52 protein-coding genes are annotated in these 47505 nt (G+C 61.7%); 32 read left to right on the top strand and 20 right to left on the bottom strand.

From position 1 onward, the window contains the following. Positions 1–360, top strand: a 360-nt coding sequence (locus tag FHS94_RS18150; RefSeq protein ID WP_184060552.1) for a type II toxin-antitoxin system YhaV family toxin, incomplete at its 5' end; no start/stop codon positions are given. A gap of 84 nt (positions 361–444) precedes the next feature. On the opposite strand, the gene FHS94_RS18145 is transcribed toward FHS94_RS18150, so the two are convergent. Next, positions 445–1458, bottom strand: a complete 1014-nt coding sequence (locus tag FHS94_RS18145; protein WP_184060550.1) for an SDR family oxidoreductase — start codon at positions 1456–1458, stop codon at positions 445–447. 310 nt (positions 1459–1768) lie between these two features. Between FHS94_RS18145 and FHS94_RS18140 the strand changes: the two genes are divergently transcribed. Together FHS94_RS18140 and FHS94_RS18135 are read left to right on the top strand one after the other, a co-directional pair. Continuing rightward, on the top strand, positions 1769–2416 hold the full coding sequence (locus tag FHS94_RS18140; RefSeq protein WP_246348915.1) for a methyltransferase domain-containing protein: 648 nt from the start codon (positions 1769–1771) through the stop codon (positions 2414–2416). A 271-nt stretch (positions 2417–2687) separates the two neighbouring features. Continuing rightward, on the top strand, positions 2688–3470 hold the full coding sequence (locus FHS94_RS18135) for an SDR family NAD(P)-dependent oxidoreductase (RefSeq protein ID WP_184060548.1): 783 nt from the start codon (positions 2688–2690) through the stop codon (positions 3468–3470). A 126-nt stretch (positions 3471–3596) separates the two neighbouring features. On the opposite strand, the gene FHS94_RS18130 is transcribed toward FHS94_RS18135, so the two are convergent. Beyond that, complete coding sequence (locus FHS94_RS18130) at positions 3597–4532, bottom strand: FAD-dependent oxidoreductase (RefSeq protein WP_184060546.1); 936 nt, start codon at positions 4530–4532, stop codon at positions 3597–3599. A 334-nt stretch (positions 4533–4866) separates the two neighbouring features. Between FHS94_RS18130 and FHS94_RS18125 the strand changes: the two genes are divergently transcribed. Further along, the gene (locus tag FHS94_RS18125; protein WP_184060544.1) at positions 4867–5034 is read left to right on the top strand and encodes a hypothetical protein; all 168 of its coding nucleotides are present in this window, start codon (positions 4867–4869) and stop codon (positions 5032–5034) included. Positions 5035–5074: 40 nt separating this feature from the next. On the opposite strand, the gene FHS94_RS19240 is transcribed toward FHS94_RS18125, so the two are convergent. Next, complete coding sequence (locus FHS94_RS19240) at positions 5075–5470, bottom strand: hypothetical protein (protein WP_221234877.1); 396 nt, start codon at positions 5468–5470, stop codon at positions 5075–5077. A 300-nt stretch (positions 5471–5770) separates the two neighbouring features. Continuing rightward, positions 5771–6094, bottom strand: a complete 324-nt coding sequence (locus FHS94_RS18120; RefSeq protein WP_281396936.1) for an HU family DNA-binding protein — start codon at positions 6092–6094, stop codon at positions 5771–5773. A gap of 584 nt (positions 6095–6678) precedes the next feature. Between FHS94_RS18120 and FHS94_RS18115 the strand changes: the two genes are divergently transcribed. From FHS94_RS18115 to FHS94_RS18095, 5 genes are all read left to right on the top strand, one after another. Further along, on the top strand, positions 6679–7593 hold the full coding sequence (locus FHS94_RS18115; RefSeq protein WP_221234876.1) for a manganese catalase family protein: 915 nt from the start codon (positions 6679–6681) through the stop codon (positions 7591–7593). Positions 7594–7718: 125 nt separating this feature from the next. Further along, positions 7719–8645, top strand: a complete 927-nt coding sequence (locus tag FHS94_RS18110) for an L-lactate dehydrogenase (protein ID WP_184060538.1) — start codon at positions 7719–7721, stop codon at positions 8643–8645. A gap of 431 nt (positions 8646–9076) precedes the next feature. Next, positions 9077–9367 (top strand): hypothetical protein, encoded by a 291-nt coding sequence (locus FHS94_RS18105; protein ID WP_184060536.1) that lies wholly within the window; start codon positions 9077–9079, stop codon positions 9365–9367. A gap of 83 nt (positions 9368–9450) precedes the next feature. After that, entirely contained in the window at positions 9451–9594 is a 144-nt protein-coding gene (locus FHS94_RS18100) for a hypothetical protein (protein ID WP_184060534.1), read from the top strand. 133 nt (positions 9595–9727) lie between these two features. Further along, the gene (locus FHS94_RS18095; protein WP_184060532.1) at positions 9728–10204 is read left to right on the top strand and encodes a DUF892 family protein; all 477 of its coding nucleotides are present in this window, start codon (positions 9728–9730) and stop codon (positions 10202–10204) included. Between the two features lie 62 nt (positions 10205–10266). Here the strand turns inward: FHS94_RS18095 and FHS94_RS18090 are convergent, their stop codons facing one another. From FHS94_RS18090 to FHS94_RS18060, 7 genes are all read right to left on the bottom strand, one after another. Beyond that, entirely contained in the window at positions 10267–11238 is a 972-nt protein-coding gene (locus FHS94_RS18090; protein WP_184060530.1) for an SDR family oxidoreductase, read from the bottom strand. A 189-nt stretch (positions 11239–11427) separates the two neighbouring features. Beyond that, on the bottom strand, positions 11428–11625 hold the full coding sequence (locus FHS94_RS18085) for a hypothetical protein (RefSeq protein WP_221234880.1): 198 nt from the start codon (positions 11623–11625) through the stop codon (positions 11428–11430). 696 nt (positions 11626–12321) lie between these two features. Then, positions 12322–13794 carry an AMP-binding protein gene (locus FHS94_RS18080; RefSeq protein WP_184060528.1) on the bottom strand — a complete coding sequence of 491 codons (1473 nt, stop codon included), beginning with the start codon at positions 13792–13794 and terminating at the stop codon, positions 12322–12324. Next, positions 13787–14347, bottom strand: coding sequence for an acyltransferase (locus tag FHS94_RS19735; protein WP_184060526.1), 561 nt, complete (start codon positions 14345–14347; stop codon positions 13787–13789). The genes FHS94_RS18080 and FHS94_RS19735 overlap by 8 nt, the downstream gene beginning before the upstream one ends. Next, on the bottom strand, positions 14344–14604 hold the full coding sequence (locus FHS94_RS18070) for a phosphopantetheine-binding protein (RefSeq protein WP_184060524.1): 261 nt from the start codon (positions 14602–14604) through the stop codon (positions 14344–14346). The genes FHS94_RS19735 and FHS94_RS18070 overlap by 4 nt, the downstream gene beginning before the upstream one ends. 203 nt (positions 14605–14807) lie before the next feature. Next, the gene (locus FHS94_RS18065) at positions 14808–15809 is read right to left on the bottom strand and encodes a flippase-like domain-containing protein (RefSeq protein ID WP_184060522.1); all 1002 of its coding nucleotides are present in this window, start codon (positions 15807–15809) and stop codon (positions 14808–14810) included. A gap of 761 nt (positions 15810–16570) precedes the next feature. Then, positions 16571–17716, bottom strand: a complete 1146-nt coding sequence (locus FHS94_RS18060) for an oligosaccharide flippase family protein (protein ID WP_221234875.1) — start codon at positions 17714–17716, stop codon at positions 16571–16573. A gap of 322 nt (positions 17717–18038) precedes the next feature. On the opposite strand from FHS94_RS18060, the gene FHS94_RS18055 reads away from it, so the two are divergent. The 9 genes from FHS94_RS18055 to FHS94_RS18015 all read left to right on the top strand — a co-directional run bounded on the left by FHS94_RS18055 (position 18039) and on the right by FHS94_RS18015 (position 28543). Continuing rightward, positions 18039–19727 (top strand): hypothetical protein, encoded by a 1689-nt coding sequence (locus FHS94_RS18055; protein ID WP_221234874.1) that lies wholly within the window; start codon positions 18039–18041, stop codon positions 19725–19727. A 626-nt stretch (positions 19728–20353) separates the two neighbouring features. Further along, complete coding sequence (locus FHS94_RS18050) at positions 20354–21178, top strand: hypothetical protein (RefSeq protein ID WP_184060516.1); 825 nt, start codon at positions 20354–20356, stop codon at positions 21176–21178. After that, entirely contained in the window at positions 21175–22401 is a 1227-nt protein-coding gene (locus tag FHS94_RS18045) for a glycosyltransferase (protein ID WP_184060514.1), read from the top strand. Before FHS94_RS18050 ends, FHS94_RS18045 begins: the two co-directional genes overlap by 4 nt. Positions 22402–22403: 2 nt before the next feature. Then, a complete protein-coding gene (locus FHS94_RS18040; RefSeq protein ID WP_184060512.1) occupies positions 22404–23381 on the top strand; it encodes a glycosyltransferase family 2 protein in 978 nt (325 codons plus the stop codon). Next, the gene (locus FHS94_RS18035; RefSeq protein WP_184060510.1) at positions 23378–24349 is read left to right on the top strand and encodes a glycosyltransferase family 2 protein; all 972 of its coding nucleotides are present in this window, start codon (positions 23378–23380) and stop codon (positions 24347–24349) included. Before FHS94_RS18040 ends, FHS94_RS18035 begins: the two co-directional genes overlap by 4 nt. Positions 24350–24365: 16 nt before the next feature. After that, positions 24366–25541, top strand: coding sequence for an NAD(P)/FAD-dependent oxidoreductase (locus FHS94_RS18030; RefSeq protein ID WP_184060508.1), 1176 nt, complete (start codon positions 24366–24368; stop codon positions 25539–25541). Beyond that, positions 25534–26532, top strand: a complete 999-nt coding sequence (locus FHS94_RS18025) for an NAD-dependent epimerase/dehydratase family protein (RefSeq protein ID WP_184060506.1) — start codon at positions 25534–25536, stop codon at positions 26530–26532. Before FHS94_RS18030 ends, FHS94_RS18025 begins: the two co-directional genes overlap by 8 nt. Next, positions 26529–27245 carry a class I SAM-dependent methyltransferase gene (locus FHS94_RS18020; RefSeq protein WP_184060503.1) on the top strand — a complete coding sequence of 239 codons (717 nt, stop codon included), beginning with the start codon at positions 26529–26531 and terminating at the stop codon, positions 27243–27245. The genes FHS94_RS18025 and FHS94_RS18020 overlap by 4 nt, the downstream gene beginning before the upstream one ends. A gap of 320 nt (positions 27246–27565) precedes the next feature. After that, complete coding sequence (locus tag FHS94_RS18015; RefSeq protein WP_184060501.1) at positions 27566–28543, top strand: NAD-dependent epimerase/dehydratase family protein; 978 nt, start codon at positions 27566–27568, stop codon at positions 28541–28543. 1023 nt (positions 28544–29566) lie between these two features. Here FHS94_RS18015 and FHS94_RS18010 read toward each other — a convergent pair. Beyond that, positions 29567–30277 (bottom strand): outer membrane protein, encoded by a 711-nt coding sequence (locus FHS94_RS18010; protein WP_184060499.1) that lies wholly within the window; start codon positions 30275–30277, stop codon positions 29567–29569. 155 nt (positions 30278–30432) lie between these two features. After that, positions 30433–30726 (bottom strand): hypothetical protein, encoded by a 294-nt coding sequence (locus FHS94_RS18005; protein ID WP_184060497.1) that lies wholly within the window; start codon positions 30724–30726, stop codon positions 30433–30435. Between the two features lie 227 nt (positions 30727–30953). On the opposite strand from FHS94_RS18005, the gene FHS94_RS18000 reads away from it, so the two are divergent. Then, entirely contained in the window at positions 30954–31340 is a 387-nt protein-coding gene (locus FHS94_RS18000) for an acyl-CoA thioesterase (RefSeq protein WP_184060495.1), read from the top strand. A gap of 106 nt (positions 31341–31446) precedes the next feature. Here FHS94_RS18000 and FHS94_RS17995 read toward each other — a convergent pair whose 3' ends face one another. Continuing rightward, complete coding sequence (locus FHS94_RS17995) at positions 31447–31650, bottom strand: hypothetical protein (RefSeq protein WP_184060494.1); 204 nt, start codon at positions 31648–31650, stop codon at positions 31447–31449. 24 nt (positions 31651–31674) lie between these two features. Between FHS94_RS17995 and FHS94_RS17990 the strand changes: the two genes are divergently transcribed. After that, complete coding sequence (locus tag FHS94_RS17990) at positions 31675–32190, top strand: HAD family hydrolase (protein ID WP_246348902.1); 516 nt, start codon at positions 31675–31677, stop codon at positions 32188–32190. Next, the gene (locus tag FHS94_RS17985; RefSeq protein WP_246348890.1) at positions 32108–33388 is read left to right on the top strand and encodes a Gfo/Idh/MocA family protein; all 1281 of its coding nucleotides are present in this window, start codon (positions 32108–32110) and stop codon (positions 33386–33388) included. The genes FHS94_RS17990 and FHS94_RS17985 overlap by 83 nt, the downstream gene beginning before the upstream one ends. Positions 33389–33400: 12 nt before the next feature. Here FHS94_RS17985 and FHS94_RS17980 read toward each other — a convergent pair. The 3 genes from FHS94_RS17980 to FHS94_RS17970 form a co-directional block, all read right to left on the bottom strand. Then, a protein-coding gene (locus FHS94_RS17980; RefSeq protein WP_184060492.1) for an IS630 family transposase occupies positions 33401–34347 on the bottom strand; the annotation gives its coding sequence in 2 pieces (ribosomal slippage) (positions 33401–34011 and positions 34011–34347; 948 coding nt in all). A gap of 271 nt (positions 34348–34618) precedes the next feature. Beyond that, positions 34619–36196: a Na+/H+ antiporter gene (locus tag FHS94_RS17975; protein WP_184060490.1), complete on the bottom strand. Its 1578-nt coding sequence runs from the start codon at positions 36194–36196 to the stop codon at positions 34619–34621. Between the two features lie 215 nt (positions 36197–36411). Further along, positions 36412–37878 carry a helix-turn-helix transcriptional regulator gene (locus tag FHS94_RS17970; protein ID WP_184060488.1) on the bottom strand — a complete coding sequence of 489 codons (1467 nt, stop codon included), beginning with the start codon at positions 37876–37878 and terminating at the stop codon, positions 36412–36414. A 161-nt stretch (positions 37879–38039) separates the two neighbouring features. Between FHS94_RS17970 and FHS94_RS17965 the strand changes: the two genes are divergently transcribed. The 10 genes from FHS94_RS17965 to FHS94_RS17920 all read left to right on the top strand — a co-directional run bounded on the left by FHS94_RS17965 (position 38040) and on the right by FHS94_RS17920 (position 45073). Then, positions 38040–38429, top strand: a complete 390-nt coding sequence (locus tag FHS94_RS17965; RefSeq protein WP_184060486.1) for a DUF2382 domain-containing protein — start codon at positions 38040–38042, stop codon at positions 38427–38429. Further along, positions 38429–39100 (top strand): OmpA family protein, encoded by a 672-nt coding sequence (locus tag FHS94_RS17960; protein WP_184060484.1) that lies wholly within the window; start codon positions 38429–38431, stop codon positions 39098–39100. The genes FHS94_RS17965 and FHS94_RS17960 overlap by 1 nt, the downstream gene beginning before the upstream one ends. A 27-nt stretch (positions 39101–39127) precedes the next feature. Next, positions 39128–40057 (top strand): YsnF/AvaK domain-containing protein, encoded by a 930-nt coding sequence (locus FHS94_RS17955; protein ID WP_184060482.1) that lies wholly within the window; start codon positions 39128–39130, stop codon positions 40055–40057. Positions 40058–40637: 580 nt separating this feature from the next. Then, positions 40638–41012, top strand: coding sequence for a hypothetical protein (locus FHS94_RS17950; protein WP_184060480.1), 375 nt, complete (start codon positions 40638–40640; stop codon positions 41010–41012). Further along, a complete protein-coding gene (locus FHS94_RS17945; RefSeq protein ID WP_184060478.1) occupies positions 40999–41394 on the top strand; it encodes a phage holin family protein in 396 nt (131 codons plus the stop codon). Before FHS94_RS17950 ends, FHS94_RS17945 begins: the two co-directional genes overlap by 14 nt. Then, complete coding sequence (locus FHS94_RS17940; RefSeq protein WP_184060476.1) at positions 41394–42308, top strand: DUF3618 domain-containing protein; 915 nt, start codon at positions 41394–41396, stop codon at positions 42306–42308. The genes FHS94_RS17945 and FHS94_RS17940 overlap by 1 nt, the downstream gene beginning before the upstream one ends. An 82-nt stretch (positions 42309–42390) precedes the next feature. Further along, positions 42391–42720: a hypothetical protein gene (locus FHS94_RS17935; RefSeq protein WP_184060474.1), complete on the top strand. Its 330-nt coding sequence runs from the start codon at positions 42391–42393 to the stop codon at positions 42718–42720. 19 nt (positions 42721–42739) lie between these two features. Then, on the top strand, positions 42740–43864 hold the full coding sequence (locus FHS94_RS17930) for an AI-2E family transporter (protein WP_184060472.1): 1125 nt from the start codon (positions 42740–42742) through the stop codon (positions 43862–43864). A gap of 581 nt (positions 43865–44445) precedes the next feature. Then, positions 44446–44814 (top strand): cupin domain-containing protein, encoded by a 369-nt coding sequence (locus FHS94_RS17925; protein ID WP_184060470.1) that lies wholly within the window; start codon positions 44446–44448, stop codon positions 44812–44814. Positions 44815–44890: 76 nt separating this feature from the next. Next, positions 44891–45073: a hypothetical protein gene (locus tag FHS94_RS17920; protein ID WP_184060468.1), complete on the top strand. Its 183-nt coding sequence runs from the start codon at positions 44891–44893 to the stop codon at positions 45071–45073. 129 nt (positions 45074–45202) lie between these two features. Here FHS94_RS17920 and FHS94_RS17915 read toward each other — a convergent pair whose 3' ends face one another. The 3 genes from FHS94_RS17915 to FHS94_RS17905 all read right to left on the bottom strand — a co-directional run bounded on the left by FHS94_RS17915 (position 45203) and on the right by FHS94_RS17905 (position 46990). Beyond that, a complete protein-coding gene (locus tag FHS94_RS17915) occupies positions 45203–45841 on the bottom strand; it encodes a phosphatase PAP2 family protein (RefSeq protein ID WP_184060466.1) in 639 nt (212 codons plus the stop codon). A gap of 151 nt (positions 45842–45992) precedes the next feature. Then, complete coding sequence (locus FHS94_RS17910; protein ID WP_184060464.1) at positions 45993–46655, bottom strand: hypothetical protein; 663 nt, start codon at positions 46653–46655, stop codon at positions 45993–45995. A gap of 26 nt (positions 46656–46681) precedes the next feature. Then, positions 46682–46990, bottom strand: coding sequence for a hypothetical protein (locus FHS94_RS17905; RefSeq protein WP_184060462.1), 309 nt, complete (start codon positions 46988–46990; stop codon positions 46682–46684). Between the two features lie 198 nt (positions 46991–47188). Here FHS94_RS17905 and FHS94_RS17900 point away from each other — a divergent pair. Beyond that, positions 47189–47505 (top strand): DDE-type integrase/transposase/recombinase (locus FHS94_RS17900; protein ID WP_184060460.1); only part of this gene is annotated, 317 nt, incomplete at its 3' end.

The raw sequence follows: 47505 nt of genomic DNA, 5'->3' as shown, positions 1-47505 counted from the left end.
CTGCTCGCCCATCATGGCCGCTGCTCCGATCCGTTTCGGCGGGAACCCGTCAGAAGCGTGATCGCCTCACCCGGTCTTTTTCAACAGCCCCGACCGGTTCGTGGACTTGTCGGTTATCCGCGAGCAGCGTTCGGCAACGGGCGCTTCCGCCTGTTCTTCCGATATGACAGCCGCGCCATGGTCATCATCTTCGCTTGGGTAAATGACGAGACCACCCTGCGAACCTACGGCTCCAAGTCCGACGCTTACGCAGTGTTCAAGGGTATGCTCGACAAAGGCAATCCCCCTGATGACTGGGCAGCGCTGCTTCAGTCTACATGCGCCGACGAAGCGCAGCAAAGTAGTCTCGGAAAGCTCTAGAGTTTGATCAAGACTCAGCATCTCCATGATCTGACTTAGAACAAGTTACTTGAGCGCCAAACTGACCTGGGCGGATCCGAAGCCTTACCTACGTTGCGCGGTGGCCCGTGCGACTAGCGCCAGGGCGGAAATGCCGATGGCACCAAGCGTGACCACGGATGTGGGCAGCTTTTGTAATTGCAGCGCCATGCTGGATCGGCGGGCACGGACGTGTTGGCTGCCGCGCATTGCATCAGTGCGCGGCTCGTAAAGGTTGTCCCGCCGCGTAGGGTCACCTGCATCCCCGGGCTTCTGCTGCACAGTCTTACCCACCATCTCCATGGCCAGATCGGCCAAGCGCGGAGCGGCTTGGGAAAAGGCTGACGACAATAGCCCGCCGCCACCCGCGTAAAGTGTGCGCTTTGGATGCATGCAGGCGAATAGCACGGCGTCAGCAACGACCTCGGGCACATAGAGTGGCGGCGGAAGGCGCGGGGGCGTGTCCATGAAGTTGCGCGCGTGCTCGGGAAAAGGCGTGTCGATCGCGCCTGGCTTAACCAGCGTGACCGAGATGCCGGCGCGCTCACGCTCGAGCTCCATGCGTAGCGTGTCGGTGAGGGCCTGCACTGCGTGCTTGGTCGCGCAATAAGGACCCTGCTGAACGATTGCGCGATCGCCAAGAATGGAGCCAACGTTGATGATTGCCCCTCCGCGACCGCGTAGATGCCTGGCGGCCACCAACGAGCCGTGCAGCGTGCCGAAATAGTTCACGTTGAACACGCGCCGGTGGTCCTCGAGCCGCACCTGCTCGAGCGTGCCGTACGTGCCCGTCCCCGCGTTGTTGACCCAGCTGTCGAACCCGCCGAACGCCTTGATCGCCACGGCTGCGATCCGCTCGACAGCAACCATATCACTTACATCGGCAACGCAGGTCGCAACCCGAGAACCGTCGGCGCTTAGCCGCGCCTGCAATGCATCCAGAGCTTCCGCGTTTCGGGCAACGGCGACCACAGCCGCACCGGCTTTTGCCGCCTGCTCTGCGATGGCAAGCCCGTTGCCACTGGTGGCGCCCGTGACGACGATCACCTGCTCGGAGAGCGGCTTTAGCTTCATTGGCATGGATGTTCCTCGGCCGGCTCGGCGCGCGGCGACATTCATGGTCAACCGTCGAACAAGACAATGGCTCCGCAGCTGAGTTCGCCAAGTCGAGCCGGGCGACTGCCACCACCTCTCGCGAAGCATTAACGGTCCTCGTCGCATCGACCTCGCAGGACGGCGCCTATCAGTGCTTACGCGTCAAAGCCTCTAACGTGAGTGCAGCGGACCCGCGGAGGAACGGCAATGCCAAACCCTTCTTGCGCATGTCAGCTTTGTACTGTTGCGGTTGTGCTAAGTGAAACTAGGCAAGAGGGCTACCACGCGAGCCAACTTGCCGCGAGCTGATCGGGAGGCAACACTGAACGAAGACACAGCCCTGCCCCAGGCCGCCTTCGACAAAGAGGATCGCGGCGACGACCTGGCCTTCTACGCACCGGCGCGGCTGGTCACGCACATTGACGGATCAGCAATAGCTGCGCTGACGAACTTCTATCGCGACATGATTCCAGATCACGCTCGAGTGCTCGATCTGATGTCCAGCTGGGTCAGCCATCTCCCCGAAGAGCGTACCTACGCAAAGGTTTTCGGGCACGGCATGAACGCTGACGAGCTCGCCGCCAATCCGAGGCTCGATCGCTGGTTCGTTCAGGATCTCAACACCGATCCAGCGCTCCCGCTCGACACGGAAGCGTTCGACGCGGTCCTCTGCTGTGTTGGGGTACAATATCTCCAACGACCCTACGACGTGTTCGCCGAAGTGCGACGCGTGCTAGCGCCGGGCGCAACGTTCATAGCAAGCTATTCGAACCGTTGCTTCCCGACCAAGGCTGTCGCTGTGTGGCGGTCGCTGGACATGAGCGGACAGGCCTCGCTGATCGGCCACTATCTGGCCAGCGCGGGCTTTAACCGGGTGGAGGCCAGAGTGCTCGCCGATGGCGCGCACGGCGATCCCCTCATCGCTGTCGTGGGTCGCACCTGACGCTTAGGCCACCTCTGCCTTGGCCTTCGCTCAATCTTCTGCTGTCAAACCGGACCTGTTCAAGCCAACGGTAGCGTTGATCCTAATGCGGCTGGCTCCGAACTTGGGCACGCAGCCCCCGATATCAAATCGCGATCATTGCGAGCAATGAAGGATTGCGGCAGTGGCACCGCGTTTTTGGTCCGGGTTGTTCAAAATGGTCCACGGCGAACAGCACTGCTAATGGCCTGAACTGACCGGCGCAGCTTCCGGTTGGGCGGAAGGGCCGATCATGACCACTGCACTAGTTACCGGCGCTTCAGCCGGCCTCGGAGAAGGTTTTGCTCGGGCCTTAGCGAAAGAGGGGCACGATCTGATCCTCACGGCACGCCGCGTCGACCGACTAGAGGCGCTCGCCGCCGACCTGCGCCGCACACATGACGTGACCGTCCATATCTTCGCAACCGATCTGGCCGAGCCTGGGGCACCCGCCGCACTAATCGCGCGCGCAACCGAGGCGGGACTTACGATCGATACGCTCATCAACAACGCTGGCTTCGGCCTGCAAGGCGCGGTCGCCGATCTCGATGCCGAGGGGCAGGGGCGCATCATCGATGTCAACTGTCGCGCGCTGGTAATCCTCGCGCACGCCGTTCTGCCGGATATGATTGCACGCCGGAAAGGCGGCATACTCAATGTTGCCTCCACCGCTGCCTTCCAGCCAGGGCCGATGTTCGCGGTCTACTCGGCCAGCAAGGCGTTCGTTCTGAGCTTTTCCGAGGCGTTGCATGAAGAGGTGAAGGTGCACGGCGTCTGCGTCGCGGCGCTTTGCCCGGGTCCGACGCGCACGGAGTTTGCCCAAGTTGCTGGGATGCGCCAATCAGTGATTTTTGAGCGCTTTGCAGGTAGCGCCGACGCTGTAATCCACGACGGGCTTGCAGCCCTGAAGGCGAACCAAGCCGTAAAGATATCCGGCATGAGGAATTTCCTGCTGGCCGAGTCCACCCGCTTCGCCCCGCGGGGCGTTATCCGGCGCTTCGCGCACCAGCTGCAGAAGGGACGAACCCAGGCCTGATCTGTACAGCTGCCGCGCTCGCTTTGACCTGCCTTGAAGCTGCGCCGTTTCCTGCAGGCGAGAACAAGCTCGGCACCCCTTGCTCGACGGAGCCTGGACCGGTCCCCGTCAGCCCAGCTGATCGGCCTATGTTGTAGTGATTGCGTGCGCCAATCGCATGCCGGACAGCCACGCCGCCTCAACGCGTCCGCCCAACAGCCAATCACCGCATATGCCGAGCCGGCGTGAACGGTCCCACAAGGCGTCCTTCCCTAGACGTCCCGATTTCGCGTAGCGCCAACGGTGAACGCTGCATGCAATCGGTGCAGGCAAATTCTGCCCCATCGATGTCGCGAAGTCTCGAAGGACATCACGCTCGACCGCCTCGGGCTCATCCTCGATGTGGTCTGCCGACCAGGATCCGCTCGCCTGCAACACCCATGCCTCGCCAGCGGCGCGGCCGGGCTTAGCAGAATTGCGAACGGCGGAAGCGATGATCCCCAAATTGGTCATGCGATCGGGTACAATGGGCAGGCGTGACTGATAGATCGCCATGACTGTCCAGCACGGCTCGGAACGCGTCGCGTTTGCCTGCTCAGCCCAATCTGGCCGATGCTCCCCGACAAGTGACGCCACCTGCTCAGCCGGCACTGCAATGATCGCCACTTCGCATGGTACGGCATTGATGCCCTCGCCATGCATAGTCCAACCGTCGGCGGTTCTTGCGAGCCTGTCGGCCCGGTGTCCCCAGCGCACGTCGAGCCGAGATACCAAGTCGCGGACGGGGGCATCCATCGCAGGAGTACCGACCCAGGCATCGTCGCCTGCCTCAGCCCAAGGCGCTACGTGGCCACTCCCTGCCCATAATTTGACCTGCGCCGCGAATGCCTGATCACGCGCGGTCAAATACTGTGCGCCGTGATCAAACCCGATTTCACCTAGGCTCGTGGCCAGCCGACGGGTTGACATGCGTCCACCCGGGCCGCGACCCTTATCGAACAAAACGACATCCTGACCCGCTTCGGCCAGTGCGGTCGCACAGGACACGCCCGCCATGCCGGCACCTACAACTCCGATGCGCACTGATTTTCCTTCTGGCGGGAGATGCCATGTTCTCCGCCCCATAGTTACAAACCAGTGGCGAGCGGCGACAATTAAGCTGGGGCCGGCCGAACACCAGCTACATTGGGTTCTGCGTTCGACGCATCGGTTATCGACGCCGCAGAATTTGCGGTCGTACGGGCACGATGTCCGCGAAGCACGCGCTGTACTGGTGAGCGCGACACCCGGAAGAGGCTGGCGAGCTGCGACGGAGATCCTTGTCCTGACCCAGCCTTCGCGGTGATCTCCGCACGCTGGGGGCCGGTAAGGCTAGGCTTACTCACCATCGGTAGGTGGAGATGCTGCCGGCAACGCCATGAGCAGCGCTTTCGACAAGCTGTTCATGTTTGCGGCATTGGGGTTCGTCGGCCTGCTCTCGATCCTGTTCCTGCTGATCCGCAAGCACGGGTTTCGCGTCGCCCTGATCGTTGTTCTCGGCCTGAACAGCTTCCTGCTTCTTACGATCCTCTCACTACAGTTCTGACGCTGCGCAAAGGCGGTGAGCCTTTGCTTTCGGAGACCGGTTAAGGATGTGACGTTGTAGTGCCCTTGGCGGCAAGCCGATCGAACAAAGGCCCAGCGATGAGGCGAATATCCGTCGTCGGGATCGGGCGTATGCCCGCCTTGGTGAGCAGCCACGTGGTACTGCTCCCCTCCGCTATCAGAACACCGGGGATGACCTCGTGCTCCAGATGGTAGGTCCAGACCTCCCCTCGTTGAACGTTCGCGATGCGATCTTCTGCTGCCCATCTGCCCGCGATCGACCCGCCCCAGATCACAAACAGGAGCGCAAATGCGATCCCGCCAGCTTGACCCATCATGACAGCCGTTTGATCGGCGAGAGAACCGCTACTGCCTCGTCGGCGCTCGACCCACCAGACCAACGCCCACATGCATAGCCCCGACACGAGCAGAAACACGCTGGCCGCGACCCACGCGAAGAAAGTGGTTCCGATCGCGCCTGCCCCATCGACGGCGATGGCGATGCTGGAGCTGTCGAGGCTCGCTGGATCGATGCTGAAACGCTTCAGATAAGCCTGACGATATGTCCAGCCTGCGTAATTCAGGACCGCAATAACGACGCGATGATCAGCGCGGAGTCCACAACGCGGAACGGGAAGCGTGAGCCGGCACGGGCGGGCTGATCTGTGCTTTCAACCTGGCTCATCGCGTGTTCCCGCCGTCGGTGCGCCGGCGACCGACATCGCCGGCGCACTGGGTTAGAGCTTGTTCTTCAGGCCCTTAGCAGCCGTGAAAGACACACCTTTCGACGCCGCAATCGTGATTGCCTCGCCGGTGCCGGGATTACGACCCTGGCGCTCGGGGCGGTCCATGACGGCGAACTTGCCGACCCCTGAGATGGAAACTTTTTCACCCTTCGAGGCTGCATCCACAATCTGGTCGAATACTGCTGCGATCGCCTTCTTGGCCTCTGCTTCACTCATGCCGGTCGCAGCCGCGACACCCTTCGCAAACTCACTCGCGTTCATGCAATTCTGCTTCCTCTTGCCAGGATAGGTTACCCGAGCCGGACGACCGGGCAAACCTGAGCTTTAGAGCGCTATTCGTTCTCAATTTGTTCTGTCCTACAGGCAGGGCTTTTGTTTAAGCGAGCCTAAGAGGAGTCGCTTATGATCATCATGGACGCGCCTTTGGTTCTCGCCCTAGCCGCCCTGCTCACCAGTGCCTCGGCTGTGATCTGGTCTATTCGCCGTAAGCCGTGATAGGCAGGGCCGCCGCATTCCCTGGGCCGACCATTGATGCTAGACAACGAGCACGCGTAGATGCCCCGCGAGCAACCCGCACAGGTCGGTAGTCGTCCGGCAACGTCGCCTAGGGTACCAGATCGATGTCAAGCCGCGGCTTTACGTGACCACAGAGCCAGTCCGGCCGTAACTACGGCGGAGACAGATGCGGACGCCAAAACGGCGTTGCTGAACGTCTCGACCATGTAGTTCAACTCCTGCCTTGAAGCATTGCTAACGGTCGAGACCAAGGATGGGTGCATCACCTTCAAGGGCGAGGTGGTGCACGGACGCCATGAAACGTTCGGTTCGTACACTCCGGCTGGTACCCATTGTTGACGCGAGCCGTTGAACTGTCTCCTATTCGGAGAAGTCCCATGTTCATGCGCGTCGACAAGCTGCAGGCCGACCTGCCCATGCCAAAGACCCAGGACCCGAACGCTGGTGCGGCTCTGCGAGAGCTACTCGGCGGCAAATACGGTGAGATGTCGACGCTGGGCAACTACATGTTTCAGAGCTTCAACTTCCGCTCCAAATCCAAGCTGCGCCCGTTCTACAGCCTGGTTGCGTCGATCACCGCTGAAGAGCTCGGCCATGTCGAGCTCGTCTCGGCCGGCGTCAACATGCTAAACAATGGCCCGGACGGCGACGACACCGGCGATGGCGGCGACATCTCCATGACTCCCTTCGAGAGCATGGCAGAGATCCGCGACGCCGCAAGCTTCCTGTCCAATGGTGGCGGCGTGATGCCGGCGAACTCGAATGGGCAGTCCTGGAACATGGACTTTATCACCACGACCGGCAACGTGGTAACCGACCTGCTGCATAACTTCCACCTGGAATGCGGCGCACGACTGCACAAGCTGCGGGTCTACGAGACCGTGTCAGATCCGACGGGCCGCGAGGTCTGCGGTTATCTCCTCGTCCGCGGCTCGGTCCACGCGCACGCCTATGCGCTGGCGCTGGAGAAGATCACGGGCGTCGACATCAAGAAGATGCTGCCTACGCCCAACATTGATCTGAGCCGCATCCCCGAATGCCAGAAGTACCTGGACGAGGGCTCGCACCGGCGCCTCTACACCTGGAGCCCAGACGACTATAAGGAGATCTCCGGGATCTGGAGCAACGACGAGGTCGCATTGCCGGGCGACCCGCCAGGTGAGCTCGAGGTCGTCGACGGCATCCCCGACGGTGGCAAGATCGCGCAGCTTGCCGGCGTGCCCTGCGCCTTCACCCCCGATTATGCGCCTGAAGAGATGTTCGAGATCGCGAACAAGCTCTACCAGAAGTCCCGCTGACGATTGCACCCCCGCTGGGCATGAGCCCAGCGGGGGTGCTTCTGCGATGGAAGGCAGCGGCCGACGTACGGAGCGCAGCATTTTAGTCGCTAGCGCTTCCCGCTCGGGATCCAGGAAGGCCGGCCATGTCTACATCGTCCCGTATTGCAATTGTCGGAGTCGGCAACGTCGGTGCCACTGCCGCCTATTCACTCATGCTGCGTGGGTTGTTCGCCGAGATCGTGCTGATCGACCACGCTCCAGAGCGGGCGGCAGCCGAAGCCACTGACATTGCGGATGCCAACGCTATCTCTCAACCAGTGCGGATCTGGGCGGGCGACTATGCCGACGTCCGTGACGCCAGTATTCTCGTCATCACTGCCGGTGCGGCAACCAAGGATGGCGAGCCTCGTACCGCGATTGCGGGCAAGAGCGCCGTCATCGTACGTGACTGCGTTCGTCAAGCGATGGACGCCGGCTTCAACGGCATCCTGGTCGTGGCATCCAACCCGGCTGATGCCATGACCCAAGTGGCGCAGGCAACGTCGGGCCTGTCGCCTGAACGCGTGATCGGGACGGGCACGCTGCTGGACAGTAACCGGTTCAGGAAGCGCATCGCGGATCAACTCGCAATCGCGCCGGGTGCGGTCGAAGCGTTGGTCCTAGGCGAGCACGGCGACAGCGAGGTTATGGCCTACTCGACCGTTCGTATTGGCGGCATGGACCTCGATGGCTACCTTGGCGAGCAGGGCTTCGATCGCGCCGCGATCGCGCACGATGTCATGCGCGCGGGCTACACAATCAGCGACGGCAAGGGATACACTTCCTTCGGCGTGGCTACGGCGATCACCCGTATTTGTGAGGCGATCCACCGAGATGAGCGAGTGATCCTGCCGGTCGCCACCATGCTGCGGGGCCAGTACGGGATCGACGGCATCTATCTTAGCCTTCCGTGCCTGATCGGCGCGGGCGGCGTTCTGCGCGTCCTGACGCCGGCGCTAACTACCGACGAACAATCTGCTCTACTCGCGTCAGCAGACGTCCTGCGACAGACTATAGAAGCAGTCTACTAAAGCTCGTGGTTCCGGCGACGGCGTGTTGAAGCGCCACTGCAATTGAGAGCTTGTCTTCCAGATGTGAAGTGGTCGGAGGGCAGTCGGGGTCGATGAGCCTGCGACCAGAGTTCATGTGCAGCACAGACGCAGCAATCTGATGCGTACGAGATCTGCTCGGGTATAGTGCCGCCCGGATCTGGCCGACTCCGGGGGGCAGGAATGACCGACGCTATCAAGGCATTCGCACTTGCGCTGCTTCTCACGCTTTCGGAAGTCCTCAAGTCCGCCCTTTCTACATCGTTCCCTAACTGGGCAGCTGGATTTCAGTAGGGGCGGCAGCACTGGTGCTGGTTTTGTATGTCCTTGCCGATCGCTTCGCCCATGTGGCGCGTGGCTCCCGTTGGCTTCGCAGGCGGCTTGATGAACCCGCCAAGTTCGAAGGGTACTGGATGTCACGCGTGATCGACGCCGCAGCACCCTTCAGTATATCCAAGATCTACTATAGCACCGAGCACCATTGCTGGATCCATCATGGCTTCGGCTATGGCCGCGACGCCAAACGCGTCCGTGAGTGGAAGGTGCGCAGCATCCACTTCGACCCAAGGGAAAAGGAATGGTTCTTCAATGGTAACTGGTGGGATCATGGTTCCGTCGGGGAAAACATGGAGACCGGCCGCCAACACGGCGCCAGGGATCAGATTCATTCCTCGTTGTGCCCCGCGAAGCCCGCAACAGCCTGACCAGCTACTTCTTTGACGAGGCTAGAAGCGCCGGCTTAAAGCCGTTGAACGGGCAGGATGCCCACCGAAGCGGGAGAGCGCACATGACCCGCCTTTCGGCCGATACGCATTACCGCATCGTTGGACGCAAGGTAGAAACCATAGAGGATATCTCCGCCTCCATGGCGAACGAGATCATCACCCGCAATAGCGAAATCCTAAACGAGTGGCACAACCCTCGCGCATGATGAAGTACTCTAAGTTAGCCAGCTGCCTTAAAGGTCAGAACGCTTGCGGAACTGTGGGAACGTCCGACCCTGCCTACCGCTTAGTGTTCCCGACGACTGGCCTGCAAGGTTGGCGTCCCTCAGGAGAACCAACATGGCCGACGACAATCTGAAAGAGCTCGTCTCGCAAGGGCTAAGCGCCATGAAGGCGGGCAGCGACGTTGCCGCTCGCGCTACGGACGAGATCAGCAATGACGCGAAGCACCCTGACCTGAAGGCAGCGCTCGAGCAGGGCAATCGCACGTCGCAGAAATGGGCCGACCAGATCGACCGGGCGATGGAGCAGACCGGCCCTGGGCAGCAAGGCGACAACAAGATCCTCGAAGCGCACTATGAGGTGAGCCGGCTCATCCGTCAGCAGGCGCCTGATGAGACATCACGTGATCTCGGTATCATCGCTGCGGGACAGCTCGCGCTGCACTACTGGATCGCCTCGTTCGGAACGATGGCCAGCTACCTAAAGTCGCTGGGCCTAGACGATGCCGCGAGCGCAATGAAGCAATCGTCCGATGAGGCGAAACAAGCCGATCAGCAGCATACCGAGCTGGCGGCCAAGCTGCTCGCCGCCTGACCAATCCGGAGGAGCGCCCTGCTTGGCGCTCCTCCGCAAGTTACAGCAGCCCGCTAGTCCCGCTACTTTCTACGGCGCCACAGATACGCGCCAAGTACCGCAAGGCCGGCCACTCCGCCGACGGCCACCGCGGCCTTACGGCGCCGTTCCGGGTGACGGCGTCCTCCGTCAATGCCGCTCGGCGTTGTAGCGGGCTCATAGAGAGAGCCAGTGTTGTCATCGCCGGGCTCGGCTTTATCTGACCACACGTCCATAAACCCGTTCATCACCGCCGCACCGAGGTTTGGCGCCAGAAACTGGCTAAGCTTGAGCACGATCGCGGGTGCGCCAATTGCGACCGTGTTCCGCGGGTGACGTGCCAGCCGCACCACTGCCTTCGCCACCGTTTCCGGTGCCAGCGACCCTGGCGGCAGTGACAGCTTCGCGCCGGAGTAGTTCGCCGCATGATCGACCCCGGGCGTATCAACAAAGGTCGGGTAAACGTCGCAGACGTGGATGCGGGGATGCTTCGACAGTTCGCCTCGCAGTGCCTCGCTAAAGCCGCGCAACCCGAACTTGCTAGCGGCGTAAGCGGCTGCATAGGGAGTAGCGACGAACCCACCAACCGAGATCATGTTCACAAAGGTGCCGTGATCCTGCGCGAGGAAGATGGGCAGCACAGCGTGGGCGTCGTTCATATGACCGACGAGATTGCTCGCGATCACCTGGGCGTGATCGGCAATTGGCACGTCCTCATACTTGCCGACTACTCCCACGCCAACGTTGCTGAACCAAAGGTCGATCCCGCCGAGCAGATCGCGCGCTTCTGCCGCTAGCCGCGCCACAGCTGGCGCATCTGTTGCGTCAACCGTCCGCACATGCGCTTTGCCACCAACCGCACGGCAGCGTGCCGCAACATCGTCGAGGCCCGCTTGGCCCCGGGCAGAGATGACCAGCGTCGCGCCACGTTTGGCAAACGCTACCGCTGTTGCAGCACCAATCCCGCTTGAGGCACCCGTGATGACGACCCGGAGCGGCTTGCTGTTCTTAGTCATGATGGATTTCCGATCTGTGATGGTAGGACGATCGCTCGGGCGCGACGTTCCGTGGTCACAGGGCGGCATCTAGGTCGTTCGCATCTCGTGCGCCCAAGCGCTCGCCGAACTAACAACTGTATAGCGGAAAGTTGACTCAAGCGCGTCGCGTCTGGCCCTTCCCTGAATCGCTACGGTCCCTCGGCCAGGCTACCAGCCCTTATCCAACCGATTGCCCTGCGAGCGCTCCCAGCCCTGGTAGTTGAGGTCGGTGCGGGTGTTACGGCGCCCCTGCTCTTCGGGTGTGTCGCCGCTCCAGATCCGGGGTGACTTGGACGAGGATCCCCTGAACAGGCCGAAGAACAGGACAACCAGCACAACACCGGCGATGATCTCGGTCCAGGACACGGCAGCTCTCCTGTATGGCCTGCTATCAACGGCTGAGACGCTGGGTTCGTCCAATTGCCTGGCGTCACCAGGGAGGAGCCGATGCCATGCGTGACAAGATCTATGGGCTCCTCGGTCACCCATCAGATCAGCTCGGCGCGTGCCCGAAAAGCCCGCCGCACCTGTGACTGGCGTGTTACGCCCGAGCCAGGGCCAAGGCTCGCTCAAATGGAACGCTCCGCTGCGGGGGGACGCAGCGGAGCGCTCCGAACCCGGCAGCAGCGGGGGAAGGGGTCGCCGCGCCGGTCACAACTAAACTCGTGACCTTTGAAGTCTGTTCCTAGTCTGCAGCCTTAACGCCCCGCCAACCCGTGGATGAGCAGGGCGTTGCGAGCTTTCACCGCCCCTCCCCCCGAAGAGGCAGGACGCTGCAAGCCCAAGTAGAACATCACTGTCTCCCGCCCGTTCCCTTCATCATGGCACCGACTAGGATCAGGACGGTGCTGTCAAAGCAACTGCACCGGGCACCTTTGACGCGAGTTTCTGCCCCGTTTGCCGGCCGATCGGCAGGCAAACGCCAGTGTTCCCAGAACCGAGCCGAGCAAGTCCGCAGCACTGACAGCACGAACGGCGTGCCCGGACCTAGCTAAAGGAGCCGTAAATTCCGGCTTCCGGATCCTCGGTGCTTTACGTTTGACAGCACCAGTCAGGTCAATCTTAATTGCTCGTCGCTTGCTCAGATGAGAGCAGCAGCCGAAGCTCTGCGCGTTTTAGCTTACCGGTTTCGGTTTTCGGTAACGTGCGCACGACAAGTATGCGAGTTGGTCGTTCGTGACCCTCTAGCCGCGCTTTAAGGTGTCGTCGAAGGGAAGGCAGATCTAGGTTTACGCCTTCACTTTCTACGATGAACAGAACCGGTACCTGCCCGACCAGATCACCCGGATCGGAGATGCCGACGCAACCTGCATCAGCAACGCCTTCACAGGCTATAGCTGCTTCCTCGACGGCCGCCGGATCAACCTTCTTGCCACCAACATTGATTTGGTCATCCAATCGACCAACCAAAGTGAGAAAGCCTTGTTCGTCCAGCCGCCCAACGTCGCTAGTCCGCAACCACCCGTCTTGTGAAAGGGCCCTCGCGGTAGCGGCGGGGTTGCGCCAGTAGCCGGACATAACGGCGGGGGAATGAATATGGATGACCCCTTCGCCTGATGCCGCGATCGGCGAGTCGTCTTGATCCATGATCCGCAGCTGGACGCCCGGGCTTGCCCGACCCACGCTGGTGAGCCGATCTGATTCGCCATGAAGGTCAAGAAAACAGCTCCTCGATGCTTCTGTCAGGCCGTAGTGCATGATGATCCGCGTGGCCGGCAGGAGCTCCGCCAGGAGGCGCTTGCGATCGGCCGACATATGGGAGCTGCCGAGTTCAATGTAGCGGAGTCGTTCGCTTGCAGCAGCTAGCTCCTGTTCCCCCCAGCGCTGGAGGATAGCGATCCCAGCTGGAACGCAGGACATTCCTGTCACGGCAGGATCCGCAAGCGCCGTAACTGCTTCCCCGGGCGGAGACATGCTCACGGCCGAAAGGCGTCCGCCGGCCATAAGCACACCCCGAATGCGGCCCAGCCCAAATGAGTGGGAAAGTGGAACCGTCACGATTTCATAGTCGTCAGCGCCGTTCCCGATGAATCGATTGGTCGCCGAAGTTGACGCGTAGATGGCTGCATGGCTAAGCATGACGCCTTTGGGGCGCCCTGTAGTACCGCTAGTATAAAGGATATCTGCGGTCTGATCGGGCGAGGGAAGCTTTGGGTCCAGGTTCTCAAGTCCTGTCGCTCTGTCAAAAAGCAGAGGATAGGTATCTCTCGCGATCACGAACGCAGCTTCAGTATCATCCGCAATGTACGCTGCTGCGGCAGACCCGGTCCCGCCTAGAGGAACGGAGATCGTTCCATTGAGATGAGCTGCAAGATAGGATGCTACAAACTGCGAGGGTGATATCGTGGAATCGATGAGAACGCGGTCGCCGGGCCGGACTCCTCTCGTTGCCAAGGCATGTTGCCCGCGGCAAACAAGCCGCCACATCTCTTGATAATTGATCCAGCGCGCACCGTCAGCGATGAACGGTCGAGAGCCCCCGGTATGGGCGCGGTGCTGAAGAACACCTACGACGGTTTGCTGACCATCACTCACGGTAGAACACGACCTTGGCCGGGACGCCAAAAACGGTGGCATAGGGGGGTACCTTGCCGGACACTACGCTCCCTGCCCCGATGACGGCTCCATCGCCGATATTGCAGCCGTCGAGCAATATAGCACCTGAGCCAATTAGCACATCGTTCCCGATCCTGATCCCCTTGTCGGAAAATCCCTGACTCGAAATGATCTGATCTTTACGGCGGTACTCTCTCGTGGTGGCAATCGCGACTACGCTAGAGCCGAAGCGCACATCATCACCGATGACAACGTCAGCAACGCCAGCAATTATGTGATTGAAGCTACCGACGGCACAATCTCTGCCGATCAGGACACGACCTCCGCTCGCCTGGATGATCGCGGCGGCTTTGACAACGGTTCTCTCACCGAATCTGATGTTGGAGCCGAATTGAACCCGTGCAGAGGGATGCACCTTGGCCTTGTCGCGCAAATAGAAAAAGGCAGTCGCCAGAAATGACGGGATCAGATGACGTTGGAGCGACCGACGCCAGCTAGGCAGCGTCTCCTCTTTGTCAGCATTACTTATCAAGACTTCTCGCTTCCGATCAGAAGCTGATCGAGGAAAGCCTTCATGGAAGATAAGCTGTCAAAGTGGGTCGGGGTTAGATCCTTGGCCTTAATACGAACCTTAAACCGCGCTTGCAGCTCCTCTACAACGTCGATCAACTTAAGAGAATCGAGCAGTCCTCCTTCGAGGAGCGATTCGTTATCGGCTACTTCGTCGAGGTCTTCTACCCCGGCCTCGTTAAGCGCTTGGCGGATCTCGGCGACTTCAACGCTGCCCATACAACCCCCCTAGCCCTGCCTATCAGACGGATAAACAGGCTGACCTACGCACAACCTGCATACACGCACTCGATTGGCGCACACAGGTCGATCAAGTCTCACCCTTCTAAACGAAGCAGCAACATTTCAGCAAGGTCCGGGACGGCATAGCGTCAGAGCCGTCGAGCGCGCGCCGCCGAACAGGCCCTTCATTGCCACCGATTTCAGGCCCGTGTCGCTTTGGCGGCCGGAGGAGCAACGGGGTCGGCCGGGTCGGGAATGAACCACGCCAGCGACCCGACCGCACCAACCAAGTAGCGCATTACGCTAGTTAGCACACCCAACGCGACCCCTTGCTCAGCGGGCAGGCCGAACGTGGCGAACAACACTGCATAGGTGCCTTCGCGAAGACCAACCCCACTTATGGTTATCGGGAGAATCTCCATCATGTACACAGCAGGAACAATTAGGAACAGTTGTCCGACCGTCGCTGACAGATGAAGGCCAGCGCCCCAGATGCAAACAATCAAGATTATGTTGAACTGGAACACAAGTGCAACGGCGAAAGCCAGCCAAAGACTTTGGGTAGGCTGAAGTGCTGCAACCAAATCGTGGACGAAAGCAAAGACTCTTCCAGTCCTGCCGGCGATCAGGCGATTGATCGTTGGGCCTAGCAAGACGAAGGACCCGTAGCCGAGCGCGAGTACTGCGAAAATTGATGAGCCCAAAGCCCATGGATGAGCTGGTTCAAAATAAAGGCTGAGCCCGGCGGCACCTAGCATTATGAGCGCGACGACGCCGGTGATCCTGTCGACCAGCACTGACGAAAGCGAGCGACTTACCCCGCCAGTGTAGGCACTGACTGAAACCGACCTATAGGCATCCCCGCCGACGAATCCCGGTGTAAACAAATTAACGAAGTTCGCCAGGAAGTAGCTTTTCAGGAGTTTTCTATAGGGTACCGCAAATCCTTGTCCGCTCAGAAGTATACGCCATTTCGCAGCGCTTAATGCGGTTTGCACGAAGATGAGGCAGCCCCCAAGAAAAATTAGCCAAACACTAGCGGTCGCTAAAAGCGACAGACTGCGCGTGAAATCGATGCGCGACATCACAAGCAGGATAAGCAGGACAGAGACGGCGACTTTGATCGCCAGCTTGATGGGCCTTTGCAGGCCGTTCCTGTTCTCGCCTTTTAGCAGGTCGTATTCCTGACGCTGTCGGTGCACCTCACCTTAGGGCACCCGTTGCCCGCAAACCAGTCTCGTCCGCGCCCATGATGGCAAGGGCGAGCTTTCGATCCCTGCCTGGATCCGTCCGACTTCCATGTTGCCCATCGAAAGTGGGTGAGATCTCTCGCATGAGCGTTGGCGTATATTGCGACAGTTGCCGTCGAGGTAACGGCTCTCGCGCCGTCAGCAGCGCGCTCCGTCATTCTGCGATTCAGCCGCACATTCGAAGCGACGTAGGCCATGCTAGTATCGATTAAAAACGCGGCATGGGAGTTTGCCACGATCTTGGATGTGAGCAGGCCTCCGATTGGGTGAACGACGAGTAGCTTAGGAAGCCGCGCGGCTGGATCTGTAGTCGCGCCACGTCTCTACGTCGGCGTAGTGATGGCGCCGTTGCCGCCATGGTTCGGCAGCATCCCGTCCGGATGTCCGCCAACGCTTCGCCCAAGGAAAGAGCCTGCCCACTGTGATAGGAGGTCCAACTCTAATGGCTTGGCGCTTGCTTGCCGCTATCCGAAGAGAAGCCCTGATCACCGTAGCCTCCGCCAGCAATGGGATTAGCAGTGCGGTTCGCGTCATCCGTGGTCGACAGGGTTTGTAATCACCTGAGACTCCCGGCCATAGTGCGATGGGCGTGTCCCATCATGCACGTGGACCGCAGCGTCGGGGCAGAGAGCGCTCTGTTGGCACCGCTGCCGAACCCGGCGGGCGGTAGACTATGACCAGGGCTGCCCGGCCAAGGCTGGTTATCCACTTCATCAGCAGACGTGAGTGTTCGGCCGCCCTTGATACACGCTGCGTCTGAGGCTCTGCCGTGCCAGCCGGAACGCTGGCATCACCGCCAGCAAATTGCCGACGCTTACACCTAGGAGAATGCCGACAAGGCCGTATCGTCCTCCGATGGCGGCGCCGGCAATTGATGCGATCAGCCCGGCGATGTTGAGGAGATTGAGATGGCTCAGCTGCTTCGCGGTCCCGCAGCCCGTCAGCACGGCACGGATGATGGCGAATACCACTTTGACGCTGCCATTGATGCAAGCTGCGACGACTAGCGGCACGGTAATGTCGTATAATCCGCGTGTTAATAAGCGCACTAGCCACGGTGCTGCGACGATGATGCCCGCCGACATAATGGTCAAAAACGGAATCACGATGCGAAGTTCAGTGCGGACCAGCGCCCATCGCTCACGGTGGTTTGTCGCGGCCTTGAGCCGCGGCGTCAGAGCAAAGCCTGCCCCCGCAGTTACCAGCCGAAAGGGAAAGATTGCGACGGAGGCGAGCACGCTGAAGGTCGCCAGCGCGCGCAAGTCTAAGACGATCGGGGTCACCAAACGCTCGAGCTGGATCGAGATAGTAGACACTGCCGCAATACCGAGGAGCGAAACTGCCTCGCGCCAATCTATTGCAACCCTGTGTTTTTCAGGCACGCGATGCCGGGTGAGCAGAAGGTGGCAACCCATCGCCGCGCTCGCCAGATTAACAATGGCGAGCAGCCAGAGCACGGTGCTCGAATGCCGGACCGGAACCAGTAGTGCGCCGGCCCCGACCAGCAGGATGGACCAGCTTAGGACGGTGGCGTAGGCGATAGACCGAAAAGGTTGCTGCGCCGCCCGAAGCACCGCAGCGACTTGCATCACTATCGACCCGGCGATGATAGCAACCGCGAGCGCCGTTGCTTCATCTAGACGCAAGCCACCTGCCGTCAGCGACCCAGCGGCAACCGCCAGCGCAGCCATCGTCGCCGTGCCCAGCAGAAAGAGTAGCAGCCGCGGACCGGGATCGATCGGGTGGCGCAGGACCGCTTGGTCAATCCCGACCGGCGCAATCAGTGTCGTGATGTTGAATAGCGCCAACGCGAGCGCCAAGCGCCCGAACTCCTCGATGGACAGAACGCGCGCGAGCATAAGATTGCCAAGCGCAAAAGCGGCGCCAGATGCTGCGAACATGCCAGTGGCCGCGATCGTCGGCTGCCGCCAAGCCTGCGCAGCCAAAGAGAACGCTTGCCGCCCCGCGCCAACCGAAGCCGCTCGCACCGTTGACTTACCAGTCGAGAACGCGTGTCCGCTCGTTTTGACCGGCGCGTCTTCAACTTTTCTTGAGCCCACCGATCTACCCCGTTCGCGGACCGTCCGCTTCCGCGCGCGGTCGTGTGACCGGTCGTTGCCTCCGCCTACCAAGCCTTATCCGCACGCGCCAGATAGTAACATGCTGGACAGGTCTGGACCGATGTGGCAGCTTTTCAGCATTCTGAAAGGGCCGGCAAGAATGAACACGTCATTGAATCGGCGGTCATCAATGCTGGTGTTGTGCCTGGTTGCATTGGCCGCGATCGTGCTGTTGCGTTGGGTCGCTCTAGATAGCGATGTGCCGACGTCAATTCCCGACCGGAGCGCGGCAACCTGGGCCGACGAGGGGTATAAAACCCTGGCAGCGCGAAATCTCCTGATGTTTGGCAACGAGCACTGGAATTCCGCCGACCGCTACTCTGGATGGATGAAACAAAGCCCAGTCACTCAGCTTTCATTTCTCACGGCGTTCAAGATCGGAGGGCAGGGGATCGCTCAGGCGCGGTGGGTCGCTGCAGTCTGCTTCGGTCTATTCCTGGCCGGCTTCATGGCGCTGCTTTGGAAGGTATACGGACCGCAACTCACACTTCTTGGCGCTATGGCACTGTCCGCCAACTATAATCTGTTCATTTACTCGCGGTTGGCGCTGTTCGAGATATTCATCATTGTCGTTCTTTATGTTCCGCTCTTTGCATTGCGCCGGTGGCAAGCTCCCCCTGGTCTGGCGGCGTTAGTTGCACTAGGTTTCGCGGCGCTCGCAGCAACGTTCAGCATCAAGGCGTCGGCGCTGCTTTATTTCGGGCCAGGACTGCTAGGCATTGGCGTTGCGTGGGTCGCCGGCCGGCAGGTCGCTGTCTCAGGCAAGGCAGCACTGGGCTTAGCCTTAGGGCTCGTCATCGCGCTGGCGCTTGCGTCGGTCACTCGTCACATCTGGCAATCGCGGCTGGACGTCTCGGCGGTCGGGACCGTGATTAGCGCCCTCGACAATCCATTGATTGTGGGTGGCAACGTTGCATTATCGCTAGCGATGCTTTGTGCTGGCGACCTTCTGGTCTTTCGCCGGCGAGCGCTGCTGAACAGTTCCTATAGTGCCGCGCTGGTCGGAATGGTTCTGCTCGGGCCATTGATCGTCGGTATGTTCAGCTACCATCCGCTGCGTTACTGGATTCCGCTACTGCCGGTCGCGATCCTGCTGCCGGTCGAGTGGTTGGCGATCGTCCGCTCGCCCGCCCGGCCCGGGTATGGAGAGAGAACGCCAGTAGCGCTCGCCACGACCGCTATTGGCGGTGTTGCAATACTGATCGGCGTCTATTGGCTGATCGCCTCGGCTGTGAGGGGCTGGGCCCTGCCCGGCTTGGCCCTGTCAATTGACCGCAAGTTTCTCCTGTTGACTGCCTTGGCATTGGCGGCGGCCGCTTGGTCCCGTCGACATGCGTTGATGGACGGCAGAGTGCTAGGCGGGCTCGCGACATTCCTGATGGTTTTAAGCGTACCGCTGGGGCTCGCGTCCGTCGCCGATCTGGTCTTACGGCCCATTCGGGAGCGTAACCTGGTTGCGCAGGCGATGGCGTCGGAACTTCCACACGGCGCCTCGGCGGCCGGCGATTGGGCGCCCGAGCTGGCACTCGGCACCGCCGTGCCGGCGTTGTATCTTGGCGGATCGGGTAATGAGGTTGAACGCGTTCCAGTACTGAAGCCTGACGCCTTCATCCACTCGGGAACGAGCTTCGACGACGCGACGCTGGCTGCGTTGAAGGGGCGCCGGGACGTGGGGCTGAGCTTGCCCGTCGACCTCGGTCATTACGCGGGTCGTTCCATTCGGTTATATCGTCTGAATTATCCGCGGTAAGGCGCGAAGTGCAATTTTGTCAGTGTGCCGACAGCCAAGAAACAGCCTTGGCGATTGCGAACTTAATGGTGATAAAATCGACTGCATCGAGATCGACGATGACCCCGCAGCAGGATCATCCGGGGCGGCCAAGCCGTTTCGCGACGCAGCCACGACGTTCTTACTCGGGCCTGTATGATACACGTCGACTAGGGAGTTCGGCCCGAGATGCAGAGCTGGACGTTTCTGGCCTGTAACAGCTTTGGATCCTCAGCGATGTGGTCGCGGGCGTCGTCAGTAGATATCGCTTAAAAGGTGGTCGAGCAGAGTTGGGATCGCGGTTTGATTTCAGCCTACCCAGCGGCGACGAGTTCAGATGTTTGCAGCTGAAGATGCAGAGGGGACCGTTGTCGATGCCTTCACCCGCCCGATCACCCGGCAATTCGTTCTTTTACCCACGTAATCGGCGTCGTGCTATGCGCCTCGGCGACAAAGCCCTTCAGCACCCGCTGTAAAACCCCAGCCTTTCTAGATTCAAGTTAGGGCTGCCCGGCGGAAACTTTTTGTCGAAATCCAGAATGGAATCGACATGTTCGATGGCAATCGATAGACACTTTTTCGGTGTCCGCGCCTCAATTGAGACTGGTATGACATTGGCTGATATTATGGCCGGCCAAACAGTTGAGGCTACGTCTCCATCTGGGACAAGCGGCCGGCGGCGCGTAGCCGTTGACGCCCATGTTCATCTACGCGGCGACGTGACGATGAATTTGAGGGTGGCGGCTGACAATTTCGCCACGGCGGGAAGCGACGTGGGTGCGGTTCTTTTGACGGACAGTGAGGCCGTCGACACCTTCGAAACACTCTACAGCGCAGGTCTCCCGCATGGGATCTGCGAAACGGGAGAGGCGATCTCGTTGATGTCGCAGCTGGGCATCAGGCCTGTGCTGCTGGTCGCTGGCTGTCAGGTAGTCACCGCCGAGCGCGTGGAGGTGTTGTTGATCGGAACACGACGCAAGCTTGCGGACGGTTTGCCGCTCGAAGCGGTTCTTCGGGATGCTGAAGAGCGCGACGTGTTGGCGATCTTACCCTGGGGCCTGGGTAAGTGGGTCGGGACTCGAGGCAAGCTTGTTGTAAAGGCACTCGAACGGCATCGAGGTGTGATGGTCGGTGACATTCCCGCCCGTCCGCGGGCGTTCAGGTCGGCGTTGCTGTCCCATCCGCGCAGGCTTGGCCGGCGCGTACTGAGTGGCACCGATCCGCTGCCCCTTCCGAAGGAAAGCAATCGTATCGGGACTTTCGGGCAGATAGTGTCGGTAAAACTAAACCCCATCGCCCCGGCCGCTTCGTTAATCGCCGCGCTCCGATCGCCAGAAACGGCCCTTGAAACCTATGGTCGGCGCCAATCGCTGGTCGAGATGGCGGGCCTTCAATGGGCACTGCGACGCGAAAACAAGCGCCTGGCCGCATGAAGGTCCTGTTCCTCGCGCCCCAGCCCTTCTTCGTCGAGCGGGGTACCCCCATTGCTGTGCGCTTCGCGGTCGAGACGCTATGCCAAGCGGGGCACGAGGTCGACTTGGTTGTTCTCCACGGCGGCGAGGACATTGCCATGCCGGGACTGACGCTACACCGCGTTAAGCGCCCGCCTTTCGTGGGCGAGGTGCCGATCGGTCTATCGCCCGCCAAGATTCTGTGCGACCTCTTCCTAGTGGCCACCGCCTTCCGGCTGCTTTCGCGCAAGCGGTTTGATGTAATCCATGCTGTGGAGGAGTCGGTGTTCCCGGCCCTGGCCGCGCGGGCTTTTCGGCGGTTCAAACTTGTTTACGACATGGATTCGTTGATGGGCGACCAGGTCGTCGAGAAGTGGCCTCGCTTAGCACCGCTGCGACGGTTGTTCGCCGCGATCGAGCGGTGGCCGATGCGGCGGGCCGATCTAGTAATGCCGGTGTGTGCCGCGATCGCCGACCGGGTCCGCGCATTGGCGCCGGGTCAGACCATTCAGTTGTTGCCCGACGTGGCCACGCCCGTTGCGGCCGCTTCCCCCAATGCTGGGCCGGTGCTGGACCTGCGCACAGTGGTAGGCAGCGCGACCACATCTATCGCGCTGTATGTGGGCAACCTTGAGTCCTACCAGGGCACGGACCTGCTGATCGACGCCTTCGCGCAACTGCCGCCCGGCTGTGACTGTCACTTGATCATTGTCGGCGGTCGACCCGACCATGTCGAGGCGGCTCGGGCCCGGGCGCGAGCCGTACGTGCGGGCGAACGCGTAAGTTTGATTGGGCCGGCCCCGCTCGCGCACTTGCCAGCGCTGTTGCGGCAGGCAGATATTCTATGCTCGCCGCGGCTGAAGGGCGTGAACACACCGATGAAAATCTACGCCTATATGCAGGCTGGGCGCGGAATTGTCGCGACTGACATTCTGTCGCACACGCAGGTGCTGGATCAATCACGTGCCTTGCTGGTGCCGCCAGGTGCGGCAGCGTTCGCCGGGGCGGTCGCGGCGCTCGCCGCCGACCGGGCCTTGCGCGAGCGGCTGGGTGTGGCGGCTGCACGCTACGCCGAGGAGGAATATGGGGCCGACGCGTTCCAACGTCGGTTGCTCGCCGGTTACGCAACGCTGCTCGACGAGCATTCGGCCCTTCCGCGTTTGTCGATGGTCACGGCTAGCGCCCGAGCTGATCAACTGGGGTGAAGATGGAGCAACCGGCAAACAGGAAGTGGCCCGCCCCCGACTTCTCGGTCGTAGTACCTTTGTACAACGAGGAAGATAACGTTGCGCTGCTTCATGGCGCCCTCACTGATGCTCTCGCGGAGGGAAGCCGCAGCTACGAGATCATTCTGGTAGATGACGGGAGCAAGGATGCGACCCTCAGCCGCGCGATAGAATTGACGGAGCGCGACAGCCGAGTGCGAGTGGTCGAGTTCCAGCGCAACTATGGGCAGACCGCAGCGATGGCAGCGGGCATTCACACCGCGCGCGGCCAAGCGATCGTCACGATGGATGGCGACCTGCAAAATGATCCGCGTGATATCCCGGAACTGCTCGCGCTGATCGACCAAGGCAACGATATGGTGGCCGGCTGGCGGCGCAAACGCCAAGACGAAGGAAAACGCGTTTTTATTTCCAAGATCGCAAACCGCATCATCAACAAAGTGCTAGGCGTCCAAGTGCGCGACAGCGGCTGCTCGCTCAAGGCTTTCCGACGCGAGTTGATTCAAAGCCTGCCATTCCATGGTGAGATGCACCGCTTCATCCCCGCGTTAAGCCAATTGGCAGGAGCGCAAGTCGCGCAAGTTCAGGTGCGCCACCATGCGCGCCAGTTCGGCGTCTCGAAGTATGGCTTTTCGCGAATCTACAAAGTCGCACTCGATATTATATCAATCCACTTCCTGCTCCGCTATGCGCGGCGCCCCAAAACTTGGCTCGTTGGGCCGATCGCGAGTTTATTTGCGAGCGGAGTACTGATTGTCATCCTGGTTGAGGCTGGTCCTCGGAATGCAATGGTCCTCTGGTCGATCGGCGTGCTGCTGCTTAGCGCTGCGGGCCACTTGGCCGCGCTAGCTGCGCTGACCTACATGTTATCAGTGGTGGAACCACGTGTGGGTCAATACGCAGGGATTGCTGCCAAGCTTCTGGCCAAGCGTGTTCCAGCAGGGGAAAGCGGATCATGAACTCGCAGCAAGAACAGGTGGTTGGTGCAGCGCCAATTGGGCCCGACTTGTCCGTGGTTATCTGTATCGAGCAGCGGGTTGGAAACTTACAATCCCTACTCGATATATATCGTAGGGGTCTGGCTCCGCTTAGGCGAGAGATCGAGTTTATTTTTGTCGTTGCCCAAGGAAGCCACGCTGCCGCGCTTGGCGCACTCGCTGCTCGCGGCGAGATCAAGATCGTCCAGTTGCCGCGCCAGTTCGGGAATGCGGCGTGCCTGAGAGAAGGCGTGCGTCTCGCCGCGGCGGAGGACATCCTACTCTTGCCACCATATCTGCAGGTCGTGCCAAGTGCGCTGCCGGGATTGGTAGAGAAACTCGCTGATGCCGATCTGGTGGTAGCGTCGCGCGAGCGTCGGCGTGACGCGTTGGGGAATCGTGCCCGCGGTGCCGCGTTCCGCAATGTGGCTCGGATTACCGGATCGCGTTTTGACGACCTCGGTTGCCAAGTGCGCGTGATGAAGCGCGGTGTACTCGACCGAATCGTGCTACAGGAGCAGATCGGCTTTCTTCCAGTTCTGGCGGAACATGCCGGCTTCAAGGTTGAGCAGGTCAGAGTTCCGCAGGCGGCTGACGATCAAGGCTATCGGTCGCATGACCTGCGTTCATATGCTCGCAACACTCTCGATATTCTCTCGGTCGGGTTCTTGATGCGGTTTCTGCAAAAACCGTTCCGGCTGTTTGGGGCAATCGGCATCTTTCTGACCCTCATCGGCGTTCTACAAGGCATAGTATTGCTCCTGCAGCGCGCTAACGGCGTCGCGCTGAGCGACCGACCGGCGCTGCTGCTGGCGGTGCTGCTGATTGTGCTGGGGCTGCAGGTCGCAGCGGTTGGGCTGATCGCCGAAGTCGTCCTTTTCACGCGGTTACCGGCAACCTCGACCTACCGAATTCGGCGAATAGTTGGGCGGGCCGAACACGACGTTTGACCGCTTGGAGAATAGAATGGCTGAGTTTGACGCCGTCGTCGTTGGCGGCGGCATCCAAGGTCTTATGGTAGCATGGGAGATCGCCCGGCATGGCGGTCGGCCGCTGCTGCTCGAACGTAACGCTCTCGGGAGCGGCGCAAGCAATGCCAGTCTGGGCATTGTCCATGGCGGCCTCCGCTACCTTCAATCGCTGGACGTGCGGCGCTGGCACCGGTCGCGACGCGAGCAACTCTGGTTCGCGCGCGAGTTCGCCGCCTACACCCGTTCCATCGACTGTGTCATGCCGCTGTACCGCGGCGCTTTTCGTTCGCGTTCACTGTTCCGAACTGCCTTTTTGCTAGAGCGGGCGATGGCGAGGGTCACGGGGCTCGTCACGCTCGGACGAAAGGCGCACCTCGTCACGCCCGCCGAGGTTGCGGGCGGCTACCCAATTCCGCGGGCCGGCCTTGTCGGTGGCGCGGTCTGGCCCGAACTGGCGGTCGACGATCCGCTCGGGCTGATGCGCAATATAGCTGGCCGCATCGAGCAAGCGGGCGGTGTCGTCCGTGAGCATGAAGAAGTGGTTGCTCTCGATCTGGTAGGGAGCGCAGTGCGGGGTGTTGTGGTCCGGGGAGCGCAACGCGAAACGCGCTATGCCGCGAATACAGTAATGCTCTGCGTCGGCGCGGCGTCGCGGTCCATTGCGCGGAGGCTCGACCGCGACCTTCCAGCGCTGTCAGCGCGTACGCTGGCCTTTAACCTCTTACTTGATGTGCCCGCAGTGAGCGGACAGGCAGTGGCGGTGTCACCCGTACCGGGCCGCGGCCGAAGCTACTTCCTGCGCGATAGAGGCGGCCGACTCCTCGCCGGGACCTACTACGCGCCCATCGAGGCCGATCTCGGTCGTGGTGCGGTTGTGACTGTGCCGCCAACGCTGGTCGAGGCCTTTTTGAAAGACCTTTGCGCCGCAGCGCCATGGCTGAAGGGTGTCTCCATTCTCGAGACTTGGGCCGGGCTGCTGCCCGACGTGGACGGGGGTGGTAAAACATTACGCGCGCATGATCTGGTCTTGCACCATGGCGATCATGGCGGGCCGCGCGGCCTGTGGACGCTGCTCGGCACCAAACTCACTACCGCGCACGCGCTCGCTGGTGAGGCAGTCAACCGCGCTCTCTTCAAACCTTCGCGTCAAAGGGACCAAGTCGATGAATAGGCTGCAACCGCCCGCCCTGGTCGCGATTACGGGGGTGAGCGGCGCCCTCGGCGGCGTGCTGGCACGGCGCCTGCTGGCCGACGGGTTTCGCGTTCGCGCGCTGTTTCGCGTGCGTGACGACGCCTGGGATTCGCTGCCCCATGCCGAGACGGTGATCGGCAACCTGTCCGACGAGCAAGCGCTTGCACGTTTGACGGAGGGTGCAGCGGGGGTCATGCATATCGCGGCCATGTACCGCAACGACGGCCCAGCCGAGGCGTTCCTTGAAGTCAACCTGCACGGCACGGAACGCCTGCTCCGAGCGGCGCAGAAGGCCGGAGCTGAGCGGTTCGTCTACTGCTCCACCATCGGCGTCCATGGCTCCGTCGAGCTCACGCCCTCCGACGAAAACGCGCCACTCGATCCGCGCGACAACTACCAGGAAAGCAAGATGCGGGCAGAAGCATTCTGCCGGGCCGAGGTCGGCCGAACAGCCACCGAGATTGTGATCATAAGACCGTGCGGCATCTATGGGCCAGGCGACACCCGCATGCTCAAATTGTTTCGGATGCTTGCCAAGGGTGTGTTCGTCCAGATTGGCGCCGGACGCAGCAACTTCCACCCGGTCTACCTAGACGATTTGGCCGACGGATTTGTGCGGGCGATGACGACGCCCGGCATTGATGGGGAGACCTTCATCATCGGAGGTCCAAACTACATGCCGTTACGCGCATACATCGGAACTGCCGCGGCGGCGCTCGGCGTGCCGCCGCCCCGGATCAAAGTTCCTTATGCGGCGGTGAACGTCGCAGCCCGGCTGTGTGAGGCGCTCTGCAATCGGATCGGGGTGGAGCCGCCGCTACACCGGCGGCGACTGACCTTTTTCAAGCACAACCGCGCTTTCTCCATCGACCATGCGCGCGAGCTGCTCGGCTACGACCCTCAAACCGACCTTGCCGAAGGGTTCCGCCGCACCGTCGAGTGGTACCGCGAACAGGGGTTGTTACGATGAACCTCGATACGGCGCCTGATATTGAAACATCAAGCGATGCTTATGCGCGCCGCTTTGCGGGCAACGCTGGCAGCATGTTTTTAGCCCGGCAGGAAGAACTTGTGATGCAGGCACTTGCGGACCAAGGGCCTGTCACAATCTTGGACGTTGGCGGCGGGCATGGGCAGTTAAGTGGGCCGCTCGCAGCTTGCGGCCATCAGGTTACTGTTCTGGGGAGCGCCCCGGAATGCGCCGCGCGGCTTAGTCAGGACAAGCGAAACGCCGGGGTCACTTTCGCGACCGGCCCGCTGGACCGCCTTCCGTTCGAGGACCGCTCATTCGACACGGTCGTATCGATCCGCACTATGGCGCACGTCGAGGACTGGCAAAATTTCCTTGGCGAACTTTGCCGGGTCGCATCGCGCAGCGTAGTGATCGATTACCCCGAACTCGCAAGCTCGAACATGCTGTCGCTTGCGACGTTCGGTTTGAAGAAAAGGATCGAGGGCGACACCCGCGTCTATCGAAGTTTCCGATCGTCGACACTTCGTCAGGCCTTTGCGGCAAGTAGCTTTCTAGTGACCTCTGTGGACCGGGAATTCTTACTGCCTATGGCGCTCCACCGGGCAGGCAAAGGCGCTGCGCCGCTTCGCGCTATTGAACGGGTCGGGCGTGCCATGGGTGTGACCCGGTTCGCCGGCAACCCAGGGATCATGCGCGCGGACCGCCGCTGACGGTCCGGAAGGACGCAATGCATACCGTGGCGGTGCGTAAGCTGACGGGGACGAACTCGGCATTCCAGATCGCTCGTTGCCACCTGCGATTGTCGGCCTCGACTTCTGGCAAGCGTAGAAATGGTCACACCATCACACCGTGAAATCGGATACATGAGTTCTTTCCTCGCGAAAAGGCTACGTAACAGAGCATCGCGTAGTAGCTTCCTCGCTGAAATAAATGACGCCCTCAATTTTCGATCCTTCGACGATGCTTCGAACTTGCTGAATTGAATCTCGGCTGCGAGTGTGAGCACCATGGCGGCAAGGGGGCGTCAATTATGATGTATCTGGTCACCGGCGCGGCCGGCTTTATCGGGTCCGCGGTAGTTAAGCGTTTGCTCGACCGCGGCGAGCACGTGGTCGGAATCGACAATCTTAACGATTACTACCCTGTACAGCTTAAGCGCGATCGGTTGGCCGCGCTTACGCATCCGGAATTCACCTTCGCAAACGTCGATATTGCGGACGCTGCCGCACTCGACGCGTCACTCGCCCGGCACCCGGTCACGCATATAATCCACCTCGCAGCACAAGCAGGGGTGCGCTATTCTTTGACGAACCCTCAAGCCTACGTGCAATCCAATCTGGTCGGGCAGGTTAATATGCTCGAATACGCACGGCGGCTGAGCGGTTTGCAGTCAATGAGTTATGCTTCGTCGAGCTCGGTTTACGGCGGAAACGTCAAGCAGCCCTTCTCAGAACATGATCGCGTCGACAGCCCTGTTTCGCTCTATGCTGCGACCAAGAAGGCTGATGAACTGATAGGTAACGTGTACGCTCATCTTTATCGATTACCCTTGACTGGTCTCCGGCTGTTCACTGTCTACGGCCCATGGGGTCGGCCTGATATGGCGCTCTGGCTCTTCACTGAGGCAATCCTTCGTGGCCAGCCCATTCTCTTGTTTAACAATGGAGACATGCAGCGCGACTTTACGTATATTGACGATATTGTTTCGGGCATCGTCGCCGTTACGGACTCGCCTGCAATGGATAACGGCAGGGACCCGCCGCACCGCGTTTACAACATAGGCAATAGTCGGCCTGAACAGCTACTGCGGGTGATCGACATTCTGGAGCACGCTGTCGGTAAGAAGGCAATACGCAGGCTCGAACCCATGCAGCCTGGCGATGTGCCCGCGACTTATGCAGATATCTCGGCCATCGCGGCCGAGCACAGCTACGCTCCAACAACGTCAATCGAGGTCGGTATTCCCAAGTTCGTGGAGTGGTACGCGAGGTACCATCATTCCAAATGAGGGACGGTGGCGGCGGTGAACATACCAAGCTTCGCAAGCAGCTGTTTTAGCCAGGTTCGGGAAACGACCAAGCCGCACAGCAATGCGAGTATGCTGCTGCTCTTGTTGGCGGACGAGGCGTAAACTGCGACGGCTCCGTCAAGGCAACTGCGTGGGCTGGTAAGCGGCGCAGGGTAGGGCAGGCGCATTTCCCGCCCGCGCACGCCTGACAGCTAGTTCCGCACTCAAATTCTCACGTGACCGGGGAAGGGGCGGTCAGGCTGTCCATATCGGAAAGCAGGGAGGCCGCAGAAGATCGCAGCCGACGTGCACGCCACTGGGCCAGCCCCCCCCCCCCCCGGCGCGCCACCTTCTCGTCCGTCAGTCAAAAAGTCGCTCATCCCGATCTCCTCGCGGAGCCTGAGTCAGATCGCGACAGTTGTCTCAATGAGTCCTGACCCTAGTTGAGGGGGGAGCGGACTAGCCCAGCATGGCCCCAGCGACCACAATTAGTGCCGTTACTCCACTCGTCGTAAGTGTGCTTCCGCATCCAGTAGCGCCGGATCGGCTAGCATCCTACCTTCCTCCAGAAGGAGCTCGTGTCGTCAGTGGTGATTGTCGTTCGCAAAGCGGAGCATGAGCACGTCGAACGTTGTCAGCCGGCCCCTCGCCTTGTCACATCGATGCTGTTTAGCTGAGCGGTCACCCCCTTCATCAAGGATGCGCCCCTCTGGCTCTCTGCCCCGCCATTTAACCGAGCGGCTGCTTACCAATATTGCTGCCAGGAGCGGACGGGCAATTACCCAGCCATTTCTCCCTTTTCGTGTTCAGCAAACGTCCGTTTGACCCTACCTGTACTTGATCTGCGTGTGGCGGAGGTGCTTCGAAAGCGAGCCTTAGAGCAACACATAATTGCAATACATCTCAACGAGGCAAGCGGGTTCGTTCAACCGCTGTTGCAGAACTTAGGACATTGGCGACACAGTCGTGCCCCAACGAGCTAGCCGGCTGACGCCGGCATGTGACGCGAGAGGCCTGGCGCTTTTAGAAGCCGAAACGCAGGCCGGCTTCGATGCCGTGCGACCGCAGCCCGCGCACGCGAACTGATCCGACTAGCGGCGCACTCAGATCAGCGCTCGGGGTCGCGAAATAGCGGTAGCCAAAGGAGGCTGTCACCCGATCCGTTACCGGACCGCTCAGCCCCGCCATCGCCTGATAGGCAAAGACGGTTTTGCTGCCTGAAACGGTACCAAGGCTCCGCGGAAGGGCGCTCACAGGGAGGCCTACCGCGCCGACGTCGCGTGCTCGGAAACGAGACGCGCCCACTCCGCCACCAAAGTAAGGACGTATCGCACCGAGGCCGAGAGATGGTTCAAGATACAGATTGCCCATCCCGCTAAGCGCCGACACTCGGCCTGTGCCGAGGGCACGAAGTCCGAAACCAGTGGCACTGTCGACCGAGGCGCGACGGTAGCTTCCCTCAAGCTCAGCACGGAATGGCCCGACCCGACCGCCGATTGCTGCCAAACCCAGAAAGCCGTCATCGAGCTTGGCCGAGACGCCTGCGTTCGTGCGAAGCCGCTCGCTCAAGACCAGTCCGCCACCAACAGCAACGTACAGGCCGCTGCCGTCAGACGGGGCGCGATCCGTCGTTGAGCCCTCCTGCGCCGTACCGGTAGAGATGTCCTGTGCGTATGCAGGCGCTGCAAAGGCAAAACACGCGGCGCTCATCAAGGCGCGAACTGGGATAATCATGATCGTTCGTCCTTGTGTCTAAACACTACCAGTAATCCCCTGCCGCAACCTGCGCCTTAACTTGTGACATGATTCATGCGGGCAGGAACTAAATGTAAGTTAGAGCAATAAGAACCACGGCAGCGAAGCCTTAAACCTTCTGCGAGGCGTTCTGTTCAAAGACAAGCGAAGGAAATGATCATGAAGATCGTGAAACTGATGCTGGCTTCAGCTGCAGTTCTTGGACTGAGTGCGGGTGCCCTGGCGCAAACGAGCGGTGGCACGTCATCTGGCGGACAGTCGGGATCCTCAACCGGCATGAGCAGTGGGTCGGGTGGATCCGGCGCGAGCGCGACAAGCAGCCGGCGATCGGGGGCGAGCGCCCACTCCAGGAAAAGCCACGGCAAGTCGGCCACCCGGTCACGTGGCGCAAGCAGGACCAGCGGCGGATCGTCCAGCTCGTCGGGCATGTCCGACAGCTCCGTAAATTCGGGTAGTACCGGAACCTCGGGCGGCGCCGGCGGCACCGGTAGCCAGCAATAACCCAGGCGTGATCCTGCCGGAGGTAGGTCGCTGGCTGCCCTCCTCCGGCAGACTCATCATTCAGGGTAGTCAGCAACGGCCGACTTTCCCCGCTTGCGAGCCAGTTTCTTGTACCACAATCGTGGGGCGCCAGCGATCCTTTCGGAAGAGCTTGATGGCCGATGAATTTCCACAGACGCCTGGGGGTGCCCATCTACGTACGGTGGCGATGCCCCGCGACGCCAATGCGAGCGGTGACATCTTCGGAGGCTGGACTCTGTCGCAAATGGACCTGGCCGGTGCCACATTTGCTGTCAGCCATTCGGGCCTGCGCGTCGTCACCGTTCGGATCGACGGGGTTGAATTTCTCGAACCCGTCCGGGTCGGTGACGACGTCTCAGTTTTCTGCGAGCTGGAGGAGCAGGGCCAAACCTCGGTCAAGGTTCGTGTCGCGGTATGGGCACGAAACCGTAGCGGGGCCGAGCCCCATAAAGTCACCAATGGCCTGTTCACTTACGTAGCGGTCGACGACAACGGCAAGCCGCATCAGATTGAGCACTGACGCTGGGTCGCGAGACGTCCCGCGCTGCTCCTGCAAGGCCGCGAGCACCCAAGTGTCTGAATCGACACTGGTTGATGGCTACGGAACTCCAGTGTTTCTCACGCGCTCAGTGACTGTGGCAACCGTGCCGACCCGGCAAGAGCTGCGCCCAGCGATACATTCCGCTTTCCCGAAAGGCACCTTTATGGCCATCAAGGCTGTCCTGTTCGACATCGACGGCACGCTTGTGGACAGCAACGACTTCCACATTATGGCTTAGGAGGAGGCGTTTGCAGGCATTGGTGCCCAGTTCGATCGGCAGGTCATCCACGACCAGATCGGCAAGGGCACGGACATGCTGGTTCCCACCCTGCTGCCGGACACGGACGACGAAGGCCAGGAGAAGCTCGGCGAAGCGCACGGCAAGGCGTTCAAGTCGAAGTTCCTGAACCAGGTGAAGCCGTTCCCGATGGCGCGCGACCTTCTTCAACGCGTGCAACAGGCAGGCCAGAAAGTGGTGCTCGCCTCTTCTGCCTCAAAGGCGGAGCTCGACCACTACCTAGACCTGCTCGATGCGCGCGACATCGTGTCTGAAACGACCAGTGCCGACGATGTCGAGAACACCAAGCCGGCGCCCGATATATTCGCTACCGCGCTCAAGAAGATCGCGCCGCTTGCCGCCGACGAAGTGATCGTCGTGGGCGACACGCCTTATGACATCGAGGCTGCGAAGAAGTGCGGCATCGCTGCAATCGGGCTGCGTTCGGGCAAGTTCCCGGACGAGGCGCTTGAGCAAGCAGGCGCGATCGCCCTGTATCACGACGTTGCGGCGCTGCTGCAGGATTACGATCGCTCGCCACTGGGCGCCTGAGCAGCGCTTTCTAGCCCATCATCGCAGACGTGAGGTCATCATGAGCATCGCTTCCACTCTCGGGCTCGGGTCCGATCGCAAGGTCCGCTACGCTTTCGTTGCACTGGGCGACATTACGCAGGAAGCGATGCTGCCCGGCGTCAAGCACACCGGCAACTCTGAGATCGCGGCCTTCGTCACCGGTGATCCTGAGAAGGCGCGCGGCGTCGGCGAGCAATACGGCGTAAGCGACTGCTATAGCTACGAGCAGTTTGACGAGCTTCTAAGCTCCGGCAAGATCGACGCGATCTATCTTGCTACGCCGAATTGGCGGCATGCCGAGTTCGCCATCCCCGCGCTGAAGGCCGGCGTCCATGTTCTTGTGGAGAAGCCGCTGGAGGTCTCCAGCGAAAAGTGCCGCGCGATCATGGAAGCGGAAAAGGCGTCCAGCGCCAAACTGATGGTGGCATACCGCCTCCACTTCGAACCGGCGACGCTGGCGACCGTAGAACTCGTCCGCTCGGGCCAGCTCGGCGAGCTGATCGCGCTCAACTCCACCTTCGCCCAGATGGTCGACCCTGAGAACCACCGAGCGAAGAACGGCGTGCTGGCCGGCCCGATCTTCGACATGGGTCCTTACCCGCTCAACGCCGCTCGCTACATTTTCAGCGACGAGCCGACCGAGGTCGTCTCGGCGGTCGGAACCCGCCACCCGCAGGCAGGTCTGGGCGATTTCGACGACACGGTGTCGGTCACGCTTCGTTTTCCCGGCGACCGGCTCGCTCATTTCGTGCTGTCTTACTACGGCAACACCCTCGACTCCTACACGGTGATCGGCACGGAAGGCAGCGTCGAAGTCAATCCAGGCTTCATGTATGGCAAGCCGCTCGAGCAGTTCATCACGCTTGGCGAGAAGCAGAGCCACGAGAGCTTCAAGAACACCGACCATTTCGGCGGTGAATTGAAGTACTTTTCCGACTGCATCCTCAATGGCCGCGATCCCGAGCCGGGCGCAGAAGAAGGCTATGCGGACGTCCGCGTACTGGAAGCGATCGCTCGCGCGGTTGAGACCGGTAAGCGGCAGGTGCTGGAGCCATTCACACGTACCAAGCGGATCGACACCGAGGTCCAGGAAGAACGACTTCCCGCGAAGCGCTCGCCTGAACTGGTGAACACCTCCAACCCCGGAGAGGGTAAGGAGAAGGTGCCAAAGAACTAGAGCGGTTTTCGATCAATCTGCATCGTGGCCGGCGTTGGTGAAGTAGTTGGCGCATTCAGCGGGCGAGTAGAGGTCGATGATGCGGCCGATGGCGTTCCAGAGGCCGTGGATGGTGCGCTCGGCAGCTTTGCGCAGGTGCGCCTTGAGCTTGGAGAAGGCCTGTTCGATCGGGTTGAAATCGGGACTGTAAGGCGGGAGGTAGAGCAGGCTGGCACCAGCGGCCTCGATCATCTCGCGCACGGCGGGCGCCTTGTGGCTCGACAGGTTGTCCATGATCACGACGTCGCCGGGGTTGAGCTCGGGGACGAGCACCTGCTCGACATAGGCGTGGAATGCGTCACGGTTGATCGGCCCGTCGAGCACCATCGGCGCCACCATGCCGGTGCGGCGTAGGCCGGCGACGAAGGTCGTCGTCTTCCAATGTCCGTGGGGCACGCTGGCGCGGAGCCGCTTGCCTCGTCGACACCGGCCATGGCGGCGGGCCATGTTGGTGGATGCCCAGGTTTCGTCGATAAACACCAGCCGCTCGGGATCGAGGTCGAGCTGGCCCTCGAACCAGGCCCAGCGCCGCGCTACAATGTCGGCGCGGTTCTGCTCGCTCGCATGGGCCGTCTTTTTTTGCGCGTGATCCGGTGGCGGGCGAAGAACCGCCACAGCGTCGCGATGCTGGTGCTCACACCGTGCCCGGCCAGCATCATGCGCAACTCGTCCAGCGTGATGTCGGACTGCTTCTCGATGGCGGCATGGATGAGGGCGGCATGATCCTCGATCTTGGCCGAGCGACGATCGCCACCCTGCGGCTTGGCGGCCGGCGTACCGTGCTGAAGCGAGAGCTGTCGCCAGCGGATCGCGCTCGCGGCGCTCACCCCGAACCGTTCGGCCGCAGCTCGGCACGACAGCCCACCATCTACAGCAGCAACCACGCGGTCCCGCAGATCACGCGACATGGCTCGACCCATCCCTGCCGGCCTCCTTCGCCAGCAGGGAGGCTGAATCAGAAAACCCGCCCTCTGTGAATCATCAACGATTCAGATCGGCCGAAAACCGCTCTAAGCTCCTCTCGACGCGGCTCTCCGCATTTCTGAGCTGCTGCTGCCCGGCCCCGTCGAGCGTCAGCCGCTCGTAAGGCGGACAAGAGTAGCTGTGCCGAGGATTGGCACTGTCGGCGCCTCTTTTCGAGCGACCTTGAGCCGCGCTACGGCGCCCTTTTCACGTCTATGAGGGTTAGTGTCAGGCCTCGCCCAGCGCGCGGCGAATCTGCTGTTCTTCCAAGTCCAGTTCCTCGCCCAGCGCGCGATGAGCGTCGGCATCGATCTGGTCGGTTTGCTCCTTGTGCTTCTCCCGGGCAGCCCCGATCGCAATGAGGCGAAGCCGCTGTTGAGCCTCCAGTTGCTCGGTCTTGCTATCGATGTCCTGACCTTCGATGCTCGCCCGTTCGGCACGGGCCTTGTATTCCTCCACCAGTTCCTCTGCGGCCTCGGCGTGTTCGGACCCGTCGTCGTCCAGATGCTCCTGAACTGCCTCAAGCGAAGCTGCTGCCAGCTCTGCCCTCGCCTGCGCTGTGTCGGGTTCGGGCAGGGTTTCATCCTCTTCCTCGGCTAAACCGAGCCGGCGTATCGCCCAGCCTAGCGTCGTGCCCTGCACGACGAGCGTAGCGAAGATCGCGCAGAACGCCAGGAACACGATGATGTCACGCCCTGGAAACTTAGCCGGCAGCGCTAGGGCCGCAGCCAGGCTGACAACACCCCGCATCCCCGCCCAGGATAGGACGGCCGGATAACTCCAGGGTGGCATCGGGTCCCGCTCGCGCACGGATCTGAATATGACGCGAGGCAACAAGATGCTGGGGAAGACCCAGACAAAGCGACTGACGATCAGAGTGGCGGACACGGCTAAGCCAAGCAGCGCCAGGCGAGTGGCATCATATCCCTCCAACCGTTCGATAATGCTGCGCAGCTGCAAGCCGATCAGGATGAAGATCAGGGCGGTGAGCAGGAATTCCACGAACTCCCAGATATTCGCCACGGCCAGCCGCGTTTGCGCCGTAAACTCGGCATGCTGCTGCCGGCCGAGAACAAGCCCACACGCCACTGCCGCCAGCACGCCCGAGACATGGACCTGCTCCGCCAGGAAGTAGGCGAGGAAGCCCGCGAGCAGGGAAACTGTGACGTCGAGCAGAGTGTCCTCGATCCGCGCAAACACCCAGATAGCGAAGCGACCAACGATCCAGCCCGCGAGCGCTCCGCCGATAGCGGCCCCGAAGAACTGCAGAACACCCTCACCAAAGCTGAAGGTGCCTGCCAGCGTTGCTGCGACTGCCAAGCGGTAGAGGACCAGTGACGATGCGTCGTTGATGAGGCTTTCGCCCTCGAGCACGGTAACAATGCGTTTGGGCAGCTTCACCTGCTTCAGCACCGCAGCGGCCGCAACGGCGTCGGGAGGCGCTACGATCGCGCCAAGAGCAATTGCTGCCCACCAGGGCAGACCCGGCACGAGCAGCTTGCTGACGACCGCAACGGCTGCTGCGGTGAAGAATACGGCGCCAACTGCCAGCAGCAGAATGGGACGAAGGTTGAACCGGAACGCTGGCCAGTCCGTGCGATAGGCGCTCACCTGCAGGAGTGGCGGCAAGAACAACGCCAGCACCAGGTCGGGCTCAAGCTCCACCGTGCCGACGCCGGGCACGAAGGCGAGCGCGATCCCGCCGAAGATGAGCGACACGGCCAAGGGCACACGAAGGCGCTGGGCGAGATACGCCAATGCTACGGAGGCAGCGACCAAAGCGAGGAGCAACTCGAAGGTATGCACCGTTAGCCGTTTCCGGACCTAGGCTGCCCGACTACGGCTAGCCTCCCAAGCTGATGATAACGGGCTGCCAGCACCTCAGCGCTCAACCAAGGAGCGCGAAGAGCATCTGAGCATTGATGATTTGTGCAGAGCAGCGCTCGCTTCCTCGAGCGGCAACCGGGACAGGACAACAGCGCTGACCTGCGGATTGGGCGACTGGTCGCCCCCCACGCACCTCATGCGAGGCCCCGCTCCTTCGCCCAAAGAACCGCTGCGTTGCGACGATTGACGCCGATTTTGCCGTAAACTCGCGCGATATGGTTGCGCACCGTGTTCCCCGACAGATCGAGGCGGGCTGCGATTGCCTTGTCGTCCAGCCCCTCGCAAATCAGCTCCAATACCTGACGCTCGCGGGGCGATAGGTCCTGGACCGGCTGCGCCGGTTCGGTCCGCGGATTGCGAAGGCAGGCGAGCTTATCCATGACTGAGCGGCTGAACCAGCTCGCATCCTTCATCACGGCCTCGATCGCATCGACCAACTCAAGCTCGCTGTGCCGGCGTTCGGTGATGTCCTGGAACAGCCACAAGGTGCAGCGCTCGCCCTTGATCACCATGCGCTCGGCCGAGAGCAGGCAGTCGATGGGCCGGCCGTCCGCGTGGACCAGACGAATGTCACGGTTGCGAACTCCTCCCGAGCGATCGATCTCGCCTTCTACGACCAGCCGGTCGTTTGGATCGGCCCAGATCTCCGGATCGCCGGGAGCCCGTCCGACAGCGCTGCCTACGCTTCTGCCGAGAAGACGGGCGAACGCCTCATTGGCATCCACTGTGCGGTGTCCATCGGGGGACGTGATCACCATGGCCACGGGCGCCATCGAGAACAGGGTGGAGAAGTAGGTCTCGCTGGCGCGCAGGGCCCGCTCAGCCTTTCGCCGGGGCTCCAGGTCAGCAAAAGTGAAGAGCACGCACTTGTCGTCGCCGATCTCGATTGGCTGTCCGGCGATGATCACGAGCTTGTGGTGACCGTCCGGGATCGGCAGCTCGGCTTCCATCTGCGGAATCGACTGCCCGGCCGCGAGCCGCTGCTTGGCATAGTCCAGTCGCTCCGCTTTATGGAGGACGTCGAGCTCGTACAGGCTTCGACCAAGAACGACATTGCGCGCGTAACCGGTCATCTCGAGAAAGCCCTGGTTGACCTTCACGAAGCGCTGATCTGACAGGCGAAGGATCAGCGCCGGTGCGGGATTGGCCTGGAACATGGCTTCGAACCGGGCCTCGGCCTCATACTGGTCCGACACGTCCTGGATCACGAGTGCAAGGCAGTCAGGCTCTTCGTCGCCCCCGGTCATGACGACATCCCGGACGTGATGGGTCCAACGCGTCTCGCCACCACTGATGGGAGACACCTCAATCACCAGGTCGGGGAAGCTCTCGCCTGCCAACACCCGCATCAGCGGGTATTCCCGGCTGGCCAGTCGGTGGCCATTGCGCAAACGGAGCGCAAAACGCTGAGCATAGTCGTCGGCCGTCGCACCGAGCTCATCCGCACCTGCTACGCCATGCATGGTGAGCGCAGCCTCATTGGCCCAGATGATCGAGCCCGACAGGTCGATCAGGATGACTCCAGCGCTAAGTTCTCCAATTAACTGTTCGAGGTGGCGCAAAGTGCTGCTCGCCAGCACACGGGGGAGCGGCTCGGTCATGGTGCCATGAGCGCTCCGGCATTGCCGATGTTCCAATGCCTAAGCGGCCCAACGACTAACGTGCCTAGTAGCTTTGTACTAAGCGCATGTCGTTGCGCCTGTGCAATAACGGGACACATCTGAACGCGGTCACGTTGGGGCGGCCTACTGCAAGGCTGGTCATGTCCGACGACATCCAACGTATCCCGATAATCGAGGAGCAGGCCCGCGTCAGCAAGCGCGTGGTCGATACCGAACGCGTAACGGTCCGCACCCGCCCTGAGGACCAGGACGTCGTCGTCCGCGAGCATCTGAGCCGTGAGCGTGTCGACGTGGTCCGGGTGGCGGTAGATCGCGAGATCTTCGAGGTGCCTGCGATCCGGACCGAGGGCGACGTGACCATCGTGCCAGTCGTCGAAGAGCGGCTGGTCGTCGAGAAGCGGCTGTTCCTGGTCGAGGAGCTCCACCTGCATCGCCAGGTCGAGCGGACCGAGGTCGCCGTGCCGACGACGCTGAAGCGAACGCAGGTCGAGGTCGACCGCGAACCGATCACCCCACAGGAGAACCATTGATGGCTGACCCCGACAAGCGCACCAACGGCGCGCCGCCCAACCACCTCCATGTCGGGCCCGAGCACCACAAAAAGGGTCCGAACTGGCTTGCCTGGCTGGCTCTGCTGGCCGGCATTCTCGCCCTGCTGTTCGCGCTGAGCCGCTGCGGGCGGGATGATCAGACGACCACCACGACCACGCAAGCGGTGGTGACCAACGATACCGCAGCAGCAGCCCCGGCCGACAACGCCGGTGCAGTCGTCGCGGCAACGCCCAACGCAGGGTCCGCTGAGGCGCTGGCCGGTACGTCGGCTGTCGGGGGCTTCCTTGCCGGGACCGAGCCGACGCCGCGCACTTTTCAGTTCGAGAAGCTGAACTTCGATACCGCGAAGAGCGACGTCCGTCCCGCCGATGCGGCAGAGGTCAACCAAATTGCCGCGGTGCTCAAGCAGTACGGCAACGCCCATGTGCGGATCGCCGGCTACGCCGATGCCCGCGGTTCCACGCCAGCTAATACCGCGCTCGGCAAGGCTCGGGCCGATGCCGTCAAGGCGGCGCTTGTCGCGCAAGGGATCAACGCTTCGCGTATCGAGACCGTCTCGGGCGGCGAGTCCGATCCTGTCGACAGCAATGCGACCGCCTCGGGCCAGGCGGAGAACCGCCGCACCGAGCTCGTCGTCACCAGCCGCTAACACCAGATCTAAGCAGGAGAGAACACCATGTCCCGTACCATCACCGCATTGTTCGACAGCCGTTCCGATGCCGAAGCGGCCAAGAACCGGCTGCACATGGCGAACATCGATGCCAGCCACGTCCATGTCCACGACCAGTCGAGCCAGGGCTTTCGCTCGGAGGGCGCGTACTCGGACCATCAGGACCGCGGCGTCTGGGACTCGATCAAGAACGCGTTCCTGCCTGACGAGGATCGCCATACGTATGAGGAAGGCGTGCGTCGTGGCGGCGCGCTGCTGACTGCGGACGTTGAGGAGCATCAGGTCGATGACGCGGTTCGCGTGCTCGAAGACTCGAACTCGATCGACATCGACGACCGGTCGCAGCAGTGGCGCTCACAGGGCTGGAACTATGGCGAGGGTGACAGCGCCGCGACCGGACTGGGTGCAACAGCCGGCGCCTTTGGTACCTCGACGGACCGGGACACCAACGATCGCGATAGCCTGATTGGTCGCGGCACGGGCACCGGCAACACGGTCGAGGAAGAAGCGATCCCGGTCGTCGAGGAGCGCCTCCAGGTCGGCAAGCGTGAAGTCGAGCGCGGCGGTGTGCGTGTGCGCTCTTACGTGACCGAAACGCCCGTCCACGAGCAGCTCCGCCTGCGCAACGAGCGTGTCGATGTCGAGCGCCGGACGGTCGACCAGCCCCTCTCTGCAGCCGATGGTGACGCGTTCCGCGAGCGTACGGTCGAGATGACCGCCCGCGGTGAGGAGGCGATGGTCGCCAAGGAGGCGCGGGTCGTCGAGGAAGTCGTCGTACGCAAGACTGCCGACGAGGAAACGCGCGACATCGACGACACTGTCCGTCGGACCGATGTGGAAGTCGACGACCTTGGTACCACGCGCGGCGTTCGCGATGAGAACCTCGACGACGATGACCGCGGGATCCTCGGTGGTACGACCCGCCGCGATTACTGAACGGGCTTGCGCGTAGGCCAAGTGCCCACGCGGAGCCGCTGTGTCCCCGGGCAGCGTATCGCCCGGGTAAGCGGCTGAACAGAAGGTGCCGGGGAGTGATGGCGTCGCCAGCGCTCCCCGGCCGTTCAGAAAGATGGCCCATGCCGACCGCGATCACGATCATGCTCGGCCTTATAGCTGCCCTTCTACTGACTGGCGCAATCGCGGCAGCCCGTCGCCAAAGCGCGCGTCGACGACACGGGCGGGATCTCGGGCGGAGCAGGCCAAGTGAGCGTCGGGACCTTTGATCAATGCCGGGCCGAGAGGGCCCTGAGCTTACAGCCGAGCTGTAGAAAGAGAGACGGTCATGACAGAAGACTTCGATAACCGGGAGATTGGCAGCGGCCCTGCTGCACAAACGCGGCCCCATGGGCTTCCATCCGAGCCAGGACCAAGTCTGGCGTCACCGCCTTTCGATGCTACGCAACCGGCTGACCTTCTACCCTCGCCGGATCAGGTCCAGACTGAGATTCCGGTCACCTTCTCACCTCAGAGCGGTACGCCGTCGTCGACAGGTGAAGCCGTGCAGGCGGCTTCTTCAGTGGCCGGTCAAGCCAAGCAGAAGCTCACGGGCGCCCTGGACGCTCGCAAAGGCACTGCCGCTGATTATGTCGAGCAGCTGGCGCGGACGGTTCAGCGTTCCGGGCAGCAGTTCGAGGGCCAGCAGGACTGGCTTGCCAGTGCCATTGGGCGCGGTGCGGCGGAGCTGAACACGCTGGCGGGCACGATCCGCGACAAGGATCTGGGGCAGCTCGCGAGCGAGGTTCAGTCCTTTGCTCGGGCTCAGCCGGCCTTGTTCATGGGCGCGGCGCTCGCGGCCGGCTTTGCTGTTGCGCGCCTCGGGAAGGTCGCAGCCGGAAGCCTGTCGCGCGATGACCTCCCGACAATGCCGGAGATGAGCCATGGCCAACACTGATCCGCACGGCGGGCACAGCCTCGGCGAGATCGCCGGCGGGCTTGCCGGCGACGTCCAGGACCTAGTGCGGGGCGAGCTGGCGCTGGCCCGCGCCGAACTCGATCAAAAGCTGCACAGCCTGCTTGGCGGCGCGATATCGCTGGTTGGCGGAGCGCTGGTCGCTTTTGCCGGGCTGGTGGTCCTCCTCGAAGGCGGCGCGGCAGTGCTGGCGAAGTGGCTGCCGACCTGGGCCGCGCTGCTCATTGTCGGCCTCGTGATCGTCGTCGTGGGCGGGCTGATCGCGCGCGCAGGGCTCGCCAAGCTGTCGCTCAAGAACCTCACCCCCGATCGAACGGCCGCCAATCTCAAGCAGGACGGCCGCACTCTCAAGGAGCATGTGTGATGGCCGACGCCACTGACGACACCGATCAGATCGAGCGCGATCTGGCACAAACCCGCGAGCGCATGGACCGACGTCTTGACGAACTGGGCGACCGGTTGGCTCCCAATCAGCTCGTCAACGATGCTCTGGCGCATGTGACGGGCGGCGATGGCGCTGATTTCACGCAAACCCTGATCGCCAAGGCCAAGGCCAACCCGATCCCGGCCGTACTGGCAGGCGTCGGCATCGCATGGCTGCTCGCGTCTAACCAGAACAAGCAGTCGCGTGCCCGGCCCGCGGATCTGCCGACACGGCTGCGTGACGCCGAAGCAGGCGTGGTGCGCCTCCAAGACGAGCACCCCGACGTTCATGCGAGCCGCGTCGACGACGCCCGTGGGCAGGTGCTCGGAATTGCGCGGAGTGCGTCGGATACCGCGGCCAGTTATGGCCAGCGGGTCAAGGACGCGATGGCCTCGGCCAGCCAGACCCTGCTCGAAAAGTCCCATGATCTGCGAAGCGGTACATCCAGCACCGTTGCCCGGCATGGCGGTGCGCGTGGGCTGGCGAGCAACCCTGTGGTCTTGGGCAGCGCAGCAGCGCTGGTCGGGCTTGTAGCCGGCGCGCTGATCCCGCTCAGCAACCAGGAGGAGGACGCTCTCGGCAACGTAGCTGGCCAACTGCGGACCAAAGGTCGGGCCCTAGCGCAGGACCTCACTGACCGCGGTGCACAGGTCGCCAGTGACGCGCTTGGCGCGGTCAAGGACAGCGCCCAGGCGCACGGGCTCACGGCCGACAAGCCGATCGGCGAACTGGTTGGTGACCTGAAGAGCGGTGAACTGCTCGGACACGTCAAGCAGGCTGCACAGGAGGTGGCCAGCGCAGGCAAGGAAAGCGTTCAGGCCCAGATGGGCCGCAACGAGGGCGGCCAGCGCTAGGTAATCGAGCCTGCTCGACCCAGTCGCCGCGAGGATTGCGGGGGCGGCCCTTGTGGCCGCCCCACACTGTAGGAGGATGAGTATGCGATACATGATCATGGCGACCGCGCTCATTCTGGTAGCCGGCTGTGACGGTCCGAATGAGAAGGCAGGCGAGGCGCAGGACCGGGCTGCCGCTAATGCAGCCGGCATCGAGTACAAAGGCGACGGCCCGGCCGAGCGGATCAGCGAGGCCGAGGACCGCGCTGACCGGGCTGCACGCAAGGACCTCGACGCGCAGCGGGACCGGATCAAGACCGAGGCAGACGCGCGAGCCGATCGGCTGGAGGAGCAGGCCAGGGAGATACGCCGCCTTGCCAAGCAGCGTGCCGATGCCCTGACGAGCGCTGCGACCGGCTCGGCCGCCCGCTGACGAACAGAAGGAATACCAGTTGGTTTACAAGGAACGGGTTGAGCGGGGCGGACTAATCCTGTTTCTGGCCGCGATCACCATCGCGCTCGCGGCCGTGGTATCCGGCTTTGCAGGAGCGCTGCTCTGGGCAGCGCTGGCGGCGCTCCTTTTTCAGCCGCTTTATCAGCGCCTGCTCGCCCGTTGGCCGGGCCGCAGCAATCGTGCGGCTGTGGTGACGCTGCTGATCATCACCTTTGCCGTGGTCATGCCTGCGCTGATCGTTGCCAGCCTGGTCGTGGAGCAAGCGGCGGGCGTGTACACGCAGGTGCGAAGCGGGCAGATCAACTTCGCAACCTACTTCCAGCAGATGCATGATGCGCTGCCGCTGCGCCTGCAGACGTTGATGGACAGTTCCGGCCTGGATAGCTTCGAACGCGTTCAGTCCCGTATCTCCGGTGCCTTGGGCAGCAGCGTCAGCATGATCGCTCGGCAGGCATTCTCGATAGGTCGCAATGCCGCTGCCTTCCTGCTGGCATTCGGCGTCGGGCTGTACGTGACGTTCTTCCTGTTGCGTGACGGAGCAGAGATCGGTCCTGCCATTGTCCGAGCACTTCCCTTGCAGCCGGACGTCGCAGAGCGCCTGTCGGCAAAGTTCGTGGCGGTTGTGCGCGCGACAATCAAGGGATCTGGCGTCGTCGCGCTGGTTCAGGGTGCGTTGGGGGCGGTGACCTTCTGGATCGTCGGCCTCCCGGCTGCCTTGCTGTGGGGTATGCTGATGGCGATCGCGGCGTTGCTCCCCGCGGTGGGACCAGCGATCATCTGGGTGCCGGTCGCGCTTTATCTCCTGGCCGCAGGAGCAATCTGGCAGGCGGTCGCCGTTGTGTTGTCGGGCGTGCTGCTGATTGGCCTGGCCGACAACATCCTGCGGCCGATCCTGGTCGGACGGGACACTGGCATTCCTGACTGGCTGGTGCTCGTGACGACGCTGGGCGGTATCAACCTGGTGGGCCTGAGCGGCATCGTCGTTGGTCCGCTGATCGGGGCGCTGTTCATCACCGGCTGGCAGATCCTGACCGAACAGCGGGCGAGCGGCCCGCTCGCTCGCGCACCCTCGGCAACCGAGCCTGACCCGTCGCCCCTCACTGACCAACACCGGTCAGTCTAGTGGCTTATCCAAGTTCGCTTTGCGTAAAGAACTCATCCGCAACAGGGTGCTTGATCCCGAGGCAGCCAATTGGCTCGCCTTGAGACGGAAGCATGTTCCTTACAGCAAGCGTGGCACGGTCACGTCGCACGCTCGACCCTGCGGACACCTCCATCTTCAATGGCGTTAAGCAACGAGTTCAGGAGTCAAGCATGCCTCACTCTCCACCCGTGCCGCCTGCCAATCAGTCGCCTTATCCCCTTGCGGAAAAACGTCACGACGAAACCGGCAACGGCGAGCCTGCGTCAGCAGCAGGTAAGGACACCAGTCCGCCCGCTGATGGCGCGCCTCATAGTCCGCGTGAGCTACCGGCAGCAAAAGCTATCACTCGGAATAGCATCGGCGCGTTTCTCGCAATCGCCGCGCTCGGAGCTTTAGTGGCGGGATTGACTTTCAAACACCGGCCGGAAGTCAGCACGCCGCCTAAGAAGAAGATGTCACGCAAGCACAAGAGATAGGCTCGGCATCCATATCACGTGGCGGCAGTTCAGTACGAGCGATAGCGCACCGCGCAAAGCGACCCACAACGAAGGAGATTGATGATGGCCGTATTCAACAAAGACATGTTCGATCTCGCGACCAAGAACAAGAACTTCCAGAAGGAGGTCTACTATGATGAGAACTGTCAGGTCGTTCTCATGAGCATCGAGCCGGGCGAAGATATCGGCGAGGAAGTGCACGACGCTGACCAGACGACGTTCTTTGTGGCAGGCGAAGGGCAAGCAGTCGTCGACGGCAGCCGCACCAAGGTGACGCGAAACCACATGGTCATTATTCCCAAGGGTGCGAAGCACAACATCATCAACAAGGGTGACGAGCCGCTCAAGCTGTTCACCGTCTACTCCCCGCCCGCTGAGGAGCAGGGGATCAGCCACAAGACAAAGGCCGAAGCCGAGGCAGCTGAGGAATAATCCACGAGGTAGCTCGGGCGGCGCTGCGCTGCTCGGGCCTCAAGGCTCTTGGACCAAATTGTTGAAAGGCAGACAGATGGCGAAAACCCTGGCACGGTTCACTATCGAACCAAGCAGCGACGACTACCTCCTCCTCATCGAAGACGAGGACGGCGAGACGGTGGAGCTGTTGGCCACCTTGGAGCAACTCGACCTCATCGGTGAGGCAGTGGATCAATTGCTGGAACAGGACGACGGAGACGTTTCCGAAAGCGATTGACCAAAACCAGTCGCGTGCACCAATCAGACTTGCTCGGATGTGAGAAGAGCCAGCGGCGCGAGCGCGCCGCTGGCAAGCGAGAGGTTACCTGGATACGGCGCTTGAGGCTAGCTGGGCCGAGCGAAACTCCTATTTGCCGCGTTTGAAAACCCGATCTTGCACAAACCTGCCCACATCAGTCAGCGCAACGTTGATTGTTTTGGCATCCAGGCGTTGCAAGCTCGACCCGATCGCGGCTTCGCTTGCTCGCTCGGCACCAAGGCCGATCAATATGCCCGCGACCACATCGCCAGCATAGTGCGTGCCTCGCGGCACCTGAACGGCTGCAACGGCGAGCGCCGCTGACCGTGCCGTGAGTGAATGCTTTGGGTAGCTCCGGGCAAAAGCCTGGGCCACCGAAATAGCCCCGGCACTGTGACCCGACGGGAAAGAGTTCTCCTCGTGAGCATCGCTGTCACCAAGTTGCACCCTCGGGTCATCTCCGCTTTCTGGACGGGTGCGATTGACGACGGACTTTACGCCGCTCTTGCCCCATGTCGCCAAGGTGTGGGCGGAAAGCATCTTGATGCCGGTCGTCAGCAGGCGGTCATCTCGTTTGATGATCGCGAAGGCGATTGTGGCCGCACACAGGAGCCGCATTTGCGGCTGGTCGCCAATCTCGCTAGCCGAGCCAATCAGGCGTACCGGCCAACTACCCCGCTTTTGATTAGCTTGGGCGCTGAGACCTCGGTCCAGTTGCTCGACGACAGTTGCGGGGTGAGTTTGCATGAAAACTGAAACAGGTGGTAAGCCCGGTCGGGCCCGATTAAACTTTACGACAAGCATTTACATGGCCGTGCCGAGACCCGGCCAACTGCGGTTCTCGTGGAAGCCGGGGCCTTCGGTGGGTGGGCAGCGCTCGTGAGCGCTGCCCACAGCATCAGAAGCTGCTGCCGGTCCTTGGCACCGTCTCGCTGCCTGCGCCTACGTAGCGGGTTCGCTCAGCTACAACCTGCTCGCGGTCGTAGGCGGGCGCGTTCTCGTCGAAGCTGGTCCAGCCCTGACTGCGGTACGCAGCGCCGCGAGTGACCGCGTCGACGGAGTTGTGGCTGTGGAGCACTGCCTCGGCTTGAGCCGCAAGCTCGTCAGGCACGCGGGCGCTCAGGAGAGTGCCGCCACGACGAACGCCTTCCGAATAGACGTGAGCCTCTTCGTCAGTGTGACCCGCTTCCTTCAGCGCACCAACAATGGTGCCCGTCGCCGCTCCGCCCAGAGCGCCCAAGCCGGCGCCCGCTGCTGTTGCGGCTAGCCAGCCAGCTGCAACGATCGGACCGAGACCCGGGATCGCGAGGAGGCCCAGACCGGCAAGAAGGCCGCCGGCGCCACCAAGGACCGCACCTGTCGAAGTGCCACGGCTCACGTCGCCGTGGTCGTTTACCCCGTCGTGATCATGACCGTGGCCATGATGCTCGCCGTGAGCGCCATCTGCGTTGTTGGCGACGATGCTGAGATCTGAATGCGGTACGCCGAGCGCTTCAAGCTTCTGTACCGCTGCCTGCGCGTCCGAGTAGTTGTCGAACAGGCGTGTAATGGTCTGGGTCATGGAATTATCCTTGGAAAGAGTGGAGGTCAGCGAACCACGTTGCCCTTGTAGTCCACGCCGACCCGGACCTTGCTCCGGCCTTTGTAAGCCATCCCGCGCCATACTCCGTGGTCGTCCTTCTTGAGCGCGGACACGCGCGAGAAGCCGGCCTTCTTCAAGCGTCCTTGAGCCTGATCCTCGGTGAACGAGTTGGCACCACGAGCAGCCGATGCCACTGCATGGGGACTGCCGTCCTTCAGGGCAGGGTTATGTGAGCCCTGCTGATGCGACTGTGCGAAAGCTCCCGTTGCACACAGGGCGGCGCCGACCAGTGCGGTCGTGACGTAACGCTTCATAGTACCTCTCCCAATTGAGCGCCCTGAACGTTGGGCGGGTGCGATCGGGCCCAATACTAGACAGCAGGATCGCGGTACCTGGCCTCGGCCGGCACCATATAGGCTAGTGCTCTTGCACTAAGTCGCGGCGTCCAGTGCCTCGCCGGGCTTCGTCAAACCAAATGCACGGTCCTGGAGCGGGATGGGTAGGGCTGGCGCATGCCACGTCCACGCAAGCCTGAGAGCCCGTTCCGCTACTTCAACTCGTCGCCTGAGGTGATCCGGCTGGTGGTGATGATGTACGTGCGTTTCCCGCTCAGCTTGCGGAATGTCGAGGACCTGCTGTTCGAGCGCGGCATCGACATCTGCCATGAGACGGTACGGCTTTGGTGGAACAGGTTCGGCCCGCTGTTCGCAGGCGACATACGCCGCCAGCGGGTAAGCCGGATGCGAGGCTTCCGGCACTGGCGATGGCACCTGGACGAGATGTACGTGAAGCTGAACGGCGAGATGGTCTACCTGTGGCGAGCGGTCGA

Origin of the sequence: Sphingomonas aerophila, assembly GCF_014199305.1 — a bacterium.
GTDB lineage: Bacteria > Pseudomonadota > Alphaproteobacteria > Sphingomonadales > Sphingomonadaceae > Sphingomonas > Sphingomonas aerophila.
Note: the sequence above shows the minus strand (reverse complement) of the source record. Positions and strands in the feature narration are given on the sequence as shown.

Excerpts from the sequence above, each read along its gene's own strand:
- FHS94_RS18145 (WP_184060550.1), bottom strand. The coding sequence starts at position 1,458 with ATGCCAATGAAGCTAAAGCCGCTCTCCGAGCAGGTGATCGTCGTCACG.
- FHS94_RS18135 (WP_184060548.1), top strand. The coding sequence starts at position 2,688 with ATGACCACTGCACTAGTTACCGGCGCTTCAGCCGGCCTCGGAGAAGGT.
- FHS94_RS18125 (WP_184060544.1), top strand. The coding sequence starts at position 4,867 with ATGAGCAGCGCTTTCGACAAGCTGTTCATGTTTGCGGCATTGGGGTTC.
- FHS94_RS18115 (WP_221234876.1), top strand. The coding sequence starts at position 6,679 with ATGCGCGTCGACAAGCTGCAGGCCGACCTGCCCATGCCAAAGACCCAG.
- FHS94_RS18110 (WP_184060538.1), top strand. The coding sequence starts at position 7,719 with ATGTCTACATCGTCCCGTATTGCAATTGTCGGAGTCGGCAACGTCGGT.
- FHS94_RS18105 (WP_184060536.1), top strand. The coding sequence starts at position 9,077 with ATGTCACGCGTGATCGACGCCGCAGCACCCTTCAGTATATCCAAGATC.
- FHS94_RS18100 (WP_184060534.1), top strand. The coding sequence starts at position 9,451 with ATGACCCGCCTTTCGGCCGATACGCATTACCGCATCGTTGGACGCAAG.
- FHS94_RS18095 (WP_184060532.1), top strand. The coding sequence starts at position 9,728 with ATGGCCGACGACAATCTGAAAGAGCTCGTCTCGCAAGGGCTAAGCGCC.
- FHS94_RS18090 (WP_184060530.1), bottom strand. The coding sequence starts at position 11,238 with ATGACTAAGAACAGCAAGCCGCTCCGGGTCGTCATCACGGGTGCCTCA.
- FHS94_RS18070 (WP_184060524.1), bottom strand. The coding sequence starts at position 14,604 with ATGGGCAGCGTTGAAGTCGCCGAGATCCGCCAAGCGCTTAACGAGGCC.
- FHS94_RS18060 (WP_221234875.1), bottom strand. The coding sequence starts at position 17,716 with ATGCTCGCGCGCGTTCTGTCCATCGAGGAGTTCGGGCGCTTGGCGCTC.
- FHS94_RS18055 (WP_221234874.1), top strand. The coding sequence starts at position 18,039 with ATGTGGCAGCTTTTCAGCATTCTGAAAGGGCCGGCAAGAATGAACACG.
- FHS94_RS18050 (WP_184060516.1), top strand. The coding sequence starts at position 20,354 with ATGACATTGGCTGATATTATGGCCGGCCAAACAGTTGAGGCTACGTCT.
- FHS94_RS18045 (WP_184060514.1), top strand. The coding sequence starts at position 21,175 with ATGAAGGTCCTGTTCCTCGCGCCCCAGCCCTTCTTCGTCGAGCGGGGT.
- FHS94_RS18040 (WP_184060512.1), top strand. The coding sequence starts at position 22,404 with ATGGAGCAACCGGCAAACAGGAAGTGGCCCGCCCCCGACTTCTCGGTC.
- FHS94_RS18035 (WP_184060510.1), top strand. The coding sequence starts at position 23,378 with ATGAACTCGCAGCAAGAACAGGTGGTTGGTGCAGCGCCAATTGGGCCC.
- FHS94_RS18030 (WP_184060508.1), top strand. The coding sequence starts at position 24,366 with ATGGCTGAGTTTGACGCCGTCGTCGTTGGCGGCGGCATCCAAGGTCTT.
- FHS94_RS18025 (WP_184060506.1), top strand. The coding sequence starts at position 25,534 with ATGAATAGGCTGCAACCGCCCGCCCTGGTCGCGATTACGGGGGTGAGC.
- FHS94_RS18020 (WP_184060503.1), top strand. The coding sequence starts at position 26,529 with ATGAACCTCGATACGGCGCCTGATATTGAAACATCAAGCGATGCTTAT.
- FHS94_RS18015 (WP_184060501.1), top strand. The coding sequence starts at position 27,566 with ATGATGTATCTGGTCACCGGCGCGGCCGGCTTTATCGGGTCCGCGGTA.
- FHS94_RS18010 (WP_184060499.1), bottom strand. The coding sequence starts at position 30,277 with ATGATTATCCCAGTTCGCGCCTTGATGAGCGCCGCGTGTTTTGCCTTT.
- FHS94_RS18005 (WP_184060497.1), bottom strand. The coding sequence starts at position 30,726 with ATGCCCGACGAGCTGGACGATCCGCCGCTGGTCCTGCTTGCGCCACGT.
- FHS94_RS18000 (WP_184060495.1), top strand. The coding sequence starts at position 30,954 with ATGGCCGATGAATTTCCACAGACGCCTGGGGGTGCCCATCTACGTACG.
- FHS94_RS17990 (WP_246348902.1), top strand. The coding sequence starts at position 31,675 with ATGCTGGTTCCCACCCTGCTGCCGGACACGGACGACGAAGGCCAGGAG.
- FHS94_RS17970 (WP_184060488.1), bottom strand. The coding sequence starts at position 37,878 with ATGACCGAGCCGCTCCCCCGTGTGCTGGCGAGCAGCACTTTGCGCCAC.
- FHS94_RS17965 (WP_184060486.1), top strand. The coding sequence starts at position 38,040 with ATGTCCGACGACATCCAACGTATCCCGATAATCGAGGAGCAGGCCCGC.
- FHS94_RS17960 (WP_184060484.1), top strand. The coding sequence starts at position 38,429 with ATGGCTGACCCCGACAAGCGCACCAACGGCGCGCCGCCCAACCACCTC.
- FHS94_RS17955 (WP_184060482.1), top strand. The coding sequence starts at position 39,128 with ATGTCCCGTACCATCACCGCATTGTTCGACAGCCGTTCCGATGCCGAA.
- FHS94_RS17945 (WP_184060478.1), top strand. The coding sequence starts at position 40,999 with ATGGCCAACACTGATCCGCACGGCGGGCACAGCCTCGGCGAGATCGCC.
- FHS94_RS17940 (WP_184060476.1), top strand. The coding sequence starts at position 41,394 with ATGGCCGACGCCACTGACGACACCGATCAGATCGAGCGCGATCTGGCA.
- FHS94_RS17935 (WP_184060474.1), top strand. The coding sequence starts at position 42,391 with ATGCGATACATGATCATGGCGACCGCGCTCATTCTGGTAGCCGGCTGT.
- FHS94_RS17925 (WP_184060470.1), top strand. The coding sequence starts at position 44,446 with ATGGCCGTATTCAACAAAGACATGTTCGATCTCGCGACCAAGAACAAG.
- FHS94_RS17920 (WP_184060468.1), top strand. The coding sequence starts at position 44,891 with ATGGCGAAAACCCTGGCACGGTTCACTATCGAACCAAGCAGCGACGAC.
- FHS94_RS17915 (WP_184060466.1), bottom strand. The coding sequence starts at position 45,841 with ATGCAAACTCACCCCGCAACTGTCGTCGAGCAACTGGACCGAGGTCTC.
- FHS94_RS17910 (WP_184060464.1), bottom strand. The coding sequence starts at position 46,655 with ATGACCCAGACCATTACACGCCTGTTCGACAACTACTCGGACGCGCAG.
- FHS94_RS17905 (WP_184060462.1), bottom strand. The coding sequence starts at position 46,990 with ATGAAGCGTTACGTCACGACCGCACTGGTCGGCGCCGCCCTGTGTGCA.